Raw genomic sequence first — 57,364 nt, 5'->3', positions numbered from 1 at the left:
ACGGTCCGCCAGTTCGTCCACAACAGACGGAGGCTGGTCGACCTCCGCTGGCAGGCCACGAAGCTGCGTCAACGCGGGGTCGGCTGGACGCTGGCCCTGCTGGCGGCGGCGAACGGCCTGGTGTTCTGGATGCTGGCGACGGACGGGAGCACGCTGAGCGAGAGGGCCACCTACGCCCAAGCGGCGATCGGCACTGCGGCGCTGGCCTTCGGCGGCCTGAACTGGGCGCTGCCGCCGGCGGTCGAGGCGGTCCGGTCGGCGGCCCGGCTGGAGAAGAGGATGTCCGAGGTCGGCAACCTGCCACCCGGTTCACGCATGGCCAAGGGCACGACCATTCGGTTCAGGAATGTCCGATTCAGCTATCCCAACAGCGACGAACCCGTGCTGGACGGCCTGGATCTCACCATCCCGGCCGGCACTTCGATGGCCGTGGTCGGCCTGAACGGCGCGGGCAAGACGACCCTGGCCAAGCTGATCTGCCGCCTCTACGACCCGACCGGCGGCGCCGTCGAGGCCGACGGCGAGGACCTGAAGACCCTGAGCAACTGGCGGGAGAACGTGACGGCGGTGTTCCAGGACTTCATCCGCTACCAACTTCCCTTGAGAGACAACGTCGCCCCCACCGGATCGTCCGAAGAGGACATACGAGCCGCGCTGAAGGCCACCGGCGCGGACTTCGCCGACCTGGACACGGTGCTGTCCAAGGGATACGACGGCGGCACGGACCTCTCCGGCGGCCAGTGGCAGCGGATCGCCCTGGCCCGGGCGCTGACGGCGGTGAAGCAGGGCGCCGGCATCGTCGTGCTGGACGAGCCGACGGCCCAGCTGGACGTCAAGGGGGAGGCCGAGGCCTTCACGAACTTCCTCGAACAAACCAAGGGCTGCACCACGATCCTGGTCTCGCACCGCTTCGGCACGGTCCGACAGGCCGACCGGATATGCGTGCTGGACAACGGAAAGGTGGCGGAGCTGGGCAGCCACGACGAGCTGATGGCCGCGAACGGCAAGTACCGCACGATGTTCGACCTCCAGGCGGCGAGGTTCCTTGATGACTGAGCTCCCCGGCTGGCTGCCCTCGCTGGCCCGCTCCCTCGAACTGGGCTACCGCGCCAGCCCCGCGCTGATCGCGGTCGCCTTCGTCACGACGATCGGCGCGGCGATCCCCGATGCCTTGCTGGCGCTGGCTTTCTCACAACTGGCCACGCACACCGCGACAGCCGCCGGAACGCTGGCCGTGCTGGCCATCGGCGGCTGGCTGCTCACCACGGTCAGCGACCGCGCCAACCGACGGTTCGCCGACCGCGCGGCGATCGTCGTCGAGGAACACGTGGCCCGCCTCCAGTCCTCGATCACGACCATGGAGCACCACGAGCGCCCAGAGGTCATGGACCGCATCTGGGTGCTGCGCGACCACGCCGCCGCCCTGAGCGAGATCTACCAGCAGCTGTTCGCGACCTTGGGCGCCCTCGTCCGACTCGTGATCACGGCGGCCCTGCTGATGTCCGCCAACCCCTGGTTCGGGCTGCTCGGCGTCGTCGCGGTCCCGGCGGTGCTGGTGTCGACGTGGCGGGCCGGCGCCGAGCGGAGGGCCGAAGAGGCCGGCGCGCAGCACGATCGGCTGGCCAAGCACCTGTTCGAGCTCGGCACGACGCCCGGTCCGGCCAAGGAGATCCGCGTCTTCGGCGTCCAGGACAAGATCGCCGACCTGCGCCGCGAGGCGTGGTGGAAACGGCACCGGCCAATCGCCAAGGCCCGCTGGCGTACGGCCTGGTGGCAGGCCGGCGCGCATGCCCTGTTCGGCCTGGCCTTCCTCGCGGCGATCGCCACCACCGTGCGCCAACCGGCGACGCTGCTGCTCGTCCTGGCCGCCGGCGGCCGGCTCGCCCAGTACGTCGCCAACACTGTCCAGCAGACGCACTTCTTCCGCACGATCTGGCTCGATGTCGCCCGCCGCCTGGCCTGGCTGGAGGACTACGCGACGGCCCAGGCCCAGCACGCCGACCGCCATCCGCCGGCTCGCCTGAAAACCGGCATCCACCTGGAGAACGTCACCTTCCGCTACCCCGGCATCGACCGGAACGTGCTCGACGACGTCACCGTCACCCTCAACGCCGGCACGACCGTCGCCGTCGTCGGCGAGAACGGCGCCGGCAAGTCCACGCTGGTCAAGCTGCTGTGCCGGCTCTACCAACCCACCGCCGGCCGCATCCTCGTCGACGGCGTCGATCTCGCGACGATCGACGCACAGCGATGGCGGGAAAGGACTTCCGGCGCGTTCCAGGACTTCTTCCCGTTCGAGTACACCGCCGGCGAATCGATCGGCGTCGGAGACCTGAGGCGCATCGACGATCCGGTCGCGCTGCACGAAGCCGTCGCCCGGGCCGGCGCCGGCGACGCCGTGCCGGACCTCACCGCGCAACTGGGCGTGACCTGGGAGAACGGCGTGGACCTGTCGCACGGCCAGTGGCAGAAGGTGGCGCTGGCCCGCGGCTTCATGCGACCCGCTCCCCTGTTGCTCGTGCTGGACGAGCCGACCTCGGCCCTGGACGCCGCCACGGAGGACGCCCTGTTCGACCGCTACGCCCACGCCGGCGGCCCAGGGGTGACGGTGCTCGTCTCGCACCGGTTCGCCACCGTGCGGATGGCCGACCAGATCCTGGTGCTCGACGGCAGCCGGCTGGTCGAACGGGGCTCACACGCCGAGCTGATGGCGGCCGACGGGCGATACGCGCGGCTGTACCGGATTCAGGCCCGCGCATACGGTCGAACGGGCAGTTGATCCTGGTCGCGGCCGGTAACGATTTGGTCCGTTCCGGTTAGACGACGATAACCTGACGGGCATGGACGAGTTTGTGGACACCGACCGCGCGTCGCCCGGCGTGGCCTGATGCGGCTGCGGATCTCCGCGTGCGGCGGGGTGTTCGTCATCGATGGCCAGGTCGTCTGGGACGACTACCTGGACCACCGGCAGCTCACGCTGGGCACCGACACCGACGAGGTGATGCGCTGGTTCCTGCGCTGGCGGGACCGCGACTCGGTGCCGGAGCGGCTGCGACCGGCCCGGGACGCCCTGCTCGCCAACGACGTGCTCGTGGCCGAGGGCTCGCAGCGGGACGCCCAGGAGCAGGCCGTGCTGCACGCCTGGGGCCAGTGGGGGCCGGTGGCCAGGGCGTACCACTACTCGACGCGGACCACCCGCGGCACCCGGTTCCCCGGCGCCGACCGGCCCGCTGACCGGCTCGATCCGGTCAGCACCTTCCCCGACACCGAGCGGATCCCGCTGCCGGCGGCCGAGGACGCCCAGTGGCGCAACCGGGATCTGCTGGAGGTGCTCCAGCTTCGCCGCGACCACCGGGACTTCGGCCCCGGCCCGCTGCCGCTGGCCTCGCTCGGCGCGCTGCTCCAGGTCAGCGCCGCGAACTCGACCGAACTGTACCCGGCAGTACGGGACGTGGAGGGCCTCAAGCCCGGCGTCTACCACTACGACTGCCGCAAGCACGAGCTCGCCCTGGTCGGCGATGCCGTGGCCGACGCCGATCTGGTGGCGGCCTGCGGCGATCAGCGGTGGGTCGCCGGCGCCGGCCTCGCCGTCTTCTACACGAGCATCGTCCGCAACCAGGACACGCCTCGCGCCTACCGCGTGCTCCAGCTCGACGCCGGGCACGTGAACCAGACCCTGTCACTCACCGCGACCGCCCTGGGCCTGCGGACCACGTTCACCGCCGCGATCCGGGACGAGCTGGTCGAGGAGCTCATCGGCTGCGACCCGGCCACGGAGTTCGCCATCGGCTGCGCCGTCGTCGGAACTGCCTAACCACCGGCCAGGGCCGCGAACTCCTGGATGAGCCCGCCGCGCCGACCGGCCTCCCAGGCCAGGCAGACCTGGTTCGGCGCGATGTCACGGACCGTCACGTGCACGATGTCCGGCCGCGTGTAGAACGACGCCGTGGACAGCGGCAGCACCGTGATGCCCCGCCCGGTGGCCACGTGCTCCAACTTCTCCTCGACGGCGTGGAAGCGGCCGACCGGCGTCCGGGTGCCGTCGCGCAGCTCGGTGGCGATGTCCCGCCACTCCGGCACGGCGTCGGGGTCCTGCAACAGGTGCTCGTCGGCGAGGTCGGCGATGGCGATGGTCTCCTTGCCGGCCAGCCGGTGATCCGCCGGCAGCACGGCGACGCGGGGCTCGGTCAGCAGCGGCCGCACGGTCAGCCCGGACTGGTCGACCGGCAGCCGGATGTAGGGAGACGTCGACACGGCCGTCGTGCACGACCTCGACCTGGTCGTCCCAGGAGGCCGCACGACGTTGACGACCAGCGACGGATGCCGCTCGGACAGGGCCCGCACGGCAGCGGTGACGATCAGGCCGGGCATGAAGCCGACCGTGAACGAGTTCTCCCCACGTGCCGCCCGCCCGACGCGCAGGCGCAGCGCGGTGGCGCTGGCCAGCAGGGGCCGGGCGTCGGCCAGCAGCTGCTCCCCCGCCGCCGTCAGCTCGGTGCGTCGACGGTCGCGGGCGAACAGCTGCACCTTCAGCTCGTCCTCCAGCACCCGGATCTGCCGCGACAGCACGGGTTGGGCGATGTGCAGCCGCTCCGCCGCCCGGCCGAAGTGCAGTTCCTCGGCGACGGCGACGAAGTAGCGAAGCTTGCGCAGGTCGACGTCCATCACGCTGAGTATCGCCTCAGAAGACCAGCAGAGCCACTGCACAGCCGATCGACCGGAACCGAGGATGAGCCCATGGTGTTCCCCCAGGTGCTGTTGGACGAGTTGGCGGCCAATCCGTCGGCCGTCGCGTTCGAGCACGACGACCGGCGGGTCAGCCGCCGTGAGCTGGCCGAGCTGGCCGCCCGCGTCGCCGGCGGCCTGGCCGAGACCGGCGCGAAGGCCGTCGCCATGGAGCTTTCCGTGATGCCGCAGGCCTTTGCCGCCTACCTCGCCGCGTACACGCTGGGCTGCCGGGTCGTCGGCCTCCTGCCGGGGCTGCCGGCCGCGCAGCGGGAGCACATCCTGGCCGGCGGCATCGACCTGGTCGTCACCGATGACGTGCTGGCCGGGCTGCTCGACCACGAGCCGATCGAGCTGACGCCGTCCGCCGATCCCGACGACGTCATCCGGCTCGTGTACACCAGCGGCAGCACCGGGGAGCCTAAGGGCATCGCGCACACCTACGGCGCCATCGGCTTCCGCTACCGCTGGCAGCCGACCAGCTGGACGCCGGGCCTGGCGGCGATGATCGCCGGCACCAGCCGGTTCCTGCTGCACGGACCGCTGGCCAGCGGCGTGATGCTGGACTACACCACCCGCTGCCTGCTGGCCGGCGGCACCGTGGTGATCGGCGTCGGCCTGCCCATTCCGCACGTCTTCGCCACGCACCGGATCACCGCCGCCGTGCTGACCGTGCCCCGGGCGCACGCCATGCTCGACGTGCTGGCCGCCGAGGACGTCGACGTGCGCAGCCTGCGAGCCCTGGCGATCTCCGGCTCGCCGGTGAGCGCGCAGCTGTTCGCCCGGGCCCGGGCCGCGCTCGGTCCCGTGGTGTTCAACGTCTACGGGCAGACCGAGAACGGCATGATCTCGCTGCTGTCGCCGGCCGATGCCGTGGACGAGCGGGCCATGGGCTCGGTCGGCCGGCCGCACCCCGACGTCGAGATCAGCCTCCGCGACCCGGACGGCCGTGAAGTGGCGCCGGGCGAGATCGGTGAGATGTTCGTGCGCAGCCCGTTCCTGATGGCCGGATACTGGGGTCAGCCGGAGCTGACCGCCGAGGTGCTGGCCGACGGCTGGCTGCGCACCCAGGACCTGGCCGCCCTCGACGAGCGCGGCCTGCTGCACCTGCACGGCCGGACCCCGCGACGTGATCATCGTCAACGCCACGAACGTCTACGCCAGCGCCATCGAAAACGCCCTGACCAGGGATGATGCCGTCGATCAGGCCTACGTGACCGGGTTGCCGGACCCGGCCACCGGCGAGGCGATCCACGCCTTCGTGACCGGCTCGAAGCCCGATCCGGAACGGCTGCGGAACCTGGTGCGGGAACTGTTGGGCGCCAACAGCGTGCCGGCGACGATCACCGAACTGGCCGAGGTGCCGCTGACCCCGAACGGCAAGCCGGACAAGAAAGCCCTACAGGCCAGGCTAAAGCGCTAGCTCGGCCACGGCGTCGGTGTGCCGGGGCTGCCATCCGAGCTCCCGGCGGGCCTTCGCGCCGGTCAGCTGCTGGTCGAGGGCGAACGCCTCGGCGATCGGGCCCATCCGCCGGGTCGCCTCGGCCAGATCCATCGCCCGCACCGGGACGCCGGCCGCGTGGGCCAGGGCCCGGCTGACGTCGGCGATCGTCGGGTTCTGGTCGTCGACGCCGACGAAAACGCTGCGGGGCTTGGCATTCAGGGCCCGCACGTAGAGGTCGGCCAGGTCCTCGACGTGCACCAGCGCCCAGTGGGTGCTGCCGTCGCCGATCTGCGGCAGCTCCCCGTCCCGGCGCGCCGGGTCGACGTAGAACGCCTGGATCAGGCCGCCGTTGTTGCCGTACACCAGGCCCGGCATGACGATCACCGGCCGGCCGCCGTTGGCCAGCACCTGCTTCTCGTTGTCCAGCCGCCACGACGTGAGCGCGGGCGGGGACATCGGGTGCGTCTCGTCGGCCACGCCGTCGGTGTTGCCGAACACCCAGGTCCCGCCCGTGTGCACGTAGGCGCCGCGGTCGGCCAGGCCGTCCTGCATCGCCTGGGCGGCGACGAGGTCGACCTCCGCGGTGCGCTCGTTGGCCATGCCGAGGTGGATCGCGGCGTCGGCGAGGGAAGCCTGTTCCCGCAACACATCCGTGTCCGTCAACGCGCCGCGCACCGCGACCGCGCCGGACGCCTCGACCGCGGAGACGGAGTTGTCGGTGCGGGCCAGTGCGGCGACCTGGTGGCCGTTGCGCACCAGCGCCCGGATCGTCGGGCCGCCCACATAACCGGAGCCGCCGGTGACGAAGACCTTCATGGCTGGAATCCTTTCGTTGCCTGACAAGAGCTTCGCCCCGGTCAGGCCCCGAAGTCCAAGACCCTTTGCCGCGCCTGTGATGCCCGGCGGGTATCAGGCGCCGTACTTGCTGGTGCAGATGGCCGGCCCGGTCGAGGTGAACCCGTCCCGGAAGGCCTGCACCCGCGCGAAGCCCGACGGCACCGTGGCGCCGTCCACGTCGGCGGCGATCAGACTCTCGCCCATCAGCATCTCGCCGACGGCCTCGTCCAGGTCACCGGGCGACAGTTGCAGCGCGCCCTGGTGCTGCGGCGTGATCGTGCCGGCCCACATGCCGGTCAGGCACGCCGTGAGCTGGCCGGTCGCCGGACCGTCGACGGCGTGGCCGGATGCGTGTTCGACGGCGAGCGCGAACCGCGACGCGATTTCGGCGAATGCGGCGAAGTCACCGATGCCTCCCTTGGACCCCTTCTGGGGCGGTGTGCCGATCCGGACCAGGTTGGCCAGGTCGAGTGAGATCTTGTTGGTGTCCGGACAGTACGAGGCCGGCGAGGTCGGCTTGGCGTCCGAACAGGACGGTTGGCCGGCGACCAGCTGCGGCTTGACGCCGGGGAAGGCCGCCTGGAGCGTGGTTTGCAGGTCTCCCAGGGCACTCTGGTCGCTAACCCGGAGATTTCCCTTGCCCAGGCCGCGATCCTGGTCGTTGGGGTCGAACTGCTGCTCGGTGATCCGGCCCTGCACCTCGCGCACGTCGATCTGCGCGCAGCGCTTGGCGCCGTCGGAGAAGCCGAGCTGGAACGCGGTCACACGGTCGAAGGCGTTGCCGTGCGCGCCGTCCGCCTGCGCGCTGGTGCCGGCGGTGTCACGGATGAAGAACAGCGTGGCCATGATCGAGTTCAGACCGGGACCGGTGGAGAGCTGGAAGTGCGGCGCCTTGCCTTCGGCGACGGAACGGAAGAACGTACCGGCGTAGCAGTCGGCCTGCTGCTCCTTGACGATCGTCGGCGTGGCCTGGTTGACGCTGCCCAGCCGGAACTGCACGGCGTGGCCGAGCTCGTGGGCCAGCACGGCGACCACGGACATCGGGCCGAAGGAGTCGTTGAGCTGCGGCAGCAGCTGCGCGCGGTCCCAGGACACGGTGTCGTCGTTCTGGCAGTAGAAGGCGTTGACCAGGCCGGCGGTGCTGGAGTTGCACACCTTGAGCGCCGGACCGTTCGACTCATAGGAGAGCAAACCCTTGACCGGCTTGAAGTCCTTGCCGAAGTCGGCCGGAAGTTCCTTCTCCCAGAACGACTGCACATCGGCGACGGCGTTCTCGGCCAACCGGTCGACGGCGCTGCCGTCGGTGTTGGCCACCGGCAGGCCGGCGTCGGCGACGCCCGGTCGCGGGCCGCTGTCGCCGCCGGTGACGGTGAGCCCGGCGACCTGGTCGGGGTCCGGGCGCTCGACGGCCCCGGTGCCCGCGACGACCCGGGCGCAGCCGCTGGTCAGCACCGCGACGGCGGCCAGTGCGGCAACGGCGTGACCGACCTTGGAGATCATCACTGAGGTCCTTTGTGGAGGATCGGAAATCAGCCGACGAGGACGGAGGCGGTCAGCTTGGCGCCGGCCGCCATGAGGGCGGCAGCGGACGCGACAGCAGTGCGGGTCATCGGGATTCTCCAGGCGGGGCAGGCGGTTCCGGCCGTTCCGGAACCCGTTCGCGACATACACGGACGGACCCCGGCACCGGTTCAGGCCGGACGCCAGATGGTGCCCTTTTGATCAGATGGCGTACTTCCAGCCGGTCAGCGCGTACGCCCCGATCCACCCGCTGACCAGCGCGGACGCGACGAGAACGGCCAGCACGGTGCCGTTACGGCGGCGGCTCAGTCCGATCGCCACGGGGATCAGCAGGGTGAACGCCGGCACCAGCAGCCGCATCTTGGAGTAGGTGACGCCGCTCGATCCGGCGGTCATCACCACCAGCCCGATGCCGTACGCGACGAGCGGCCACGGCAGTTTGCGCAGGACGGCGATCACACACAGGACGACGGCGCCCAGCACGGTCACCATGTTGGCCGTCTCCATGACCGAGGTGTCGCCGGTCAGGACGTAGCGGATGAACTCCCCCGTGTTGGCCCCGAAGTCGAAGGCCGTGCCCCAGCCGGCCTTCTGCACGGTGAACCAGCCGGCCAGGCTGCCGGTGCGGTCGGCGACCCAGCCCAGGAAGGCGACCAGCCCGAGTGGACAGACGATCGCCGCGATCCACGCTTTGGCCGAACGGCCGTAGATGACGACCGCCACGATCACGATGAGGATCAGCACGCCCGAGCTGGGCCGGACCAGACCCGCTGCCGCGCAACAGGAAGCGGCCAACCACCAGCGGCGTTCCATGACCCCGACCAGCGTCCACGCGGCCAGCGCGCTGAACAGCGCCTCCGAGTACACCATGGACAACGTGACGGCCATCGGCGTCGCGGCGAACAGCGCGACCGTGATCAGGCCCACTTTCCGGTCCTGCGGCAGTCGTACGACCCCGTACGAGGCAGCCAGGCCGGCGATGAGGCTCGCGGCGACTCCGACCAGAGGTAACGCTGTAGTGGTCAGGCGGCCGAGCATGCCGACGACCAGCGGATATCCGGGGAAGAAGGCCAGCGTCGTGTTCGGCGTGAAGTGGCCGGCCGCGTCGACCATGCCGAAGTTGGTGGTGGCGTAGCCGTCACGGGCGATCGTCAGGTACCAGTCGCCGTCCCACGCCTTCAGCACGTCCAACAGGTTCCGGTCGTGCACGGCAGCCAGCACACCCAGGATCGCCACGCCGACCAGGCGAACCGCCAGGTAGACGCCGGCGGGGGCCAGGAAGTGCCGGACCAGGCGGTCGACCAGCTTCTCGGCCTTCGCCGCGGGCTCGGCCGTCACCGTCACATCGGCGGCCGTGATGAGTTCTGTGCGCAATTGTCGTCCGGTGGGCAGGCGGGCGCCGCCGGTCGGCGGCCCGTTCAGGGGTAGGTATGCCTCGAACAGGTCAGCGGGTTGCACGCGGTTTTCGATGGCATACTCGGCGGCGGTGGCCAGGGACGACGACTTCAGCGAGTACTTCGCGGCGCGGGCGCATGCCCTGCGGGCGACCGCGTACCTGCTGTGCGGCGACTGGCACCGGGCCGAGGACATCACCCAGGTGGCGATGACCAAGCTGTACCTGGCCTGGCCCCGGCTGCGGCAGGTCGGGCTGGACGCCTACGCGCGCAAGGTGGTGGTGCGGACGTTCCTCGCCGAGAACCGGCGGCTGTGGCGCAAGCGCGAGCACCTCACCCACGAGCCGCCCGAGCTGCCCGCGTCGTTCGGCGGCGACGCCGAAGAACGCCTGCTCGTGCAGGCCGCGCTGTCCTCCGTGCCGCCACGGCAGCGCGCGGTGCTCGTGTTGCGCTACTGGAACGATCTGTCCGTCGAGGAGACCGCCGAGGCGCTGGGCTGCTCCACTGGCACCGTCAAGAGCCAGGCCGCCCGCGGCGTGGCCGCCCTGCGGCGGCGGCTGGGCCCCCACTTCGACGTGCTGTCACCGGACGGGAGGTGAGCCGTGAGTTCCTCGGACGACGAGAAGGTGCGCGCCCTGCTGGCCCGGGCCGGTGACCAGGCCGGGCCGCCGCTCGGCTTCACCCCGACGACCATCGCCCGCCGCGGCCGCCGCATCCGGATGCTGCGTTGGGGCGGCGGCGTCGCCGGGGTCGTGGTGGTGTTCGCCGGCGTGACGGTGTCGCTGCTGCTGGTGTCGGGGGGCCGCCCCGTCGAGCCCGCCTCGCCGCCGCCTCCAGCCACCACCATCGTGACCACCACCGTCGACGACACCACGCCGACCGTCACGACCACGGACCACGGCCCCACGACCACCGAATCCAGCACGACCACCGGCACGGGCACGACCACCGGCACCGGCGCGACGACCACGGGCGACGGCGTGCCCACCCAGCACTGAGCTCAGGGCGGCGGGATCTGGGCGCTGACCACCTTCGCGCCGCTGTCGTCCACCAGCGAGACCGAGGCCAGGTCGGCCGGGTCCAGGATCACCGCGCCGTAGATCGGGAAGTCCGGGTGCTCGCTCTGCACCCAGCCGCCGGCCTCGTACCCCTTGCCGGCGTGGTCGTAGGCGAACAGCCGGCAGCGCGTGCCGACCGGCACCGTCGCGGCCTCCACCTCGATGCCCAGCCAGCCGTTGGCCGGCGACACCGCGACGTGCAGGGTCGCGTCACCGCTGGTCCCCGTCGCGTCCCGGGTGCCCGGCGCCGGCGGCCCGTCGTCGGTGTCGTTGTCGGCGTGGAGCAGCGTCAACGGGGCCGCCGTGGGTGGCTCCGCGCTCGTGGCCCGGCCGATCACCACGCCCGCGGCCACCAGGGCAGCGATCACCGTCGCCACGACAACGGTCCGCACCCACATGAGCGGCCACCCTAGTCTTGGCCCCATGTTCGCGAAACTGGCCGAGGACCTCGCCGAGCTGCCCGACCTGCTGGAAGCGACCCGAACATACGCCGGGCGCATCCTCGCCGGCCTGGACTCCCGGCCGGTCGCGGCCATGGCGTCCGATGCCGGCTCGGCCCCGCTGCCCGAGTCCGGGGAGGGCCTGCGGGCGGCGATGGCGGCCTTCGCGGAGCGGTGGGAGCCGGGGTTCGCGGCCAGCGCGGGGCCCCGCTACCTGGGCTTCGTCACCGGCGGCTCGACCCCGGCGGCGCTGGCCGGCGACTGGCTGACCTCGACCCTCGACCAGAACGCGCACGGCTCCGTCGGCTCCTCGGCCGTCGCCCTGGAACGCGAGGCGGTGGCGTGGCTCGGGTCGCTGTTCGGGCTGGACATGCCCGGGGCCTTCGTCACCGGTGCGACGATGTCCAACCTGGTGGGGCTGGCCATCGGCCGCGAATGGCTGGGCACCCAGCTGGGCGTCTCCGTGACCGACGAGGGGCTGACCGAGCCGGTCCGGGTGCTGTCGGGCACGCCGCACTCCAGCATCGGCAAGTCGTTGTCGGTGTTGGGAATCGGCCGCAAGCACCTGATCTCCGTGCCCACGCTGCCCGACCGCGAGGCCGCCGACGTGGCCGCGCTGGAACGCGAACTGGCCGCCGGGCCGGCCATCGTGGTGGCCAACGCCGGCACCGTGAACACGGTCGACTTCGACGACATCCGGGCCATCGCCGACCTGAAGGCCCGGTACCCGTTCTGGCTGCACGTCGACGCCGCCTTCGGGGGCTTCGCCGCCGTGTCGCCGGCGTACGCGGAGCTGGTGGACGGCTGGTCGGAGGCCGATTCCGTGTGCATCGACCTGCACAAGTGGCTCAACGTGCCCTACGACTCCGCCGTGCAGTTCACCCGCCGCCAGGACCTTCAGGTCCGCGTGTTCGAGAACCAGTCCCCCTACCTCGGCGCTCCCGGCGCGGTCCCCGACCCGATGCACCTCACCCCGGAGACCTCCCGCCGGCTCCGCGCCCTGCCCGCGTGGTTCGCCCTTTCCGCCTACGGCCGCGAGGGCTACCGCGAGATCGTCGAACGCAACATCGCCTGCGCCCAGGCACTGGGCTCCCGCCTCGCCGCCAGCCCTTCGTGGCGGCTGCTGGCCCCCGTGCGCTTGAACGTCGTCTGCTTCACGCCGGTTGACCGTCAGGTCCCCGAGGTGTTGGACGCGTTGTCCCGCAGCGGGGAGGCCTTCCTCACGCCCACGGTCTACCAGGGCGTCCCGGCCATCCGCGCCGCCTTCAGCAACTGGCGCACCACCATGGCGGACGTGGATCGGGTGTGCCGGGCCCTCGGCGTCTGATGATGCAGGGAAGGACGCCTTACCCGCGTTGAACGAGGGTAAGGCGTTCTTCCCTGCATAAGGGGGTCCCTGGGCGGAAAGGCGGCTGGGATCAGGCTGGGCTGGTCGGCCGGGTGGCCGTCAACCCGATCTGCTTCTTCAGCATGCGCCCGCCGTCGGCCGTGAGCCGCAGGTAGTAGTCCGAGGAGCACCAGGTGCCGTCCTCGTCGAGGGCCCAGAGTCCCGAACCGGCGGGCACCCATGAGGCGTCGGGGGCGGTCTTGGCGATCTGGTTGCCCTCGCCGTACTCGTCGAACATGGAGATGTAGATGCCTTGCGCCCCAACACGAACCATGTTGTAGAACTGCCGCCACATGAAGTCACCGTGGGCGCGCTGGCGCTCGGAGACGTCGCCGGGCAGGACGCAGGGCTGGTAGTCGATGCCGTGGCTGTTGCAGTCGGCCTGATCACCGACGTTGACGGTGTTGTAGATGTTGTCGGACTCGCCGGCGTTCTTGATGGCGCCGACCATCCACGGCGAGATCATGTCGAAGGCGTGGTAGGTGTCGAGGAAGCCGGCCCGGCTGCCGGCGCCGCCGACCCGCCATTCCCTTGGCACGCCGCCGATCACGTAGCAGCCCTGGCCCTTGAACCAGTTGATCACGTCGAGGCAGGTGCCGGCGTCCCACGGGTGATTGCCATCGGTGAAGCCGAAACCCCAGATGCAGACGACCGGTTTGCCGTTCTGCCGGGCGTAGGCCGACGACGCCGTGTGGGCGCGCATCTTGTTGGTCCAGTCGGCCTTGATCTCCGACTGCATGGCCGACCAGCCGGTGACGTCGTACATGATGTAGAACTTCACGCCATGGCTCTCAGCGGCCGACCGAACCTTGCCGGCCATGGCGTCCCGGGTCGGCCCCTCGGGGCTGTTGGGGTTGAACCGCTGCAGGGCGGCGGTGTCGCAGCCGTACTGGTGCATCCACGCGAAGTGAGCGTCGACGGTCTGCTGGTCGTAGGAAGAGAACAACGTGGCGGCGTTGCCGTTGTTCAGGTTGCTGTAGGAGGTCTGGTAGCCGCGGCTGAACTCCCGCATGTCCGGCCAGGCCTTGATGTTGTTGTTGGACGGTGACGGCGCCTGGCCGGCGTTCTGGCTCCAGTGCCACCAGGAGTTGATCGGGGCGCCGTCGCCGATGCAGGCGAACCAGCCCTGGTAGCCGACCGTCATCTTGCCCACGACGTCGCCGACCGGACTGGCCAGCGGACTCGCGGACGCGGTGGGTAAGTATCCCGTGCTCGCCGCGGCGACCGCCGAGGCGAGAAACGCACGTCGAGACAGTCCCATGTCGAATACTCCTTGTCATCGTCGACAAGAAGACCCTTGTGGCGGCAAGGACCTCGCCAGTGCGGCGAAGACTAGGCCTGATTCGACTGCGGCGCAACGGTTCCCCAAAGGATTCAGCACCGTGGACGGTTGAGCACCAGGTCACGGGCATGCGCGTACCGCTCACGCACCGAGGGCACCGGATTGGCCTCGTAGCAGCGAGAAGTGAGCGCGCTCCACTGTGGAGGGTCGATCTCACCACCCAACGCCCATGCTGCCTGCCTGGCGGCTCCGTCGGCGACGAATTCGCTCGGTTCGGGAACCACGACGGGGCAACCGAAGACCGCGGGCGCGATCCGACGGACCGCCTCGGATCTGGCCCCGCCGCCGACGATCACCACCCGTGTCGCCGGAATTCCCAGCTCCACCAAGGCGTCCACGGCGTCGGCGAGGCTGCACAGCAGGCCCTCGACGGCCGCGCGGGCCAGGTGCGCCGCGGTGGCCGTGTCCAGCCGGAGGCCGTGCAGCGTGCCGGAGGCATCGGGCCGGTTGGGGGTGCGCTCGCCCTCGAAGTACGGCACCAGCACGAGTCCGTCGGCGCCGGCGGGCGCGGACAGGGCCAGCTCTGACAGCTCGTCGACGCCGACCCGCAGCATCCGGGCCGTGGCGTCGAGCACCCGAGCGGCATTCAAGGTGCACACCAGCGGCAGGAATCGGCCTTGTGCGTCGGCGAATCCGTTCACGACCAGGCTGCCGGCCGGCTTCACGCTGGACGCGAAGGCGGTGCCGGAGGTGCCGATCGACACCACGACATCGCCCGGTTCCGCTTGCACGCCAAGGGCTGCCGCCGCGTTGTCGCCGGCACCGGCGGCGACCAGCGCGCCGGACGGCGTGTGACCGGCGGCCCCCGCAGGCTCAAGCACGCGCGGCAGCGTGAGCGTGCGGCCGAAGGCGCGAGTCAGCAGATCCTCGCGGTACGAACCGGAAGCCGGCGACCAGTAGCCGGTTCCGCTGGCGTCGCTGCGATCAGTGTGGAGATCGCCGCCGGTCAGCCGCTGCGTCAACCAGTCGTGCGGCAGGCAGACCGCGGCCGTGCGGGCGGCGTTGGCCGGCTCGTGCTCGGCCAGCCAGCGCAGCTTGGTGATCGTGAACGAGGCGACCGGCACGCTGCCGACCGCGTCCACCCACGGCTCGGGGCCGCCGAGTTCCGACACCAGATCGGCCGCGGCGGCTGCCGACCTGGTGTCGTTCCACAGCAGTGCCGGCCGGACGACGTCACCGGACTCGTCCAGGCACACCATGCCGTGCTGTTGGGCGCCGACGGACAGGGCCGCGACGTCGGCGAGACCGCCGGCGTCGGCGGTCGCCTCGTCCAGCGCCTGCTGCCACGCCGCCGGATCGACCTCAGTGCCGACCGGATGCACGGCGCGGCCCTCGCGGACCAGCGCCCCGGTGTCGGCGTCCCGCACAACCACCTTGCAGGACTGGGTGGACGAGTCGATGCCGGCGACGAGCGTCATGTCAGCGAGCTCCCATCGCGTGCTCGACGGCCAGCTGCTCCAGCTCCACGAAGCCGTAGCCGCGGGCGCCGACGGCGTCCGGGTCGAAGTCCGCGTCGGCGGCCCGAAGGTCGGCCACCGACTCGCCGTCGGCCAGCGTCGGCTCGGCCAGCTCGGCGACCTTGGCCTTGGCCAACGCCTCCTGCACGTCCGGGTCGGCCCGGAATGCGGCGGCACGTTCCTTCAGGAGCAGGTAAGTGCGCATGTTGGCGGCGGCGCTGGCCCACACGCCGTCGATGTCCTCGGTGCGCAGCGGCTTGTAGTCGAAGTGCCGCGGGCCTTCGTAGCCGCCGTTCTCCAGCAGGTCCACGAGGAAGAATGCGGACAGCAGGTCGCCGTGGCCGAAGATCAGGTCCTGGTCGAACCGCGGGCCCTTCTGGCCGTTGAGGTCGATGTGGAACAGCTTGTTCTGCCACAGGGCCTGCGAGATGCCGTGCACGAAGTTGAGGTTGGCCATCTGCTCGTGCCCGACCTCCGGGTTGAGGCCGACGAGCTCCTCGTGCTCCAGCGTGGAGATGAAGCCCAGGGCGTGGCCGATGGTCGGCAGCAGAATGTCCCCGCGCGGCTCGTTCGGCTTGGGCTCCAACGCGAACTTGATGTTGTAGCCCTGGTCGATCACGTACTGCGTGAGCACGTTCATGGCCTCGCGGTAGCGGTCCAGCGCCGCCCGCACGTCCTTGGCCGCGTCGGTCTCGGAGCCCTCTCGCCCGCCCCACAGCACGTACGTCGAAGCGCCGAGCTCGGCCGCGAGATCGACGTTGCGCAACACCTTGCGGAGCGCGAAGCGACGCACCGAGCGGTCGTTGCTCGTGAAACCGCCGTCCTTGAACACCGGGTGGGTGAACAGGTTCGTGGTGGCCATCGGCACCACGATTCCCGTCTCGTCCAAGGCTTTGCGGAAGCGGGCGATGCGGTCCTCGCGGGCGGCGTCGTCCGACCCGAAGGGGATCAGGTCGTCGTCGTGGAAGGAGACGCCCCATGCACCGAGCTCGGCCAGCCGGTGCACCGACTCCACCGGGTCGAGCGCCGGCCGCGTCGGCTCGCCGAACGGGTCGTTCGCGCGCCAACCGACGGTCCAGAGACCGAAGCTGAACCTGTCTTCCCGCGTGGGTGGCACGGCGCCTCCTTAGTTAGTTCAGTGCCCATACTAAATGCCGGCGCTCCGCTGTCAACCGCCGCGTGTCGCCGGCGCGCGTCGCCGGGTAACGTGAGGCCATGCGGGTCACGATCGCCGAGGTCGCCCGGCGGGCACGGGTGAGCAAGACGACCGTGTCGCGGGTGCTGAACAACAAGTCCGACGTGGACGCCGCGACCGCGATCCGGGTCCGCGAGGTGATCGCCGCCACCGGCTACATCCCCAGTGCGGGCGCGGTCGGACTGGCCAAGGGCCGCACCAACACCGTCGGCATGCTGGTGCCCGGCCTGACCTGGCCGTGGATGGGCGACGTGCTGCAGGGCGTGGCCGACGTGCTGGAGGCCAAGGGTTACGGCCTGCTGCTGAACACCGTCAACCGCGGCGCCGACTCCATGACCCAGTTCGCCCGGCACGTGTCGGCCAAGGCCTTCGACGGGCTGCTGCTGGTCGAGCCGCCCGACACCCTCAGCTACATCGAGACCCTGCACGAGTCCGGCCTGCCGGTCGTGATGATCGACGACCGTGGGCACCACCGCGGTTTTCCCTCCGTCGCCACCAGCAACCGCGCCGGCGCCGCCTCAGCCGCGCAGCACCTCGCCTCCATCGGCCGGCGGCGCGTCGTCATGATCACCGGCCCGGCCACCTTCGGCTGCACCGTCGACCGGGTGCAGGGTTTCCGCGACGTCATGGCCGAGGCCGTCCTCGTCGAGGGCGACTTCACCCCCGAGAGCGGTCTCGCCGCCATGCAGGAGGTGCTCCGCTCCGGTGTCTCGTTCGACGGCGTCTTCGCCCAGAACGACATGATGGCCGTCGGCGCCCTCGACAGCCTCCGCGAGGCCGGTCGTTCGGTCCCGTCCGACGTCGCCGTCATCGGCTTCGACGACATCGCCCTGGCCACCCACTCCGTGCCCGCCCTCACCACCGTGCGCCAGCCCTCCCGCGAGATGGGCGAGGCCGCCGCCACCATGCTCCTGGACCACTTGCTGGACGGCACCCCCCTCCCCGAGGAGCCCCACGTCGTGCCGACCTCCTTGGTGATCAGGGATTCCGCCTGACCCCCGCGAGTCCCGCTCAGCGTCACACCGAAATGCCGAATCCGTTTCAGCATTTCGGTGTGACTGACAGTGTCTGACTTCTGGGGGAACTCGCGGGGGTGTGGGCGGGGCTCGACGGCAGGGGGTGTGTCGAGCCCCGCCCCGGGGTCAGCTGCCGGTGGTGACAGCGATGGTTCCGGTCAACGGCAGGTTCCGTGACGAGTCACCGACGAACACCCCGTAGGAGCCGGTGTTGGTCGTCCAGGCCGAGCCGTTCCAGTGGGCAAGGTCCCGCGGCGTCACCGTGAACGTGACGACCTGGCTCTGCCCGGGCGTGAGGGTGATCTTCTGGTATCCCTTCAGCTGGCGGGGAGGCTCGCCGTTGGCGACGGGCTGTCCGATGTAGAGCTGGGGCACCTCGGCCCCGGCCTTGGCGCCGGTGTTGGTCACGGTGGCCCGCACGGTGGCGGAACCGTTGGCCTGGGCGGAGACCGTCAGGCCCGAGAAGCCGAACGTGGTGTACGACAGGCCGAAGCCGAAGGGGAACAGGGGCGTGATGTTGCGGGCGTCGTACCAGCGGTAGCCCACGTTCATGCCCTCGGAGTACTCGATCCGGTCGTTGGCCCCGGGGAACTGCTGCGCGCTGGCGGTGGGCATGTCGGCCATGCTGCGCGGGAAGGTGACGGGCAGCTTGCCGGAGGGGTTGACGTCGCCGAACAGCAGGCTGGCGATGGCGTCGCCGTTCTCCTGCCCGGGATACCAGCCCTCGATCACGCCGGCGACGTTGGTGAGCCACGGCATGGTCACGGCGGATCCGGTGTTGAGCACGACGATCGTCCGCGGGTTGGCCGCGGCGACGGCGCTGATCAGGTCGTTCTGCGAGAACTGGAGATCAATCGACGACAGGTCGTCGGTCTCGCTCTCCCCGTACGAGGCGAAGACGACGGCCACGTCGGACTTCTGGGCCAGGGCCACGGCGGCGGGGATGTCGGGCGTCTGCACGTGTTCGCCGGCCCCGGCGACCCACTGCACGCTCACGCCACTGCCGGCCCGCTTGGTGATGCCGTTGATCGGATTGACGGCGGCCGGCGAGGGATTGACCTTGGCGCTGCCGCCGCCGATGTTCTGCGGGTCGATGGCGTCGCCGCCGAGCAGGGCGATCGACTTCAGCGAGGAGGCCGACAGGGGCAGCACGCCGTTGTTCTTCAACAGCACGGAACCCTGCGCGGCGACGTCCTGCGCGACCTGGGTGTGAGCGGCGCTGGTGACCACGGCCCCGGTGTTGCCGGTCGCCCCGTGGTCGAACAGACCGAACTTGAACATCTGGGTCAGCACGCGCCGGGTCATGTCGTCCAAAGTGGACTGGCTGACCTTGCCCTGGTTCACGGCGTCGATCAGCGCCTGCCCGAAGAAGGCGCCGCCGGGCATCTCCATGTCCAGCCCGCCGTTGGCCAGCTGCGGGGCGCCGCCGGTGGCCGAACCCCAGTCGGAGCCGATGAAACCGTCCCAGCCGGTGGCCTGCTTGAGCGCGGTGTTCATGACGGCCGAGTCCTGGCAGGCCGGGGTGCCGTTGATCTGGTTGTAGGCGCACATCACCGACGCGGCCTGCCCCTGCGTCAACACGGTCTGGAACGCCGGCAGGTAGATCTCGTGCAGCGTCCGGTCGTCGATGATCACGTTGTCGGACGGCGTTCCCCGCGACGCCCCGCCCTCGACGTTGTAGGCGGCGGCGTGCTTGACCTGCGCCATCACGCCCTGCCCCTGGATGCCCTGCACGGCGCCGACGGCGGTCTGCCCGGCGTGGTACGGGTCCTCGCTGTAGGTCTCGAAGTCCCGGCCCCAGCGCGGATCGCGGACGATGTTGATCGTCGGCCCGAGCACGACGTTCGCGCCCTTGCCGGCGAACTCCTGCCCCATCACGGTCCCGTACTGCTTGGCCGCGTTGACGTCCCAGGTCGCGGCGAGCGCCGTCGGATCGGGCAGCTCGGTCACGCCGTCGAGGCTGTCGCCGACGCCGGCCGGCCCGTCCTGCAGCCCCATCGCCGGCACGCACAGCGCCGGGATCGGGTCGGTGTTGCCGATGTACGGCCCGGTGGCGCCGTTTCCGTGCAGCACGACGACCTTCTGCGCGTTGGTCATCGCGGCCATGAGCTGGTCGACCCGCTGGGCGACCGGCGCGGTCGACTTCACCCACGGGCAGTCGCCCTGGGGCGGCTGCGTCGTCGTGGTGGTGGTCGGCGGGGCGCCGACGGTGTGGATGATGAACTCCCACAACGAATAGCCCCACTGCGTGGCCCGCTGGGCGCCGTTCATCCGCACGTAACGGCCGGAGCCGTTGACGGTCAGTGTCTGGTTGCCGGCGAGGCCGGCCATCGGCTGGGTCAGGTTGCTCCAGCTGTTGCCGTCGGTGGAGACCTGGATCTGGAACGACGACGCGAAGGCCGCCTCCCAGTCCAGCTCGACGCCGCAGACCTGGCGCACGCTGCCCAGGTCGACCCGGATCCACTGCGGATCCGCGGCGACGCTCGACCACCGGGTGCCGGGATTCCCGTCCACGGCCGAGGAAGCCGGGAACGCGCCGGCGTCCTGTGTGGACGAAGCCAGCACCGGCTGGTTGAGGGCCGAGTTCACGCCCGCGTTGCAGGCGGCGGCGGTGTCATCGCCGTAGACCTGGAACTCCCACAGCGAGTACCCCCACTGGGTGGCCCGCTGGGTGCCGTACATGCGGACGTAGCGGCCGGTCCCGGACACCGACAGCGTCTGGACGCCGACGTTGCCGGCGGTGACCGGGGTCAGGTTGGTCCAGTTGACGTTGTCCGTGGAGACCTGGATCTGGAACGCCTTGGCGTAGGCGGCTTCCCAGTTCAGCACGACCTGGGACAGCGAGTGCGCGCCGCCGAGGTCGACGGCCAGCCACTGGGGGTCGGCGGCCTGGCTCGACCATCTTGTGCCGCTGTCGCCGTCGACGGCCGATGAGGCCGGAAAGGTGGCGTTCTCCGAGGACGAGGAGGAGGCGGAGTGCCCCTGGGAGAGCAGGGCGGGCGCGGCGTGTCCGACGCCGGGCACGGTCAGCAGGGCGGTCACGACGACGGCCGCGAGCGCGGCGAACAGCCACGCGGGCCAACGGGCGAGTGTCATGAGACGGCGAACCCTTCGCGCGGTGGGCAGGGACCGGCGGCTCGCGGTGACACGGTCGGGAGGTGGGCCCGGGCCGTGGGAACGCTCTCACTTCACGGTACGAAGGCTGTCAACGCCCTCGGCACTTGACGCGGACGTGACGGCGTTGTTAACTGCACCACACACCTTCGGAACCGGTTCCGAAGCCCTGCCGAACCCGTCCTCCCCGCTCCGGCTCGCGGGGGTCGACGGCGCATCACCCCTGGTCGCGGGCAGTGGGGCCCGCACAGGGACACCCCTGATCGGCCGGGTCGTCGTGGCGGCGACGACCCGGCTTCCTTTCCGGCGTCAGCAGGCGCCGCGCACCATGTCCGCCAGCAGCAGTGGATCGGCCGGCGGCTGGTGCCCGCGCCAGGCGACATGGTCGTCCGGACGGACCAGCACGTACGGGTAGCGGTACAGCTCGGCGATCTCCGGATCCGCGCACTTGAGGATCTGCAACGGCACGCCGCGCTGCTCGAACGCACGCACCACCTCGCCCAGCCGCTGGTGCGGCGCGAAGCACACCAGCACGAAACCGTCCCCGAAGATGTCCAAAGTGGACACACCGGGCCGCAGCCAGGCATGGGCGGCCCGGAAGCCCGGATCGCTGCTCGGCCGCCACGGCGCGGTCATCTTCACCTCGTCGCCGACCACCAGCGACGACCGGTACCCGTGTCCGAAGTGGACCTCCGGGGCGTCGACGTCCCAGTGCGCGACGCTCTCGGCCAGCTGCAACCCGAGCTCGGTCCGGGCCAGCACGCCCTCGGAAGTGTCGTCCCGCAGCCGGCCGGACAGGTCGTCGGATCCCCTGGAGCGCAAGGCGATCCCCGCCGCCTCCAGGCCCTCCAGCGCGACCGGCCGGCGCTCGGCGTCGTAGCTGTCGAGCAGCCCGGCGCCGGCCCAGCCCGCGTGCTCGGCGGCCAGCTTCCACCCCAGGTCGGCCGCGTCGGCGATGGCGATGTTGCGACCGAAACCCCCGGGCGGCGACAGCGTGTGCGCCGCGGCGCCCATCAGGAAAACCCGCCCGGCGCGATAGCGTTCGGCGACCATGAGTGGCACATTGGTCAGCTCGTCCGACAGCACTTCGGTCGGCGTGTCGAAGGCGATCGCGTCGCGCACCAGGGAAAGGGCGTCGATCGCGCCTTCGTCGCTGCCGGCGATGAGCTTGAATGTGCCGTTGTTGTCCATGGCCTGCAACGGAAAGCGCGCTCCGCAGGACTGGAGCAGGAAATACGTCAGCGCCGGACGGTACCCGCGGGCGGCCAGGCCCTCGGCCAGCCGGGGGGCGCGGAACACGATGCCGCGCAACACCTGCGGCTCGAACCGCGGCGTGGACTGGATCCCGCAGGCGCTGCGGACCAGTGAGCACGGGCCGTCGGTGCTGACCAGGTAGGAGGCGCGGATCGTGGTCGTGTCGCCTTCGGCCAGCCGCGAGACGCGCGCGGTGACGCCGTCGGCGTCCTGAGTGAAGCCGTCGAGCCGGTGCCGGAACAGGATCGAGCCGCCCGGGTGCGTGCCGACGGCGGTCAGCAGCACCGGCAGCAGCCAGTCGGCCGGGCAGATCTGCTCGGGTTCGGGCGTGTGGGTGTCGTGCGTGAACCGCTCGAAGCGGTGGATCTCGTGCCCGCCGACCTGCGTGACCCACGCGATGTCCGGCGGCCGCGCGCCCGGGAACTCCGCGCAGCGGATCTTCTCGGCCACCCCCCAGCGCCGGAACAGCTCCATCGAAACGCGGGCCGATCGGACTGACCGCGGGCGTGTCCACCTGGCCGTCGCCCGGCTCCAACACCAGGCAGCGCACCCCACGCCGCTCCAGGTCGAGCGCGAGCGCGAGGCCGGCCAGGCCGGCCCCGACGATCAGCACGTCGGTCTCGTCCACAACGTCGCACCGCTTCCGCGTCCCGGGCACCTCGTTCACACCGCCGCCACGCGTGAACCGCCGACACGGAACGGCGGATCGAATTCCCTCACTGCCAACCCCCCATCGCGACGCGTGCCGCATTCACGCCAATTCTGTGCACGGCCCCGTCGAACAGGTCAAGTCCGCGTGCCCGATCGGCCTTGCGTTCGATGCCCGAATTGATGCGAGGCGAAAGCGGTCAGCGGACCGGAATTGTATACATGCGCCCGTCATGTATTAATGTAACGCGCTCGCAGTCGGAAAACCCTTGCCCGACAAGCCTCTCACCAGCGCATTTACCCGAGATTCGCACAGGCGTGCGGTTCGTCATGCCGTCATACATTCCTCACGTGAACCCAATAGCCGATCATCCGCCGGGTCGGCCGGCCGTATCGTTCGGCCACATACGCGCCGCGGTTCGACCACACGGGAACCCGGACGGTTCCCGGGTCGTTGGGCCGGCATGGGTCTGCTGTGGGCGATGTCACTGCCTGGGCTGGTGGTGCTGCTGGTGGTGCTCGCCGCGCTGGAGCGGATGGGACTGTGGGCCAGCCGCGTCAGCTGGCTGCCCTGGCGGCGCAAGCGCACCGGTCCCCCGATCAGCGCGACCGGCTTCGACGAGATCGGCGCGGCCTTCTACGGCAGCAAGCGCATGGAGATCGAGCACCGGCAGTCGCAGTCGATGATGCGCGACGATGAGGCGGACGGCGCCCCGCCCAACCGCATCGACCTGGACAGCGGAACCGTGCGGCTCTAGGCCTCGGCTGCGTCCCTGAGCAGCCGGGTGGTCATCGAGATGTGCTCGCCGAGCAGGCGGACGGCCAGGTCGGCCTCGCGGGTGATCACGGCGGCGAGGATGGCGCGGTGTTCGGCGCCGACGTCGCGGCCCTTGGCCTGGGCCGGCGTGATGGACCACTGACGGTAGAGCTCGGCCTCGTCGCGAAGCCCGTTGGCGACCTCGCGCAGACGGCGGTTGCCGCAGCCGGCGAGCAGCGCCTCATGGAACGCGGTGTGCGCGGCGGCCCATTCGCCGGTTGATCTGGCCGGGTTGTCGGGATCGAGGTAAGGCGCGCGCTCCAGCAGGTGATGCGCGGCGATGGCATCGGCCTCCCAGCGCACGTCGCCCTCGGATATGGCCATGCGCAGCACGAGGCATTCGATCTCCACGCGGGCCACGGTCAGCTCGGCCAGATCCTCGACCGACAGCGGCGTCACCACATAGCCCTGGTGGGCCTGGCTGCGCACCAGCCCGGCGGAGGCCAGCCTGGTCAGCGCCTCGCGCGCGGCGCCGACGGAGGTGTCGTAGCGCCGGCACAGCTCGGGGAACTTCAGCCGCTGCCCGGGCGGCAGCACGCCGCTGAGGATGTCCTCACGCAGCCGTGCGTGCACCCCGTCGGTGCGGGTCACCCCGGTGCCGGTGGTCGCCATGCACAAACCCTAGCTCAGTACGAACGTTGGCTCAACTTTCGAAAGTTGGTTCACTGGTGAGGTGCCCGACCGGGGCGCCACCAAGGGAGGCACCACCATGAGGCTGGCCGACATCAAGGGCCGCGCGGCCGTCCTGACCGCGCCCGACCGCGCCGTGGACCTGGCCGAGGCCAGCAACGGCCGGTTCTCACCGGACATCCAGCTCGCGTACGAGCAGTGGGACGACGCGAAGGCGTTCGCGGCGACGCTGGACGACAGCGCGTCGACCCCGGTCGCGGCCGAGGACTACGGCAACCCGATCCCCCGGCCCCGCCAGATCTACGCGATAGGCCTGAACTACACCGCGCATGCCAAGGAGTCGGGCTTCGCCGTCCCCGACCAGCCGACGGTGTTCACCAAGTTCGTCACCTGCCTGACCGGCCCCACCGGCGAGGTCGCGCTGCCCCCGGGCGACGTGGACTGGGAGGTCGAGCTGGTCGCCGTCATCGGCAAGGCCGCCGACCACGTGACCGTCGCGGACGCCTGGGACCACGTCGCCGGCCTGACCGTCGGCCAGGACCTGTCCGAGCGCGTGCTGCAGCGGTCCGGCCCGGCGCCGCAGTTCAGCATGGCCAAGTCGTACCCGGGTTTCGGCCCGATGGGCCCGGTCGTGGTCACGCCGGACGAGGTGCCCGACCGGGACGACCTGGAGCTGGGCTGCCTCATCGACGGCGAGCACGTGCAGCGCAGCCGCACCAGCGACCTCGTGTTCTCGGTGGCCGAGCTGGTGGCCTGGCTGTCGGCGATCACGCCGCTGCTGCCCGGCGACATCATCTTCACCGGCACCCCGTCCGGCGTCGGCATGGGCCGCAAGCCGCAGCGCTTCCTCAAGGCGGGCGAGGAACTCGTCACCTACATCGAGGGCATCGGCACCATGCGGCACACCTTCAGCGGCGGTGCGTGATGGCGCTGCACGGACTGGCCGCCATCACCATCGGCGTGCCCGATGTCGAGGAGACCATCTCCTACTACACGGAGTTCGGCCTCACCCCTTCCTCGGACGGCTGGCTGTCCACCGTGGACGGCGGCCGTCAGCTGCGGGTGCTCCAGGCGCCGACCCGCCGTCTGCTCGAAGTGGCCGTGCGGGCCGACGACGCCGACGACCTCGGCGCCGTGGCCTCACGACTGTCCGGTTTGGACATCGACACGGAGAAGACGGCCGAGAGCGTGACCGCCATCGAGCGGGCGACCGGCGTGCGCGCCGTGGTCCGCATCGCGCCACGCATCTCGCAGGAGCCGACCATTCCGCCGCCGCCCAACGCGCCCGGCCACATCGTGCGCACCAACCGGCGGACGCCAGGTGTGTTGCGCACCAACAAGGTCATGCCACGCAAGCTTGGGCACGTGGTGATCGGCTCCACCGACTACGGCGCCACCCGGCGGTTCTTCACCGACGGCCTCGGCTTCAAGCTCAGCGACGAGATGAAGAACGAAGGCGCGTTCCTGCGCTGCTCCACCGACCACCACAACGTGCTGGTGCTCCAAGCGCCCGTCACGTACATGCACCACAGCTCATGGCAGGTGGACGACATCGACGAGGTCGGCCGCGGCGCCTCGGCCATGCTGGAGGACCATCCCGAGCGGCACGTCTGGGGCCTCGGCCGGCACCACGCCGGCTCCAACTTCTTCTGGTACCTCAAGGATCCCGCCGGCAACTTCTCCGAGTACTACTCCGACATGGACTGCATCGTGGAGGACGCGGTGTGGAAGCCGGAGGTGCTGGAGGGGGCCAAGGGCCTGTTCAACTGGGGACCGAAGCCGCCGCCGTCGTTCATCAGGCCGGAGGACCTGGCCGAGCTGATGACCGGCTCCCACCAGCCGGGCTGACCCCTTCGCTCGCTTCCCTCAGGCCGGGGTGATGCGGGGGTTGCGGATGTGCTCGTACACGACGCTGGTCCGCACGTCGGCGACCTCGGGGCGTTCGGTGAGGCGGTCGATGACGAAGCTGTACAGGCTGTTGTTGTCGGGCACGGCGACGTGGATCAGGAAGTCCTCGCTGCCGGACACCACGAAGACGCCGATGGTCTCGGGCCGGCCGGCGACCCACTGCCGGAAGGCCTCGATGTGGCGGCGGGACGGGGGCCGGATGCGCACGGCGATGAGGGCCTGCACTCCGCGGCCGATGGCCGGCAGGTCGACGTCCACCAGGTAGCCCTTGATGACGCCGCGCTCGCGCAGACCCCGCACCCGTTCCAGCGAGGTGGACGGGGAGACCCCGGTCGCGGCCGCCAGGTCGCGGTTGGTCTGCCGTGCATCGTGTTGCAGGGCCAGCAGGAGCGCCTGATCAAGTTCGTCCAACATCCCGAAATCAACCCCTTTGCCGAACGAAATTCGGCACCCATGGTAAGCGCCGGTGACTCCGCATAGCATCTCGGCCATCCACCGCACACCATGAGGAGCTTGGCCCATGTTGCCCGCCTTCGCCCCCGACGAGATCCGCATCGACCGGCCCACCCGCGAGGCCAGGCTGAAGTGGGTGATGGTCGTGGACCGCGACCTCAACCCCGGCCTGATCGCCAACGCCGTCGGCTGCCTGGCCGCCTCGGTCGGCAACGCCGTCCCCACCCTGCTCGGCCCGGGCGGCGCGGACGCCGTCGGCGACCACCACCCGGGCCTGCCCTGGACCGGCTGCGCGATCCTCGCCGCCGACCGCGAGAAGATCGCGGCGGTGCGGGCCAAGGCGATCGGCAAGGTCGGCGTGCACCTCGTCGACATGCCCGAGCCGGCCCAGACCAGCCGGGTGTACCAGGAGTACCTGAACACCCTGGCCCGGTCCGACGAGCTCGACTACTACGCGATCAGCCTGGTCGGACCGCGCAACCTGGTCGACAAGCTGGTCGGCGGACTGCGGCTGCTGGGCTGATCGTCAGCGCGGCTGAACGTCAGCGACGCTGGCCTGCCACCGGCGGCGCATCAGGAAGATGACCCCGAAGCCGACGGCGATGATGCTCAGCCCGATCGGGTTGGACACGGCCAGGAACACCGGCGTCGGCAGGGTCAGCGCGAGGGTAACGGCGACCACCGCGTGCAGGACGAACATGCCGCCGATGACCAGGGTGAGCGCCGTGGACCGGCTCTTCGTGGGCACCCGCATGGCGGGGTTGCGGCGGGCCAGGAACTGGAAGATCACCCCGACCAGCGGGCGGCCGATCAGCGCGGACAGCAGGAACAGCACGCCGACCGGGCCGGTGACGACCACGCCCTGAACCTTCACGATCAGGCCGTCGCCGCCGGTGAGCAGCTGCGCGGCGACGGCGACCACGAAGCCCACCACCGAGATCGCCCCGATGACATCCAGCTTGCGGCGCACCACGAAGCCGACCAGGGTCGCCGCCAGCGGGATCGCACCGGCGATGATCAGCGCGGTCACGTCGTTGGCGAAATACGGCCGCACCAGCGTGTAGATCACCAACGGCACCACGGCGTTGAGCACGATGCTCGGCAGGAACCTGCGGAGCTGGATGGACTGCGGCGTGGACATTCGCTTCCTCCCCAATCGGTTTCGACGTCGTCCAGCGTCGCCCCGGCGGGGGTGGGAGTGCGTCGGCTCCAGGTTGGAAACCGGGTGGAGGTCCGTCTCAACCCTGGGGTCGAGTCTCACCTCCGGGCACGGCGGCCAGCCCGGGTCGCCGCACAAGGCCTGAGCAACGAGGAGATCGGCGAGCGCCCGCCCCTTGCTTCAACGCACCGGCTTCAACGCACGGATCCCGTTTCCCACGCCCAGATCGCCACCTCGGTGCGGTTGCGAGCGGCCAACTTCCGTTGCACAGCGCCCAGATGCGTCTTCACCGTGGACAGCGAGATCACCAGCTCGGCCGCGATCTCGGCGTTGGTGCGGCCGCGGGCGACCAGCCGGATCACGTCGAATTCCCGCTCCGTCAACGGTTCCAGCGGCTTGCGCTCGATGCGTGGCTGAGCGAAGTGGGCAAGCAGCCGGGTGGTGATGGACGGCGACACCAGCGCCTCACCGTTGGCCGCCGCGTGCACGGCCTCGATCAGCAGGCCCGGCCCGGCGTCCTTGAGCAGGAAACCGCAGGCCCCGGCCCGCAGCGCGGCATGCACGTTCTCGTCCAGATCGAACGTCGTGACCACGACGACCCGCAGCGGATCCGACACTTCCGGGCCGGCCAGCAGGCGGGTGGCCTGAATGCCGTCCACCATGGGCATCTTGATGTCCATGAGCGTCACGTCCGGGCGCAGCTGGCGGGCCAGCGACACGGCTTCCCGGCCGTCCGCCGCCTCGCCGACGACCTCGATGTCCGGCTCCCCGTTCAGGATCAGCCGGAACCCGGTCCGCACCATGGCCTGGTCGTCGGCGACCAGGACCCGCAGGCTCACACGGTCCTCCCCAGTGGCAGTCGCGCGGACACCCGCCAGCGCTGTCCCGGCGCCGCGCCGGCCAGCAGACTACCGCCCAGCGCGTCGACCCGCTCCGTCATGCCGACCAGGCCGTAGCCTCGATCGCAGGACGGCCCGGACCGCACGCCGTCGTTGACCACCTCGACCACCAGCCAGTCGCCGTCCACGTGCACGTCAACATCGATCTCCCGGGCCTGCGGGGCGTGCCGGTGGGCGTTGGTCACCGACTCCATGATCACCCGGTGCACCGTCGTCGCCGCCTCGGGCGTCACGGCCAGCACGTCCAGTCCATCTTGGACGGTCAGCGTCGCCTCCGGGGGCACTGCCTGCTGCACGGCATCGAGCAGACCGCTGGGCGAGGCCCCAAGATCGCCGTCGGTACGGAGCATGCCGACCAGCCGGCGCATCGCGGCCAGCGCCTCCGCGCCCGCCTGCTCGATCTCGCCGAACACCTCGTCCCGCTCGGGCGCGACCCGCCTTCCGGCCTGCGCCAGCACCACCACGCCGGTGACGTGGTGCGCCACCAGATCGTGCAGCTCTCGGGCCAGGATCAGCCGTTCGCCGGTGCGCACCTCGGTCAAAGCGCTGCGGCGCCGGGAATCCGCGTCCCGCAGCACCAGACCGACGGCCACCGCCCCACCCCACAGCACAGCCGCCGGCACGGCCGGAAGACCGCCGAGTCCGTAGCGGAGCAGCGCCTGGGCGATCATCGCCACCGCGCCGGCGCCGACGACGATGCCCGCCGGTATCGGGGCCAGCCGCCGGCTGGCCGAGCCGATGAGCAGCGCCAACGCCATCAGCTCGGTGAGGTCGAGCTCCACCGGCACCGGCTGGCCCAGCGATGCAGTGATCAGCAGCGCCGCCGTGCCGATCAGGGACAGCGCCGCCACCACGCAGCCCAGCAGCAGCACCCGGTTGGGAAACCGCCTGCGCAGCAACGCCAACACCGCCACCGCCGTGGACTGACCCGGCGCCAGGTTGAAGGCCAGCGTGCTCGGCAACCCTGTCGGCACACCCGCGCGCACCGCCCAGCCGAGATCCACGGCCAGCAGCAGGCCGAGCACCACGCACTCGGCCACCAGCGGGCCCCGTCGGCCCGTCCAGCCGTGACTCATGGTGACAATCCTGCCCGTGGTCGCCGCGGCCCGCCTCAACCGAAAGTCTGATTCACCACGGTTCCGCAGGTCGGGGCCCCGGTCGAGGTGACCCATCGGGGTCCTCGACGGCCGGCGGTCAGCGGCTGTTCTCGTACACCCGCATGCTGATCGTGGCGAGTTCCAGCAGCGGGGTCGGCACGTCGAGCTGGCGGGCCCGCTGGAGGAAGTCGCCGAGCAGGTGGTCGGATTCGGTGGGATAACCGTGGCTCAGGTCGCGGTACATCGACGTGGCGGCGGGCGAGCCGGGAGCCGTCGCGCTCGCGCGCAGGCCGTTGTGGATCTGCTCCGGCACCGGATAACCGGCCGCCGCCGCGACCGCCGCGCACTCGTCGACCAGGGCGGCAGCGAACTGCGCGCCGCCGGCCGCCACGATCTCGCCGATGGTGCCGCGCATCATGCACGTCGCGCCGCCGAAGGAGGCGATCAGCACCCACTTCGTCCACATCTCGGCGTCGATGTGCTCGGACAGCGTCGCCGGGAAGCCCGCGCCGCTGAGCGTCTCGTGCAGCTCCGCCAGCCGCCGCGGCGCGGTGCCGACACGGGCGCCGTAGAACATCTCCTCCAGCTCGCCCACCCGGAAGATGTCGCCTTCGGTGTCCACAGTGGTCTGGACGCGGACCACGCCGCCGAGCACACGGTCCGCGTCGAACCGCTTCTCCAGGACCTCCAGGTGCCGCCTTCCGTTGAGGAACGGCATGACCAGCGTGTCCGGGCCGACCGCGGGCGCGAAGTCCTCGATCGCCGACTCCAGGCTCACCGCCTTCACCGACACCAGGATCACGTCGTACGTCTCGGTGATCTCCCCGGTGACCAGCACCTTTGGTTGGATCGCGAAGTCCTGCCCCGCGCCGTGCACCCGCAGGCCCCGTTCGCGCAGCAGCTCCGCCCTTCGCGGCCGCACCAGGAACGTCACATCCCGGCCCGCCGTGGCCAGCCGCGCCCCGAACAGCCCGCCGGTCGCCCCCGCGCCGATGACCAGGATCCGCACGCCGCGCCCCTCTCGTAAGATGTGTTCGCCGTTCACATCTTACTCGTCGCTGACCAGCAGATACCTCTCGTCGGCAATCGGTCCGCCCCACAGCGCCCAATCGTCCAGTGTGCACAGTTCCGCGTGCTTTCGGTGCCGCAGCACCAGCTCCCGGCACTCCTGCGCCGTGATGCCCGCCCCCGTCGACCATCGGCCCTCCACCAGCAGCAGCCGCCCTCCGGGCTTCAGCAGCCCCACCCACCGCTCCAGGGCCTCCGCCGGCAGCGTCCACAGCACGTGCCGGGCGAACACCACGTCGTACACGCCCGGACCGAGCGGCGGATCCGCCGCGTCGCCCAGCCGGAAGTCCGCGTCACACTTCGTACGTGCGATCTCCAGCATCCGGCTCGACTGGTCCACCCCGTGCACCTCGTGGCCCGCCTGCGCGAACAGCGCCGACACACTGCCCGTCCCACAGCCCAGATCCGCGATCCTCCCCCGCCCCTCAGGCAGCCTCGGCAGCAACAGCGCGGCCCAGGCCGCCTTCACCGCAGGGTCGCGCAGCCCGTGATCCGGCTCCTCGTCGAAACTCTCCGCCGCCTCATCCCATGACATAGGCCCATCCTGCCGCTTGAATAACCCCATGATCGTGCGAACCGCCCAACCCGCCGAACTCGCCGCCGTCGGCGAGCTCCGGGTGGCCGCCTACAACTCCGACCACTTCCTCGACCCCTTCCCCGCCTACGCCGACACCCTGCGCGCATTGGGCTCGCACGGCGTCGTGCTGGTCGCCGTCGAGGGTACGCAGCTCCTCGGCACGATCACGTTGGAGCGTTGGCACTCCGGCAGCGACCTGGCGGTCGGGCCGGAGGAGGCCGAGATCCGAGCGCTGGCCGTTTCCCCTTCGGCACAGGGGCGAGGGGTTGGTCGGGCGTTGGTGCGGGCGGTGGTTGAGCTTGGCGTGGAGTGGGGTGTTCGGCGGGGTGTTCGGCGGCTGGTGCTGCATTCGCAGCCGACAATGGTTACCGCCCATCGGTTGTATGAGGAGGTTGGGTTCGTGAGGGTGCCGAAGCGGGACTATCGGAGTGAGACGTTTGAGTTGTTGGCGTATGCACTGGAGCTTTAGGTGGGTGGTTGGGCGGTTGAGCGGTGGTGGTGCGTGGGGTGTCCGCAGCGGGCGGTTGCGCTGTTGCAACTGCTGGCATGCCGGCTGGCGCTGGCTTCTGAGTCGCGGTGGTGCGGTGGGTGTCCGCACCGCGCAGTCGCCGGTTGGCTGGTTGCCAGGTCTCACAGCGGGGTTGCTGTCGTGATCGGCAGCCGTGCACTGCCTCGGCTGCCACATCCCGCACCGCCACTAACTCCTGCGCGTGCGGTGGGGCGTCGGGTGTCCGCACCGCGCAGTTGCCGGCCTCTGCCTATACAACAATCGTTCTCTCTTCGGCATGCGGTGCTGGAGTGAGGGGGCGCGAGGCGGGTGGGGCGGGCGGGGGTTCGTTGCGCGGCAATGGTTGGGTGGGTGCGCGCGTCTAAAGAAGGCTTGGGACGGGTCGGAGAGTGGGGGATTGATTCCCGTGAAGGAAGCGTTGCACGGGAGGCTGGAAAGCGCTTTCCGACCAGGGCGATTTGAGCCGCCACGATCGTGTACAGGTTGGTGTGTAACGGAAGTCGATCACATAACGGGAGTAAGATGTTGGTATGTCAGCGAATCCTGAATTCCCTGCCGACACCGAAGGGTGGCAGCACGGCGAACTGGAGCTGTGGCAAGCAGGCGAAGAAGCCGAAACCCTGTACCGGGCGACCTACATCCAGCAGCTGGAGCGGGTGTGGGAAGTCTGGGACCGGTCGTGCCGGTCGAAGGAGGACCGGACCTCGATCGTGTCGACAATGGTGATCCGCTGGCGGCTCACGGTCAGGGAAGCGCGTGAGCGGCTTCGGTACGCGGAACTGTTCCACAGCGAGGCGATCCGCGAAGCAGGCCGCGCTGGAGAGTTGGACCGGCAGCATCTGAAGATCATCCACGAGACGTTGCGGATAGCGCCGGCGGTCGAGCGGGACCGGGTTGAAGCATCACTGTTGGAGAACGTCCAGTTCGACGAGGGCGAGTTCAAGAACATCGCGCAACGGATCCTGTTCCACCTCAACCAGGACGGCAAAGCGCCCGACGACCGGGAGTTGCGGGAGCCGAAGCGGGAGTTCCGCTTCGAGCGCAAGCTGGACGGCAGCATGGTGTTCTGGGGCAGGCTCGACCAGGAGTACGGGGCGAAGATCGCGGCGATGCTCAGTGCGCTGGCCAAGCCCACCTCGGGCACAGACCCCCGCACCACCGCCGAACGGCAGGGCGATGCGTTCGCGGAGATCATCGAACTGGCCTCCCGTAGCGAAGGTCTGCCCGAGCAGGGCGGGGAACGGCCGCACCTGACGTTGTCGATGTCGTTCCAGGATTTCATGGACAACACGGGTGTGGCGAAGGTCGAAGGCGGCGGCGTGATGAGCGCGGCCGAGGCCCGCCGGATCGCCTGTGACAGCACGGTGATGCGGCTGGTGCTCGGGGCTGGCAAAGAGATCCTGAATGTGGGCCGCCAGCAGCGGACGGCCCCGAAGGGGATCCGCAAGGCTCTGATCGAGCGGGACGGCAGCTGTGCGTTCCCCGGTTGCGCGACGGAACCGGCGCGGTGTCACGCCCATCACGTGGTCGAGTGGGCGAACGGAGGACCCACCAGCCTGGACAACATGGTGCTGCTGTGCGGATCCCACCACCGATTGATCCACCACAGCCGCTGGACGGTGCGGATGGTGGATGGGCGACCGGTGTTCTCCGACGGCCTGGAGGACGCGGGGTAGAGGAGGCACCGCCGTGAGCCGGCGGTGGTTACGACCGCGCCCGGGAACGGCTAGCAGCAAAGGGATCCGCGCGTGCCACCCCGGCCGCGAGGCCTGCGCGGCGAGCCTGGCATGGGGATGCGACGAGGCTAGTCCCGTCTTCCGCACATGGACACAGGTGAGTTGATCACGCGGGCCGGTGTCCGCTCGGTCAAGGGCTCTGCCAGGGTGTTCAGTCGTGGATCAACGTGCACGACGACGGGCTCGCTATGTCGCGGCGAGTGTGGAGAAAACACTGGGCGCGCTGCCGGTGATCGCCGATTACTGTCGCCGTCTGGACCTGGCCGGGATCATCGACCGCGCCTGCCCGGTGCGTGATCTCGCACTCCTGACCCACGGACAGGTGATCGAAGCGCTGGTCGCGAACCGACTGACCTCACCAGCACCACTGGTCCGGGTGACCGACTGGGCCCGCGAGCACGCGGTCGAGGAGGTCTTCGGCATCGAGCCCACGCTGCTCAACGACGACCGGATCGGCCGGGCGTTGGACGCGATCGCCCCCGAACTCGATCACATCGTCGGGTCCGTTGGCGCACAAGCGATCTCGATGTTCGGGCTGGACACATCCCGGCTTCATTGGGACATGACCTCGATCTCGCTGTACGGCGCCTACGACCAGGCCGACACCGACCACCCGGCGCCGAAGTTCGGGCACCCCAAAGACCGCCGCCCCGACCTGAAGCAGATCCAGGCCGGGCTGGCGGTCACCGGCGATGGTGGTGTGCCGGTGTTCCACCGGGCCTACGACGGTGGCGCGGGCGAAGTCGCCCAGGTGGTGGGCGCGATGAGCGCGCTGCAGACTATGGCCAGACCCCGAGAGTTCCTGCTGGTCGGGGACTCCAAGCTGGTGTCCTACGCCAATGTCTCGGCGATGATCGCCTCCGGTGTCGGGTTCGTCGCGCCCGCGTCGAAGGCCTACACGCCGGCCGCGACGCTGGCCGCGCTGGACCTCGACTCGGCCGCCGAGGTGGACTACGTCGCCGAACGGGACGCGGGCAAACCAGCCGCCGACCGTGGCCGCTGGCGAGTCACCGAGGACACGATGACGCTGGCGGGCAAACGCAAGCGTGACCCGGTGCTCACGCTGCGGCGGGTGTTCGTGCACTCCACCGCCCGAGCCCGCGCCGCGGCCACCGCGCGGGCCCGCAAACTCGACCGTGCTCGCGACGATCTGGACCGGCTGGTCCGGGGCCTGGGCTCCCGGCATTACCCCGACGAGAAGGCGGTGACCGCCCGGATCGCCGCGATCGCGGCCGCCCGCCGGGTCACTGCCTACCTGCGCACCGAGACCGGCACCGATCCTGCCACCGGCAAACCCATCCTGCGCTGGTGGTTCGACCACGCGGCGCTGGATGCCGAGACCGCCACCGACGGCTGGTACGCGCTGCTGACCAACCTGCCCGCCGACGTCGACCCGGCCGAGATCCTGATCCGCTACAAAGGCCAGGAGGTTGTGGAACGCCGCTACGGCGCCGTCAAAGGCCCCCTGGCAGTGGCACCGCTGTTCGTGAAGAACAACCGGCGCATCGCTGCCCTGATCACCGTGATCTGCCTGGCACTGCTGATCTTCTGTCTGATCGAACGTCAAGTCCGGCAGGCGATCGCCCCGCACATCACGCTCGACGGCCTCTACGCGGGCAGACCCGCCAAGCCCACCGGGCGGCTGATTTTCGAAGCGCTCGCCCGGCTTCGCCTGATTCCCGCTGTCAACGGGCAACCACCAGGGATTCCGCAACCACCCCCGCTACAAGCCAGGCTCCTGGACCTACTCGGTGTCGACCCCACCCAGCCGAGATGATCAAATAACATCCCACTCGACGATCATCCCGAGTTGATCAATCCTCACGTGCGGAATACCCGGCTAGTGGGGCAGGGTGCGGCGAGGGCGGCGGGGGACGGTGTCGCGGTAGTCCTCGATGGCGTAGGCGATCTCGGTGATGGTGCGGGTGTTCTCCAGCGAGGGGAGGTACTTCACGTGGCGGGCCAAGGTGAGGAGGTCGACGGTGAAGTAGACGGCCATCAGGGGGTTGACGAAGAGCTCGCTGCCGGAGGTGCGGGAAGTGACGTGAACGTTGCCGAACTGGCCACGGACGGCGGCGGCGATCTGGCCGTTGACGATGCTGGGACGCAGAGGGGTGGAGGACTGGGCATGGGAGACGGCGTCGAGGTAGGCGGCGGCCTCGGGAGAGTCGGGAGGGATGGAGAGGGCGCCGAGGTAGCCGCCAACACGTTGCAGCATAGCGAGATTCTCCAAGACGTCGGCGTGACTGACGCCATGGAAGGAATCGATGCCGAAGCCGAGGCTGACGACGAGGCGGTCGATGCCGTCCAGGCCGGCGACGGCGGCGAGGCTGGCCATGTCCTCCTCAGGAGTGCCGATGCCGGACTCGTCGCCCTGCATGAGGATGTCGGTGCCGCCGTCGACCAAGACGATGGCGTCAAGGTCGAGGCGCCTCACGAGGGTGGCGTAGGCGGAGCGGAGGGGCTGGACGCCGGTGCGAGGGAAAGCGTACACAGTGGACGGAAGAGAACGGGCCGAGAGCCAACGGGACAAGGTGCGCTCGGGAAAGTAGCCCGCGCCGCCGAGACTGTCGGGGGTGACGGCGGCGAGGCCGGGCTCGACCCAGGAGTCGATGTCCAAGCCGTCCAGGTCGCTGAACGACAGGTTGGCCAAGTGCACCTGCTTTCCCGAGGCGCGCAGAGCAGTCGCCAAAGGGAGGCCGGCGTAGACGTCGAAACCGCCGCCGGCGCCGGCAATGAGGATCCGCTGTGCGTCAGAGAGACGAGCGAACAGGGGTGGCACCGTCAGGGAGCTCACGACCAGCACCTCTCCAAGTGGTCCAAGGCATCGGTGGAGGTAGTGAAGGTGTCCTCGACCACGCGCCAACGCGGCTGGTCGACGTCCGGGCAGAAACGCAGATGGAGCAAGGCCTCATCGGGGCGCGAAGAGGACTGGGCCAAACGCTGCCGCAACGACGGGGTGATCGGCACGTGGAGGTCGTACAAATAGCCGACGGCGGTGTCGAAGGCCAGCGCGGACTCGCCGTGATCGAGCAGGTGACGGGCGTCGGCGGCCTGCTCGGCGGGCAGCAACAGCCAGACCTCGTCGAACAGGCGCTGGTCCCAGGACCACATCAGATCGTCCGAAAGTCTGAGACGGAACCACTCGCCGGATCGAGGCGGCGACCACGGGCGAAGGCGAAGATCGATGTCATGACCAAAGAGCTTCGCACCTCATGGCTGCGCATCACGGCCGGATCGGTGATCGCCGTGCTGACGATCATCGGATACACGCAGGGCTGGTACGGCGCCGGCACGGAACAACTGGTGCTGCAAGGCGTCGTGGCGCTGTGCGGGGTCGCGATGGTCGTGCAAGGCGTCACCGGACTGTTCACGGAGCGTCGGCGGTGACACGGACCACCAAGGTGCGCGCCACCAGGTCGCCGACGCGCTGGTGCCGAGGGCTGAACAGCATGACGAGCAGCCCGGCGAGGCCGAACGCGAAGCCGTCGACGACCTGGAGCAGCCAACGGATCGCATACGTGCCGAGCGTCGGGGCCCCGCCCCACTCGGTGATGATCCGCAGGCCCAACAGCCTCATCGCCGGCGTGCGGCCGCCGGTGTGGTTCGGCACCCACACATCGACCACCAGGTTGCCCACCAACAGGGCGACAAGGAAGACGGTCGCGGGCACGAACACCAACGACCGGTTGCCGGAGATCGCGATCACCGAGCCGATCAGCAAAGCCAACGCGGGCACGGCGACGAGCAGGCGGTCGAGCAGCCACTGGACGCAGCGCCGCCCCACCACGCGCGTCCGGTCGTAGGTCTCAACAGACGGCATAGCAGGCCCCAAATCCCTCGGCACGCCGCACGATCCGCCCGTCACGGACACGAATCGCCACCTCGGTTCCATCCATGGTGGACGCGACGCCGGCCGCGGCGGCGAGGGAGCCGGAGTCCGAGACGATCTGCACGCGAGGCCACGCCGTGCGCGGGAACGCGTGGTGCAGGTGCCAGCGGAAATCGGCGATCACCAAGCGCCCCAACGCGGACAGCTCGGCCGGCTCGGCCGTGACCAGGGCGATCGTCACCTCGTCGGACGGCGTGGCCGAGCGGATCATCTCCTCGGCGGCGGACAGGCGGTGCAGGCCGAGGATGGCCACCACGCCCTTGCCGGCGCGGATCGACTCGCCGGTCAACAGGTCGACTGCCGCCGGCGGGCTCCACGGCTCGTCGACGGCCCGGACCGGCGGCACGATCGGCGGCCGCTCCGGCCAGACGTCCCTCAGCCCCAGGTCCGGCATGGCCGCGCAAGCCGTGATCACGTTGAATGGCTCGACAAAGCCCGGCGCGGCCACCGCCAGCAGACTCGCCCCGTGCAGCATGGTCAGCGCCGACTCGGCCACCCGAACCAGGCGGCCCGCCGCCGGATCCAGTCGTTCCAGGGCCAGGCCCAGCAGGCTCGCGGTGAAGCGGCTCAGCTGAGCGAACGGCCGGCTGGTCTGCTCCGACGCCAACACCTCCGGCATCAGGTCCAAGCCCAGGCGCGCGGACTCCCGGTCGTTCACCAGCGGCAGCCGGGTCACCCAAGCGCGGGCGAACGCCGCCAGCGCCTCCCGGGGCGTCAGGCCGATCTCCGGATCGCTCGGCAGAAGAGCCCGCTCGGCGTCTTCGGCCAGCACGGCGAAGTACAGCGCCCGCTTGCCCGGGAAGTTCGAGTACACCGCCCCACGCGTGAGCTCGGCCCGCTCGGCGATGACGTCGACCTTGGCCTCGCGAAACCCGCGCTCGGCGAACTCCGCCCTCGCCGCCGCCAGCACCCGGCTCCGGTTGAGCTCCTGCGCCTCCGCCCTGGTCAGCCGCGCCATGCCGCTCCTCGCCCGCCGTACTCCGCCGCCATGACCGGCGAACTCTTGCGCCGGCACCCGCCGCGAAGATACCGTCACCACTCAGATGGCAGAAACATATGATCTCATCATCTGAATGGAGTGATCATGCAGCTCGACCCCGCCGACCCCGCGGTGATGCTCGATCCGGTGGCCACCTACGCGGCGGCCCGCGCGGACTCGCCGGTGGCGACGATGGAGGTGCCGGGGCTCGGCACGTTATGGATCGTCACCCGGCACGAGCACGCCAGAATGGTGCTGACCGACCCCCGGTTCCGGCTGAGCCGGGCCAGCTACGCGATGCGGCCGCAAGGCCTGCCGGACACGCCGAACCTGGGCGAGATCGACGGCCCGGACCACACCCGGCTGCGCAAGTTCGCGGCGCCGGCCTTCACGGCCCGACGGGCCGCCGAGTTCCGGCCCAGGATCGAGCGGACGGTGCACGAGCTGCTCGACGGCCTGAAGCCGCCGGCCGACCTGCTGCGCGACTTCGCCCATCCGATGCCGATCGAGGTGATCTGCGACGTCGTCGGCATCGCCGAGGCGGAAAGGCCGATGTGGCGCCGGGTCGGCGTCGCCGTGGTGAGCGGCCAGGGCCAGGCGTTCCAGGAGGCGATCCCCGAGGTCATCGCCGGGGCCAAGGCGGCGGTGGCCCGGCGGCGCGCGGAGCCGGGCGACGACCTGCTCACCGACCTGACGCGGTCGGAGGCCTCGGACGACGAGCTGGTGGTGCTGGTGTGGCATCTCGTGCTGGCGGGCCAGGTTCCGGGCAACCTGATCGCCAACGCGGTGGAGGCGCTGCTGCGGCATCCCGGGCAAATGGCCCTGCTGAAGGAAAATCCGGAGCTGATGCCGAGGGCGGTGGAGGAGCTGCTGCGCTGGTGCACGCCCCAGCTGCTGACGGTCCCCCGCTTCACCACCGAGGACGTGGAGATCGGCGGCGTGCCGATCCCGAAGGGGGAACAGGTGACCGTGTCGATGCTGTCGGTCAACCGGGATCCGGCGGTCTTCCCCGACCCCGATCGCCTCGACGTCACGCGCACGCCCGGCTCCTTCGGCCACCTGGCCTTTGCCCACGGCGCGCACTTCTGCCTCGGTGCGGCGCTGGCCCGCATCGAGACCGAAGTCGCGCTGACGGCCCTGATCAACCGCTTCCCCGGCCTCCGCCTCGACGGCGATCCCGTGCGCACGCCCGATCCCGGCAACTGGCGGCTGGCCGACCTCGGCGTAACTTGGTGATCATGTTGCCACCGCGGGCCCAGGACCTCGTCGACCGCTACACGGACCGCATGGACCGCGAGAGTCCAGGCCTGTTGCAGGGCCTGTACCTGGTCGGATCCGTTGCCCTGGACGACTTCCACGACGAGGTCTCGGACGTCGACTTCGTGGCGGTCGCCGAGAACCCGGATCCCGAGTCGCTGCGGAAGGTCCATGAGGGGCTGGAGAAGTTCGACGGCCTGTACGTGACCTTCGAGGATCTCCGCACCAGCCCGTCGAAAGTGCCGCCCGGCCACTTCCAGCTGGAAGGCGAGCTGAAGACGGGCGACGAGGGCCGGTCGCCGGTGGAGTGGATCACGCTGGCCAACTACGGCGTGACGATCCGGGGCCCGCGCCCGGCCGAGCTCGACGTGCACGCCGATCCCGAAGAGCTGCGGGAATGGGTGCGCGGCAACGCGAACAGCTACTGGCGGCAGTGGCTCGACGACCCGTCCGACCTGATCTACGACGCCGCGATCGCCTGGACGGTGCTGGGCATCAGCCGACTGCACTACTCGCTGGTCACGGGCGACATCACCTCCAAGTCCGGCGCCGGGCACCATGCCATCAAGGCCTTCCCCGAGCACCGGGCGGTCATCGAGGAAGCCTTGCGGCACCGGACTTCCCCGATCGCCAGGCCTGAACATCCCGACCTCGACCGCCAGGCGGCGGCGGTCGCCTACCTGGAAGAGGCAATCGCCAGTTTCGGTTGACCGCAACCGTCCCGGGGTCTTGACTCCGGGCATGGTCGGACAAATCGTGCTCGTTCTCGCGACCGTGGCGACCGGCCTGGGCGCGGGCCTGTTCTACACCTTCAGCTGCGCGGTCATGCCCGGGCTGCGACTGGCCGACGACGCGGTCCGCGTGCAGACCATGCAGCGCATCAACGCCGCGATCCAGAACGGCTGGTTCTTCCTCGGCTTCAGCGGCGCGCCGTTGCTCATGGCCGTGTCGATCCTGCTCGACGCCCTCGCCGGCAACTGGTCCCGAGTGGCCGGCGAGGCCGGCGGCCTGATCCTGTTCGGCGCGGCCCTGGTGATCACGTTCGGCGTCAACATCCCGCTCAACCTCGCGCTGGACAAGGCCGATCCGGCCGCCCCGGCCACCGCCTGGCGGGCGTTCGAGACGCGCTGGGTGCGCTGGAACACCGCGCGGACGCTGACCAGCGCCGGCGGCCTGGCGGCGCTGGTGATCACGCTCGCGGCGACCTGAGCCCGACGGATCGGGCAGAGTCGTCGGACCGGCGGACACAGTGCCTTGGGGCCCTCGCACAACGGGCCGATAATTACTTTCGTAAAGTTTGTGCATTCGCCCGGCTGGGTGCCGCGAATGTACTCAGACGGTCGACAACACTGTTTCTGAAACAATGTCGGGACCGAAAGGCGCAATGGTCGCAGCCGTTGCGCCGAACGGCCGTGCTCCCCTAATTAGAGTCTTGAACTAAGTGGTGGATTTATGCTTCCTTGACTGCACGTCGCCCGCAGACCGCCAGCTCGGACGGCCCCTACCCGTCGCCCTGAACGGAAAGGGTCCAGTCAAGGTGAAATCGAGACTCGCGCGCGCGGTCGTGGCCGCGCTGTCCACGGTGTTGCTGTTGTCCACGGCAGCCAACGCCCCCGCCGCGCCCCAGGCGCCGCAGTTCAAGGTCATCGCCTTCTACAGCGGCACCTACGACGACGCGCACATCGCATTCGAAAAGGAGGCGGCGGTCTGGTTCCCCCAGGTCGCGGCGCAGTACAACTTCTCGTACCAGCAGACCAACAACTGGTCGATGCTCACCAGCCTGACCACGGCACAGGCCAATGTAGTCATGTTCCTCGACGACGTGCCGACGGATTCCGGCCAGCGAGCCGGATTCCAGCACTACATGCAGAACGGTGGCGCGTATTTCGGCTGGCACGTGTCGGCCTACAACGACTCCGGCACCGGCTGGCCATGGTTCAACAACACGCTGATGGGGACCGGCACCTTCAACAACAACACCTGGTTCCCGACGACGGCCATTCTGCACACCGATTCGTCGCACGCGGCCACCCGTCGCCTGCCGACGACGTGGATGGCCGGCGTTAGCGAATGGTACAGCTGGCAGAACGACCTGCGGCAGAACCCGAACATCCAGGTCCTGGCCTCGGTCGACGCGTCGAGCTTCCCGGTCGGCACCGACCCGGCCCAGTCGTGGTACAGCGGTTACTACCCCATTCTGTGGACGAACAAGCAGTACAAGATGCTGTACGCCAATTTCGGCCACGACGCGATGAACTACACGACGAAGACGCCGCTGTCGTCCACTTTCGCGGACCCGGTCCAGGACAAGTTCATCATCGACGGCCTGCTCTGGCTCGGCGGCGGCACACCCACGGACGCCCCCACTGACCAGATCAATCCGGGCGGCTTCTTCACCGTGATCAACAAGGGCAACAACAAGTGCGTCGACGCCCGCAGCGCCGGCACCACGAACGGCACGGTGATCCAGCAGTACGCCTGCAACAACAGCACCGCGCAGCAGTTCCAGTTCCAGGGCACGAACGGCCCGTGGCTGCGGGTCAACAACCGCGCGAACACGGCGGAGTCCCTGGACGTGTCGGGTCGCTCCACCTCCGACGGCGCCGGCATCCAGCTGTGGGCCTTCGGCGGCGGCACGAACCAGCAGTGGCAGGCGGTGCAGGAGCCCGGCGGCTACTGGCACTTCACCAGCATGGCCACCCAGAAGTGCCTGACGGCGTCCGGTTCGGGCGACGGCACGCAGCTGACGCAGGCCACCTGCACCGGCATCGCGTCGCAGTCCTTCAAGTTGCAGCAGCAGCCCTAACCCCCATGCAGGGAAGGACGCCTTACCCGCGTTGAACGAGGGTAATCTATGTGAAGGTCGATAGTGCCCTTGGCGTTCAGGCCGCGCTGGCGGCCGTGGCGAGCAGGCGGGGGGCGTTGGACAGCACGATGCCGGCCGCGCCCCGCACCTCGGCCCGATCCCCCAGCTCACCGGCCACCACGTCCACCTGCCGGGTGCCGAGCGACAGCGCGTGCTTGCGGATGTTCCACCGGACGGGGGCCAGGATCAGCTCGCCGGCCGAGGCCAGATCTCCGCCCACCACAACGAGTTCCGGGTCCACCAGCGTCACCACCGACGCCAGCACCCGGCCGACGGCCTCGCCCGCGTCCTCGATGGCCCGGCACGCCCCCGGATTGCCCTCGGCCACCAGCCGCGGCAGGTCCAGCGGCGTCACCGGCTCGCCCCAGCTGCGGGCCAACAGCTCGGCCACCGCGACCGGGCTCGCCACCGTCTCCAAGCAGCCCCGATTGCCGCAGCGGCAGATCCGCCCACCCGGCTCGGCCAGCAAGTGCCCGACCTCGCCGGCCAGTCCCCGTGCGCCGAGCATCAGTTGTCCGTCAACGACAATGCCCGCCCCGATGCCGGCGGACAGCCGGACGTACACCATGTCCCCGGTGTCGCGGGCGACGCCGTAGAGCCGCTCGGCCAGCGCGCCGGCGTTGGCGTCGTTGGTGACCAGGCCGGCCAGCCCGGTGCGCCGCTCCAGCTCCCACGCCGGCCGCAGCCCGGCCCACGCGGACATGATCATCGACCGGCCCAGCTCGCCGCTGCGCTCGACCGGCGAGGCGATGCCGGCGCCGATGCCCAGCACCCGCTCGACCGGGATGTCGTTGTCCAGCAACGCCTGCGAGACCAGGTCGGCCACGAGGTCCAGGGTCTGCGACGGCTCCCGGTCGACCTCCTTGACCACGAACCGGTCCCACAGCGGCGTGCCGAGCAGGTCGCACAGCACCACCCGGACGTGCTGGTGCCCGATGTCCGCGCCCAGCGCGTACGCCGCGGTCGGCACCAGCGACAGGCCCTGGGCCGGTCGGCCGGTGCGGCTGGCCGAGGCCGGCGGCTCGTCGTCCTCCCGCACCAGGCCGACCGCCATCAGGTCCGCGACCAGCGTGGACACGGTCGCTTTGGACAGTCCGGTCTGCCGGACCAGCTCCACCCGGCTGCTGTGTCCGGTGCGGTGCAGGGCCTGCAGCACCCGCAACCGGCCCTCTTCCCTCAGGTTGAGCGGAGCCTGCGCCATGCCGTCACCGTAACACCTTGACTTAGGGGCACTACCGGACAATCCTGGGCATCGTAGTCCAGCCGGGGCGCCATTTTTGGGCTAAAGACAGCCATAATGGCCTCGCCGCCAGCCCCGCACCGAAGCTTCTCCAACGACGGAGGCGCCAAGTCATGCGGATAACGGCGACAGTGGCCTCGGCGTGCGCGGTGGTCTGCGCACTCGCCCTGACCGGCGGCAGCTCGGCTGCCACCGATCCCGTTCCCCTCTACAAGGACACGCACTACACCTTCGCCGAGCGCGCGGCCGACCTCGTGTCGCGGATGACGCTGGAGGAGAAGGTCCGCCAGCTCTCCACCAACAGCGGGCCGGCGATCCCCAGACTCGGCGTGCAGCAGTACACCTACTGGAGCGAGGGCCAGCACGGCATCAACCGGCTCGGCGCCGCCACCAACCCCAACACCCCGCCGGACCAGGTGCACGCCACCAGCTTCCCGACCAACTTCGCGTCCAGCATGGCCTGGGACCCGGACCTGGTGTACCAGGAGACCACCGCGGTGTCGGACGAGGTGCGCGGCTTCCTGGACAAGTCGTTATGGGGCGTGAGCCCCAACAACATCGGCCCTGACGTCAACAACTACGGCTCCCTGACCTACTGGGCCCCGACCGTCAACATGGACCGCGACCCGCGGTGGGGCCGCACCGACGAGGCATTCGGCGAGGACCCCTATCTGGTCGGGCAGATCGCCGGGGCGTTCATCGACGGCTACCAGGGCAACCAGGCCGACGGAACGCCCGGCAAGTACCTGAAGGTCGCCTCGACGGCCAAGCACTACGCCCTCAACGACGTCGAGCTCAACCGCACCGGCATCAGCTCCGACGCCAGTGACGCCGACATCCGTGACTACTACACGGCGCAGTTCCGGGACTTGATCGAGAACGCGCACGTGTCCGGGCTCATGACCTCGTACAACGCGATCAACAACACTCCGTCGGTCGCCGACACCTACACGACGAACGCATTGGCGCAGCGGACATACGGCTTCGGCGGCTACATCACCTCCGACTGCGGCGCGGTGGGCACCACCTACCGGCAGCCCACCGGCGGCCACAACTGGGCGCCGCCCGGCTGGACCACCGACGGCAAGGACTCCGGCTCCACCTGGACCAACACCGCAAGCGGGACCAAGGTTTCCGGCCCGGCCGGCGGCCAGGCGTGGGCGCTGCGGGCCGGCACCGCGCTGAACTGCCCAGGCGAGGAGAACACCCTGCCCAACATCCAGGAGGCGATCAACGCCGGCGTGCTGAGCGAGGGCGTCATCGACGCCGCGCTGGTGCCGGTGTTCACCATCCGGATGCAGACCGGCGAGTTCGACCCGGCCGGCTCGGTGCCGTACACGAAGATCACCAAGGACACCATCCAGAGCCCGGCCCACCAGGCGCTGGCCCAGAAGGTGGCCGACAACTCCTTGGTGCTGCTGAAGAACGACAACAACGTGCTGCCGGTGACGCCGTCCAAGGTGCACAAGGTCGTCATCCTCGGCGACATGGCCAACAAGGTCACCCTCGGCGACTACTCGGGCCAGCCGAACGTGCAGGTCGGGGCGGTCGGGGGCATCAAGGCCGCGCTGCCCGGCGCGCAGGTGATCTTCGACGCCGCGGGCACGTCCACCGGGTCCACCGGCGCGGCGGTGCTGTCCGCACAGACCCAGGCCGACATCAAGAGCGCCGACCTGGTGGTGGAATTCGTCGGCACGGACGGAAGTGTGGCCAACGAGGGGCATGACCGCAGCACGCTGGCCATCCCGGGCAACTACCACTCGCTGATCACGCAGGTCGCCGCGCTGGGCAACCCGAACACCGCGCTGGTCGTGCAGTCCGACGGCCCAGTCGTGCTCGATGACGTGCAGGCCTCCGTGCCGGCGATCCTGTTCTCCGGCTACAACGGGCAGGCCCAGGGCGCGGCCCTGGCGGATGTGGTGACGGGCAAGCAGAATCCGAGTGGCCACCTCAACTTCACGTGGTACAAGGACGATTCGCAGCTGCCACCGATGAACGACTACGGCCTGGCCCCGGCGGCGACCGGCGGACTGGGGCGGACCTACCAGTACTTCACCGGCACGCCGACGTATCCGTTCGGCTACGGCCTGAGCTACTCGTCGTTCGGCTACTCCGGCGCGTCCATCGACCGGTCGACGGTCAACGCCGACGGCACCGTGAAGGTGTCGTTCACCGTGACCAACGCCGGCAAGACCGCCGGGGCCACGGTCGCGCAGCTCTACGCGGCGCAGAAGTTCACCGTGCCGAACGTTGAGCTGCCGGTGAAGCGGTTGGCGGGCTTCAAGAAGACGGATGTGCTGAAGCCCGGCCAGTCGCAGAAGATCACCATTCCGGTGAAGATGGCCGATCTGTCCCAATGGGACGGTGCCAAGCAGACCGTGTACGACGGCGTCTACCAGTTCCAGGTCGCCTCCAACTCCCGTGACGTGGCCGGCAGCGTGCAGACCACGGTCACCGGAGCGATCACGCCCAAGATCTCCTACGTCACCGTGCAGCCCGGCCAGGTGGTGTACCGGGCCGGCGACACGATCGACCTGACCGGCAAGAACAAGTGGATCGCCGACGACACCGGCCAGCAGCACGCATCGGCCGACAACATCGTGGTGGCTGCGAACAACGACCAGTCCTTTGTGGACCTGTCCAAGGCCAAGGTCACCTACGCCAGCAGCAACACGGCGGTGGCGACGGTCGACTCGAAGGGCCTGGTCCGGGCGGCCGGCGACGGCGTGGCCACGATCAAGGTCACGGTCAACGGCGTCACCGGCACCGCGGTGATTGTCGTCGGGCACTCGCTGTCGCTTGCGATCCCGCCGATCGTCAAGGCGGGCAACAGCATCACCGCGACCACCACGTTCGCCAACGGCGGCAGCTCGGCCATCACCAACGTGACGATGTCGATCACCGCGCCGGCCGGTTGGACGGCGACGGCGACCACCCCGGCCACGTTCCCCTCGGTCGCCGGCGGCCAGACCGTGAAGACGACGTGGCAGATCACCGCGCCGGCCAACGCCGCGGCCGGGTCGTACCCGTTCAGCGCCACGGCGACCACAAGTGCCGGCACCAGAACGGATGTCGGCCAGACGGCCGTGCCGTACCCATCGTTCACCGCGGCATACAACAACGTCGGCATCAGCGACGACCACAACACCGGCGCGGCCAACCTGGACGGCGGCGGCCTGAGCTACTCGGCCCAGGCGCTGGCAGCGGCCGGGGTCGCCTCGGGCGGCGCCGTGCAGCACGACGGTCTGACCTTCACCTGGCCGACTTCCGGCGCCGGGCAGGCGGACAACGTGCTCACCGGCGGGCAATCGGTGCTGCTGACCGGTTCCGGCAGCAAGCTGGGCTTCATCGGCACCGGTGACTCCGGCACACCGTCGGGCGGCGGCACCATCGTCTACACCGACGGCACCACGCAGCAGTTCGCGCTGGGCTTCGACGACTGGTGGTCCTCGCCGTCGATCCCGGGCGAGGACGTGCTGGCCGCCTTGCCGTACCTCAACAACAGCGGCGGGCAGCAGACGCAGAAGGTCAACATGTACTACTCGTCGGTGCCGCTGCAGGCCGGCAAGACCATCTCCGTGGTGACCCTGCCCAACGTCACCTCGGTGGCCACCCAGGGCCAGCCCAAGCTCCACGTGTTCGCCATCGCCGTCGGCTGACGGCCATCCGGACCGCCCCGCCCGGTCAACGACGACCGGGCGGGGCACCTTTTCCTACGGAGGCAGCCAAGTCATGCGATTATCGGCGACTGTGGCCTCGGCGTGCGCGGTTGCATGCGCGCTGGGCCTGACCACCGGCAGCGCGGCTGCCACCGATCCCGGGCCGGCCTACCGGGACACGCACCACTCCTTCGCCGAACGCGCCGCGGACCTGGTGTCCCGCATGACGTTGGCCGAGAAGGTCGACCAGCTCTCGACGATTCCGGCGCCGGCCATCCCGCGCCTCGGCGTCCAGCAGTACATCTACTCCAACGAGGGGCAGCACGGCATCAACCGGCTGGGCTCCTCCACCAACCCGCCGGCGGGCCAGGTCAACGCCACCAGCTTCCCGACCAACTTCGCCTCCAGCATGGCCTGGGACCCCGATCTGACGTACCAGGAGACGACAGCGGTCTCCGACGAGATCCGCGGCTTCCTGGACAAATCCCTGTGGGGCGTCAGTCCCAACAACATCGGCCCCGACGTGAACGGCTACGGCTCCCTGACCTACTGGGCCCCGACCGTGAACATGGACCGCGATCCGCGCTGGGGCCGGACCGATGAGGGCTTCGGCGAGGACCCGTACCTCGTCGGACAGATCGGCGACGCGTTCATCGACGGCTACCAGGGCAACCAGACGGACGGCACGCCGAGCAAGTACCTCAAGGTGGCGGCGACCGCGAAACACTTCGCACTCAACGATGTCGAGCTCAACCGCATGGGCATCACGTCCGACGCCAGCGACGCCGACATCCGGGACTACTACACCGCGCAGTTCCAGGAACTGATCCAGAACGCCCATGTGTCCGGGCTCATGACCTCGTACAACGCGATCAACAACACGCCTGCCGTGGCCGACACCTACACAGCGAATGCCTTGGCGCAGCGGACATACGGCTTCGGCGGCTACATCACCTCCGACTGTGGGGCCGTGTCCACCACATACCGCACGTCGCCCAACGGCCACAACTGGGCGCCGCCCGGGTTCACCACCGACGGCAAGGACGTCCAGTCCACCTGGACCAACACCGCAACCGGCGCAACGCTTTCCGGCGCGGCCGGCGGCCAGGCGTACGCGCTGCGCGCCGGCACCACCGTGAACTGTCCCGGGGACGAGAAGGACAACACGCTCCCGAACATCCAGGAAGCGATCAACGCCGGCGTGCTCAGCGAGGGTGTGCTGGACGCCGACCTGGTGCGGCTGTTCACGGTTCGCATGCAGACCGGGGAGTTCGACCCGGTCGGCAGCGTGCCGTACACGAAGATCACCAAGGACACCATCCAGAGCCCGGCCCACCAGGCCCTGGCCCAGAAGGTCGCCGACAACTCGTTGGTGCTGCTGAAGAACGACAACAACGTGCTGCCGGTGACGCCGTCCAAGGTGCACAAGGTCGTGGTGCTCGGCGACCTGGGCAACAAGGTGACGCTCGGCGACTATTCGGGTCAGCCGAATGTGCAGGTCGGGGCGGTGGGCGGGATCAAGACAGCGATGCCCGACGCGCAGGTGATCTTCGATTCCGCCGGCACCTCCACCACTGCGACCGTACCGGCCACGCTGTCGGCGCAGACCCAGGCCGACATCAAGAGCGCCGACCTGGTGGTCGTCTTCGTCGGCACCGACAGCGCCGTGAACGACGAGAGCCATGACCGGAACACGTTGGCAATGCCCGGAAACTACCGCTCGCTGATCACGCAGGTGTCCGCGCTGGGCAACCCAAAGACGGCATTGGTGGTGCAGTCCGGCGGGCCGGTCGTGCTCGACGACGTGCAGGGCAGCGTGCCGGCGATCCTGTTCTCCGGTCCTAACGGGCAGGCCCAGGGGGCCGCGCTGGCCGACGTGTTGACCGGCAGGCAGAATCCGAGCGGCCACCTCAACTTCACCTGGTACAAGGATGATTCGCAGCTGCCGGACATGGGCAACTACGGGCTGACCCCGGCGGCGACCGGCGGCCTCGGGCGGACCTACCAGTACTTCACCGGCACGCCAACGTATCCGTTCGGCTACGGCCTGAGCTACTCGACCTTCGCCTACTCCCAGCCTCACATCGACCGCTCCACGGTCAACGCCGACGGCACCGTGAACATCTCGTTCGCCGTCACCAACACCGGCCGCACGACCGGCGCCACCGTGGCGCAACTCTATGCGGCGCAGCAGTTCACCGTGCCGGACGTGCAGCTGCCGATCAAGCGGCTGGTCGGCTTCAAGAAGACCGACCAGCTCAAGCCGGGCGCGTCGCAGCGGATCACGCTGCCGGTGAAGATCTCCGATCTGTCCCAGTGGGACGACGCCAAGCAGACCGTGTACGACGGCACCTACCAGTTCCAGGTCGCCTCCAACTCGCGCGATATGGCCGGCGCCGTGCAGACCAAGGTGACCGGGGCGATCACGCCCAAGGTCACCTACGTCACCGTGCAGCCCGGCCAGGTGGAGTTCCGCGCCGGCGACACGATCGACCTGACCGGCAAGAACCAGTGGATCGCCGACGACACCGGCCAGCAGCATGCAGCCGCCGACCACATCGTCGAGGCCGTCAACAACGATCAGTCCTTTGTGGATCTGACCAGGACCAAGGTGAGTTACGCGTCCAGCAACACCGCGGTCGCCACGGTCGACAACAAGGGCCTGCTTCGGGCCGTGGGCGACGGCGTCGCCACGATCAAGGCCACCGTCAACGGCGTCACCGGCACCGCGGTGATCGTCGTCGGACATTCCCTGGCGTTGACCGTGCCGCCGGTCGTGACCGCGGGCGGCAGCGGGACGGCGACGACGACGTTCACCAACGGTGGCACGGCGGCGATCCGCACCGTGACGATGTCGATCGCCGCACCGCCCGGTTGGACGGCGACCGCGACCACGCCATCGACGTTCGCCTCGGTCGCCGGCGGTCAGACGGTGAAGACCACCTGGCAGATCACCGCGCCGGCCACGGCGACGCCGGGCACCTATCCGCTCAGCGCCACGGTGTCCAGCAGCGCCGGCACCAGGACCGACTCCGGCCAGACCTCGGTGCCGTACGCGTCGCTTTCCGCCGCGTACAACAACACCGGAGTCAGCGATGACCACAACACCAGCGCGGGCAACCTCGACGGCGGCGGCTTCAGCTACTCCGCGCAGACCTTCGCCTTCGCCGGCCTCACCCCCGGCGCGGCCGTCCAGCACGACGGCCTGACCTTCACCTGGCCCGCCGTCGGCGCGCCCGACAACGTGCTCACCGGCGGGCAGTCGGTGCAGCTGACCGGATCCGGCGGCAAGCTCGGCTTCATCGGCACCGCCGACTCCGGCGCGGTGTCGGGCACCGGCACCATCGTCTTCGCCGACGGCACCAGCCAGCAGTACACGCTCGGCTTCGACGACTGGTGGTCGGGCTCGACGTCGATTCCCGGTGAGGACGTGGTCGCCACGTTGCCGTACTTGAACAACAGCGGCGGCCAGCAGGGGCCCAACGTGCACCTGTACTACTCGTCGGTCCCGCTGCCGGCCGGTAAGACGATCTCCGTGGTGACCCTGCCCAACGTCACCTCGGTCGCCACCCAGGGGCAGCCCAAGCTGCACGTTTTCGCGGTCGCCGTCGGCTGACGGCGGGCAGGACGCCCCGCCCGGACACTGTCGACCGGGCGGGGCTTCCGCATGCCCGTTGTCGGTAGTGTCAGCTTCTTGCGCCAAATAGTCATGGTATTGCAGCTTGCTGTTCAGAAGCCTATGGTCGATTCACATCCGTACTACCCCGGCTTCCGAATGGACCCTGCCATGCGAAGCTTGCGAAGCCTGATCGCCGTCGTGGCCCTTCTGCTCGGCGCCCTGGTCGCCGTGCAGGCCCCGGCCGCGCTCGCCCGCAACACGGCCGGACTGTCCGACAAGGTCCAGCTGTTCTACTACCCCTGGTACGGCAGCCCGACCGTGAACGGCAGCTACCGGCACTGGGACCAGGGCGGGCACACCCCGCCCGACGACATCGGCGCCAACTACTATCCCTCGCTCGGCGCCTACGATTCCGGCGACTTCGCCGGGGCCGTGGACCAGCAGATGACGTGGATCGCCCGCTCCGGGGCCGGCGTGATCATCTACAGCTGGTGGGGCCAGGGGTCCTATGAGGACGGTCTGGCCTCGGGTGTGCTGGCCGCCGCCGCGCGGCACGGCATCCGGGTGGCCTGGCACATCGAGCCGTACGGCAACCGGACCGCCGCCTCGGTGGCCTCCGACGTCAACTACATCGACTCCCGCTACGGATCGAGTCCCGCGTTCTACCGGGATCCCCTGCACAGCAACAAACCCGCGTTCTACGTCTTCGACAGTCTGAACATCACCGACTGGTCCGCCCTGGACTCGGTGACCGGGGCCAACATCGTGCTCGCGCAGACCACCGACACCACCAAGGTCGCGCATTTCAACGGCATGTACACCTACGACGGCATCGCCGCCGCGACCGCGCCGGGTTGGGCCGATGCCGGCGCGTACTGCCATCAGCACGGCATGGTGTGGGCTCCCTCCGTCGCACCCGGCTACCTCGACGACCGCGCGGTGCCCGGCAACAGCACGCCGACCGTCAACCGGGACAACGGGGCCGAGTACGACAAGACGTGGAACAACGCGCTGAGCCCGAGCATCGGCGGCAGTCCGGACTGGGTGTCGGTGACCTCGTTCAACGAGTGGCACGAGGGCTCCCAGATCGAGCCGGCCAGCTCGAATCCCCCGGCCGGGCGGGGATACCTGACCTACGACGGCGCCTACAGCCAGACCGGGACCGCCTCGTCGACGGCGTACCTGGACCGGACCAAGTACTGGGTCGACAGGTTCGATCCGGGCGTGACGGCCCCGTCCGACGTGAACCTGGCTCTGGGCAAGGCGATGACCGCCAGCGGCTCGCAGGGCGGCTTCGCGCCGGGCAACGCCAACGACAACAACGCCAACAGCTACTGGGAAAGCATCAACAACGCGTTCCCGCAATGGCTCCAGGTCGATCTCGGCGCTTCGAGCCCACTCAACTCGATCACCCTGACGCTGCCGCCTTCCACCGCCTGGGGCGCGCGGACGCAGACCCTGACTGTCAGCGGCAGCAGTGACGGCACCAACTTCTCGACCTTGGTGGCCAGCAAGGGTTACACCTTCGATCCGGCCAGCGGAAACAAGGTCACCATCTCGCTGCCCGGGAGTTCGCAGCGGTACGTGCGGCTGACGATCACCGGCAACACCGGCTGGCCGGCCGGGCAGGTGTCGGAGTTCCAGGTCTACGGCACGCCGTCCGCGCCGCCGCCTCCTGGATCGCCGGAACAGCGCGCGGACGCGTTGCTGGCCCAGATGACCACCGACGAGAAGCTGACCATGATGCATGGCGGGGCGTCGTGCGGCTATGGCGCCTGCGTGGATCCCATTGCTCGCCTGGGAATTCCCGGCCTGCGCCTCCAGGACGGCCCGGCCGGTGTTGCCGACGGTGCGGTCGGCGTGACCCAGCTGCCCGCGCCCGTGGCCGGCGCCGCGACGTGGGACAGCGCGCTGATGAAGCAGTACGGCGGCGTGATCGGGGCCGAGGAGTGGGGCAAGGGCGCGAACCTCGTCCTTGGTCCAACGATCAACATCGTGCGGGATCCCCGCTGGGGCCGGGCCTTCGAGTCGCTGGGCGAGGACCCGTACCTGGCCGGCCAGCTCGGTGCGGCCGACCTGCAAGGAATCCGCGCGCAGGGGCCGATGACCCAGGTCAAGCACTACGCCGTCTACAACCAGGAGACGTACCGGAACACCCCGCAGGACAACGCGATCGTCTCCGACCGGGCCCAGCAGGAGATCTACCTGCCCGCGTTCCAGGCCGCCGTGCAGCAGGGGCAGACCGACTCGGTGATGTGCTCGTACTCGCAGATCAACGGCACCTTCGCCTGCGAGAACGGGCAGCTGCTGAACACGATCCTGCGACAGCAGATGGGGTTCGCCGGCTTCGTCGCCTCGGACTGGGGCGGCACCCACTCCACGGTTCCGTCGGTCACCAACGGCATGGACATGGAGATGGACAGCAGCCAGTACTACGGCGTGGCGCTGACCCAGGCCGTGGCCAGCGGCCAGGTTTCCGTTGCCACCATTGACAGTCACGTGCGGGCCATTCTCGTCGCCATGTTCCGGGCCGGGCTGTTCGACCACTCCCCCACCGGCACGATCAACTCCGTGGTGACCTCCGACGCCCACACCGCCGTCGCCCGGCAGGTGGCGCAGGAGGGTTCCGTGCTGTTGAAGAACGACAACTCCGCGCTGCCGTTGGGTTCCGGCTCCATCGCCGTCGTCGGCGACGACGCCGGTCAGAACGCCCTGACCGCCGGCGGCGGTTCCGCCCACGTCAACGCCCCGCACGTCGTCACGCCGTACCAGGGCATCAAGTCCCGGGCCGGCAACGCTTCCGTCACCTACTCGCAGGGCGTCGCCGCACCCAACGGGGAGATCGTCGACCCGTCGTTCTTCGGCAACGGCCTGACTGCCACCTTCTACAACGGCACCAGCCTGTCCGGGCCGCCGATCCTGACCCGGACCGATCCCGACGTCGACTTCATCTGGGGCACCCAGTCGCCCACAGCCGGGGTGCCGGCGACGAACTGGTCCGCCAAGTGGACCGGCACCCTCACCCCGCCCACCACCGGCAGCTACACCTTCTCGCTGACCAGCGACGACGGCAGCCGGCTGTTCGTCAACGGGCAGCAGGTGATCAGCAACTGGGCCGACCAGCCGCCGACCACCAGGACCGGCACCATCTCGCTGACCGCCGGCCAGCCCGTCAGCGTCGAGGTGGACTACTTCCAGGACGGCGGCGGCAGCCAGGTCAACCTCGGGTGGCAGATCCCCAACCAGGACCTGTTGGGCCAGGCCGTTTTAACAGCGGAAATGCATTTGCCGCGCCGCCTCCACCGCCGTCGTGTTCGTCAGCAACGCCGGCTCCGAGGGCGGCGACCTGCCGAACATCGACCTCTCCGCAGACCAGAACACCCTGGTCAGCCAGGTCGCCGCCGCCAACCCCAACACCATCGTCGTCGTCAACTCCGGCTCCGCCGTCACCATGCCGTGGGCCAACTCCGTGCGGGGCATCGTCGAGAACTGGTTCCCCGGTCAGGAAGACGGCGCCGCCATCGCCTCACTTCTCTACGGTGACACCAACTTCTCCGGCAAGCTTCCCGTCACCTTCCCCGCCTCGTTGGCCGACGTCCCCGCCCACACCGGCCCCCAGTGGCCCGGCCAGAACGGCGCCGTCCAGTACTCCGAGGGCATCGACGTCGGCTACCGCTACTACGACAGCCAGCACGTCACCCCCATGTTCCCCTTCGGCTTCGGCCTTTCCTACACCAGCTACTCCTACGCCGACCTCACTGTGTCCACTCCGGACTCCTCCGGCGCCGTCCAGGTCGGCTTCGACGTCACCAACACCGGCTCACGGGCCGGCACCGAGGTTGCCCAGGTCTACGTCGGCCAGCCCTCCTCCACCGGCGAGCCCCCGAACAGCCTGCGCGGTTTCACCCGCGTCACCCTCTCCCCCGGTCAGTCCCAGCACGTGACCGTCACCCTGGACGCCCGCAGCTTCCAGTACTGGACCACCACCTGGACCAAGGCCGCAGGCCCCACCACCATCCGCGTAGGCGGCTCCTCCCGTTCCCTCCCTCTCTCCGCCACCATCACCATGTGAAACCGCGAGTCCCGCTCTCGGGCAGGCATGAACTCAACACATGCTTGCCCGAGAGCGGGACTCGCGGTGGTCTGCCGGAAACTGTGTTTCGGTGTGCCGGAGAGCGTGACTCGCGGGGGTTATCGGCGGGTGGGTAGGGGGATGGTGGCCAGGTCGACGGCCAGGTGGATCTCGCCCTTGAACTCCAAGGCCGCCTCGTCGCGGAAACGCTCGGCCTCGTCGTAGGGGTAGCGCTGGGAGAAGTGGGTGAGGACCAGCTCGCGGGCGCCGGATTCGGCGGCGAGGCGGCCGGCGTCGCGGGAGGTGAGGTGGTAGTAGGAGTGGGCCAAGGCCTGGTCGGCGTCCAGGAAGGTGGACTCGGCGACGAGGAGGTCGGCGTCCTGGGCGAGGGTTAGGGCGCCGGGGCAGAGGCAAATATCCATGACAAAGGAAATTTCCTGGCAAAAGCGGGGGACGCTGACCTCGTCGAGGGTGACAGAGCGACCCTCCACCGACACGACACCGGCCCGCTGGAGCTCGCTGATCAGGGGGCCGCGAACGCCCGCGGCGGCGAGGCGGTCGGGGAGCATGCGGCGGCCGTCGGGCTCGGCGAAGCGGTAGCCGTAGCAGTCGATCCGGTGTTCCAGGGCGGCGACTGACAACGAGGCGTCGACGGGACCGTCCGCATGCAACGGAACGGGGACGAGGGTTGCCCGCTCGTGGAAGGAGGTCGCGTGGCGGAGGCGGTCGAAGTACACCTGCCCGGACGCCGGGTAGTAGCAGTGCACGGGGTGGAGCACGTTGTCGAGGGACAGCCGCTGGATGGTGCCGGCGAGGCCGAGGCTGTGGTCGCCGTGGAAGTGGGTGACGCAGATGCGGGTGATCTCGGTGGCGGACCGCCCGGCCAGGATCATCTGCCGCTGGGTGCCCTCGCCGGGGTCGAACAAGATGCCCTCGCGGTCGAAGCGCAGCAGGTAGCCGTTGTGGTTGCGGTGCCGGGTCGGCGTCTGGCTGGCCGAGCCGAGGACCACGAGTTCACGCTGGGACACCGCATCATCCTGACCAATCAGCGGCGGTCGTCGCCACGCCAAATCCGATGCCTTCACGAACGGCCCGGCCGGCGACCACCAACGCCGGCCACCATTAGCCGAACAGGGCGTTGCCGAGCAGGCAGGAACATGCAGCCCGAACGGGGGTAGACCTCCAGCGGACTTGAGGTTCTACCGTGGATTCATGGCCGTCGAACTGAACCACACCATCGTTCCCGCCTCCGATCCCCACAAGTCCGCGACGTTCCTGGCCGAGGTGCTGGGGGTGGCGGCGCCGATCACGTTCGGGCCGTTCCAGGTGGTCTCGCTGGACAACGGCGTGAGCCTCGACTTCATGCGCGTCGACGGTGAGATCGGGTCGCTGCACTACGCGTTCAAGGTGGCCGACGAGCAGTTCCAACCGATCTTCGAGCGGATCCGGGCGGCGGGCCTGCCGTACTGGGCGGATCCGCACCGGCAGCGGCCGGGGGAGATCAACACCAACGACGGGGGCCGGGGCGTCTACTTCCCGGACCCGGACGGGCACAACCTGGAGATCCTGACCCGCGACTACGGCAGCGGCACGTGAGGTACGGCTCGCCGGAACCGGGTCTGGGGGTCCAGGTCCGGCGAGCCGATGAGCCACGGGGCCGCGTCCCCTCCCCCCAAGAACGCGACGTCCGAGGCCAACGCCCTAGATCCTGCCGGGCCGCATCGGCCCGGGCCAGGTCACGGACCGGTCATATTTGACCGGTCCGTGAGCCGGGCAAACGGCCCCTACGCCGGCTCGCCGATGCGGGTCCGGAGCTGGCGGGTGTCGCGCGGCAGGTTCCAGCCGACGACGCCGGCGACCCGGCCGTCGGCCACGTACAGGGCGGCGAAACGGCCGGCGCCGACGTCGCCGGCGGCGACCGACGGCACGGCGTCCTCGGGGAAGGCTCCGTAGGCCTGGATCTTGACGTCGTACTGGTCGGTCCAGAAGTACGGGATCGGCGAATACGGCTCGCCCTTGCCGAGCAGGGTGCGGGCGGCGGCCATGACTACTGCTCGGTGGCGTTCATGCGGTGCTCGACCCGGATCCGCCGGCCA

At 69.7% G+C, this 57,364-nt stretch carries 49 protein-coding genes and 2 pseudogenes (1 of these 51 cut by a window edge); 26 read left to right on the top strand and 25 right to left on the bottom strand.

Features of this window, described 5'->3' with window-relative positions:
• The 3 genes from KUTG_RS39490 to KUTG_RS39480 all read left to right on the top strand — a co-directional run.
• Positions 1-1,056: the 3' portion of an ABC transporter ATP-binding protein gene (locus tag KUTG_RS39490; protein WP_198047460.1), read on the top strand. Its footprint begins 636 nt before the window's first position; the window shows 1,056 of its 1,692 coding nt (coding positions 637-1,692); the start codon falls outside the window, past its left edge; it ends in the stop codon at positions 1,054-1,056.
• Complete coding sequence (locus tag KUTG_RS39485) at positions 1,049-2,779, top strand: ABC transporter ATP-binding protein (protein ID WP_043724265.1); 1,731 nt, start codon at positions 1,049-1,051, stop codon at positions 2,777-2,779. The genes KUTG_RS39490 and KUTG_RS39485 overlap by 8 nt, the downstream gene beginning before the upstream one ends.
• 108 nt (positions 2,780-2,887) lie before the next feature.
• Entirely contained in the window at positions 2,888-3,814 is a 927-nt protein-coding gene (locus tag KUTG_RS39480) for a SagB/ThcOx family dehydrogenase (RefSeq protein ID WP_043724263.1), read from the top strand.
• On the opposite strand, the gene KUTG_RS39475 is transcribed toward KUTG_RS39480, so the two are convergent.
• On the bottom strand, positions 3,811-4,665 hold the full coding sequence (locus KUTG_RS39475; protein ID WP_232241204.1) for a LysR family transcriptional regulator: 855 nt from the start codon (positions 4,663-4,665) through the stop codon (positions 3,811-3,813). The two genes, KUTG_RS39480 and KUTG_RS39475, sit on opposite strands and share 4 nt — an antisense overlap.
• Positions 4,666-4,737: 72 nt before the next feature.
• On the opposite strand from KUTG_RS39475, the gene KUTG_RS39470 reads away from it, so the two are divergent.
• Positions 4,738-5,919: a class I adenylate-forming enzyme family protein gene (locus KUTG_RS39470; RefSeq protein ID WP_052395925.1), complete on the top strand. Its 1,182-nt coding sequence runs from the start codon at positions 4,738-4,740 to the stop codon at positions 5,917-5,919.
• Complete coding sequence (locus KUTG_RS57100; RefSeq protein ID WP_084580316.1) at positions 5,855-6,148, top strand: AMP-binding enzyme; 294 nt, start codon at positions 5,855-5,857, stop codon at positions 6,146-6,148. The genes KUTG_RS39470 and KUTG_RS57100 overlap by 65 nt, the downstream gene beginning before the upstream one ends.
• On the opposite strand, the gene KUTG_RS39465 is transcribed toward KUTG_RS57100, so the two are convergent.
• The 3 genes from KUTG_RS39465 to KUTG_RS39455 form a co-directional block, all read right to left on the bottom strand.
• Positions 6,137-6,985, bottom strand: a complete 849-nt coding sequence (locus tag KUTG_RS39465) for an NAD-dependent epimerase/dehydratase family protein (protein WP_043724260.1) — start codon at positions 6,983-6,985, stop codon at positions 6,137-6,139. The genes KUTG_RS57100 and KUTG_RS39465 overlap by 12 nt on opposite strands.
• Positions 6,986-7,078: 93 nt before the next feature.
• Entirely contained in the window at positions 7,079-8,506 is a 1,428-nt protein-coding gene (locus KUTG_RS39460; protein WP_043724259.1) for a neutral zinc metallopeptidase, read from the bottom strand.
• A gap of 222 nt (positions 8,507-8,728) precedes the next feature.
• Complete coding sequence (locus KUTG_RS39455; protein WP_052395923.1) at positions 8,729-9,985, bottom strand: glycosyltransferase family protein; 1,257 nt, start codon at positions 9,983-9,985, stop codon at positions 8,729-8,731.
• 10 nt (positions 9,986-9,995) lie between these two features.
• On the opposite strand from KUTG_RS39455, the gene KUTG_RS39450 reads away from it, so the two are divergent.
• Together KUTG_RS39450 and KUTG_RS39445 are read left to right on the top strand one after the other, a co-directional pair.
• On the top strand, positions 9,996-10,520 hold the full coding sequence (locus KUTG_RS39450; RefSeq protein ID WP_043724256.1) for a SigE family RNA polymerase sigma factor: 525 nt from the start codon (positions 9,996-9,998) through the stop codon (positions 10,518-10,520).
• Positions 10,521-10,523: 3 nt separating this feature from the next.
• Complete coding sequence (locus KUTG_RS39445) at positions 10,524-10,919, top strand: hypothetical protein (RefSeq protein WP_043724253.1); 396 nt, start codon at positions 10,524-10,526, stop codon at positions 10,917-10,919.
• A gap of 2 nt (positions 10,920-10,921) precedes the next feature.
• Here the strand turns inward: KUTG_RS39445 and KUTG_RS54440 are convergent, their stop codons facing one another.
• Positions 10,922-11,377: a hypothetical protein gene (locus KUTG_RS54440; protein WP_052395922.1), complete on the bottom strand. Its 456-nt coding sequence runs from the start codon at positions 11,375-11,377 to the stop codon at positions 10,922-10,924.
• A gap of 25 nt (positions 11,378-11,402) precedes the next feature.
• Here KUTG_RS54440 and KUTG_RS39435 point away from each other — a divergent pair, with 25 nt between their 5' ends.
• Positions 11,403-12,746: a pyridoxal phosphate-dependent decarboxylase family protein gene (locus tag KUTG_RS39435; RefSeq protein WP_043724249.1), complete on the top strand. Its 1,344-nt coding sequence runs from the start codon at positions 11,403-11,405 to the stop codon at positions 12,744-12,746.
• Positions 12,747-12,837: 91 nt separating this feature from the next.
• On the opposite strand, the gene KUTG_RS39430 is transcribed toward KUTG_RS39435, so the two are convergent.
• From KUTG_RS39430 to xylA, 3 genes are all read right to left on the bottom strand, one after another.
• Complete coding sequence (locus KUTG_RS39430) at positions 12,838-14,067, bottom strand: glycoside hydrolase family 99 protein (RefSeq protein WP_043724247.1); 1,230 nt, start codon at positions 14,065-14,067, stop codon at positions 12,838-12,840.
• A gap of 113 nt (positions 14,068-14,180) precedes the next feature.
• Positions 14,181-15,566 carry a xylulokinase gene (gene xylB / locus KUTG_RS39425; protein ID WP_043724245.1) on the bottom strand — a complete coding sequence of 462 codons (1,386 nt, stop codon included), beginning with the start codon at positions 15,564-15,566 and terminating at the stop codon, positions 14,181-14,183.
• 1 nt (position 15,567) lies between these two features.
• Positions 15,568-16,722, bottom strand: coding sequence for a xylose isomerase (xylA, locus tag KUTG_RS39420; protein ID WP_043724242.1), 1,155 nt, complete (start codon positions 16,720-16,722; stop codon positions 15,568-15,570).
• A 98-nt stretch (positions 16,723-16,820) separates the two neighbouring features.
• On the opposite strand from xylA, the gene KUTG_RS39415 reads away from it, so the two are divergent.
• Entirely contained in the window at positions 16,821-17,795 is a 975-nt protein-coding gene (locus KUTG_RS39415; protein WP_043724241.1) for a LacI family DNA-binding transcriptional regulator, read from the top strand.
• Positions 17,796-17,942: 147 nt separating this feature from the next.
• Here the strand turns inward: KUTG_RS39415 and KUTG_RS39410 are convergent, their stop codons facing one another.
• The 3 genes and pseudogenes from KUTG_RS39410 to KUTG_RS65445 all read right to left on the bottom strand — a co-directional run.
• Complete coding sequence (locus KUTG_RS39410) at positions 17,943-20,912, bottom strand: glycoside hydrolase family 3 C-terminal domain-containing protein (protein ID WP_084580314.1); 2,970 nt, start codon at positions 20,910-20,912, stop codon at positions 17,943-17,945.
• Between the two features lie 327 nt (positions 20,913-21,239).
• Positions 21,240-22,739 carry an FAD-dependent monooxygenase gene (locus KUTG_RS39405; protein WP_369794566.1) on the bottom strand — a complete coding sequence of 500 codons (1,500 nt, stop codon included), beginning with the start codon at positions 22,737-22,739 and terminating at the stop codon, positions 21,240-21,242.
• Positions 22,717-22,935 (bottom strand): annotated as a pseudogene (locus tag KUTG_RS65445) (FAD-dependent monooxygenase); the annotation flags it as partial. The gene KUTG_RS39405 and the pseudogene KUTG_RS65445, both read right to left, overlap by 23 nt.
• 379 nt (positions 22,936-23,314) lie before the next feature.
• Here KUTG_RS65445 and KUTG_RS39400 point away from each other — a divergent pair.
• Entirely contained in the window at positions 23,315-23,590 is a 276-nt protein-coding gene (locus tag KUTG_RS39400; protein WP_232241203.1) for a DUF6191 domain-containing protein, read from the top strand.
• Here the strand turns inward: KUTG_RS39400 and KUTG_RS39395 are convergent.
• Positions 23,587-24,261, bottom strand: a complete 675-nt coding sequence (locus tag KUTG_RS39395; RefSeq protein ID WP_043724237.1) for a GntR family transcriptional regulator — start codon at positions 24,259-24,261, stop codon at positions 23,587-23,589. The two genes, KUTG_RS39400 and KUTG_RS39395, sit on opposite strands and share 4 nt — an antisense overlap.
• Before the next feature lie 97 nt (positions 24,262-24,358).
• On the opposite strand from KUTG_RS39395, the gene KUTG_RS39390 reads away from it, so the two are divergent.
• Together KUTG_RS39390 and KUTG_RS39385 are read left to right on the top strand one after the other, a co-directional pair.
• The gene (locus KUTG_RS39390; RefSeq protein ID WP_043732197.1) at positions 24,359-25,204 is read left to right on the top strand and encodes a fumarylacetoacetate hydrolase family protein; all 846 of its coding nucleotides are present in this window, start codon (positions 24,359-24,361) and stop codon (positions 25,202-25,204) included.
• Positions 25,204-26,127 carry a VOC family protein gene (locus KUTG_RS39385; RefSeq protein WP_043732194.1) on the top strand — a complete coding sequence of 308 codons (924 nt, stop codon included), beginning with the start codon at positions 25,204-25,206 and terminating at the stop codon, positions 26,125-26,127. Before KUTG_RS39390 ends, KUTG_RS39385 begins: the two co-directional genes overlap by 1 nt.
• Positions 26,128-26,145: 18 nt before the next feature.
• On the opposite strand, the gene KUTG_RS39380 is transcribed toward KUTG_RS39385, so the two are convergent.
• Positions 26,146-26,601: an Lrp/AsnC family transcriptional regulator gene (locus tag KUTG_RS39380; RefSeq protein ID WP_198047459.1), complete on the bottom strand. Its 456-nt coding sequence runs from the start codon at positions 26,599-26,601 to the stop codon at positions 26,146-26,148.
• Between the two features lie 106 nt (positions 26,602-26,707).
• On the opposite strand from KUTG_RS39380, the gene KUTG_RS39375 reads away from it, so the two are divergent.
• Entirely contained in the window at positions 26,708-27,163 is a 456-nt protein-coding gene (locus KUTG_RS39375) for a DUF2000 domain-containing protein (RefSeq protein ID WP_043724235.1), read from the top strand.
• A 3-nt stretch (positions 27,164-27,166) separates the two neighbouring features.
• Here KUTG_RS39375 and KUTG_RS39370 read toward each other — a convergent pair whose 3' ends face one another.
• The 5 genes from KUTG_RS39370 to KUTG_RS39350 all read right to left on the bottom strand — a co-directional run bounded on the left by KUTG_RS39370 (position 27,167) and on the right by KUTG_RS39350 (position 31,398).
• Positions 27,167-27,781 carry a VC0807 family protein gene (locus KUTG_RS39370; RefSeq protein WP_043724233.1) on the bottom strand — a complete coding sequence of 205 codons (615 nt, stop codon included), beginning with the start codon at positions 27,779-27,781 and terminating at the stop codon, positions 27,167-27,169.
• A gap of 212 nt (positions 27,782-27,993) precedes the next feature.
• Positions 27,994-28,638 carry a response regulator gene (locus tag KUTG_RS39365; protein ID WP_043724231.1) on the bottom strand — a complete coding sequence of 215 codons (645 nt, stop codon included), beginning with the start codon at positions 28,636-28,638 and terminating at the stop codon, positions 27,994-27,996.
• Complete coding sequence (locus KUTG_RS39360) at positions 28,635-29,774, bottom strand: sensor histidine kinase (RefSeq protein ID WP_043724228.1); 1,140 nt, start codon at positions 29,772-29,774, stop codon at positions 28,635-28,637. Before KUTG_RS39360 ends, KUTG_RS39365 begins: the two co-directional genes overlap by 4 nt.
• Positions 29,775-29,892: 118 nt before the next feature.
• Complete coding sequence (locus KUTG_RS39355) at positions 29,893-30,804, bottom strand: ketopantoate reductase family protein (RefSeq protein WP_043724227.1); 912 nt, start codon at positions 30,802-30,804, stop codon at positions 29,893-29,895.
• A 39-nt stretch (positions 30,805-30,843) separates the two neighbouring features.
• Entirely contained in the window at positions 30,844-31,398 is a 555-nt protein-coding gene (locus tag KUTG_RS39350; protein ID WP_043724224.1) for a class I SAM-dependent methyltransferase, read from the bottom strand.
• A gap of 28 nt (positions 31,399-31,426) precedes the next feature.
• Between KUTG_RS39350 and KUTG_RS39345 the strand changes: the two genes are divergently transcribed.
• The 3 genes from KUTG_RS39345 to KUTG_RS39335 all read left to right on the top strand — a co-directional run bounded on the left by KUTG_RS39345 (position 31,427) and on the right by KUTG_RS39335 (position 35,461).
• Positions 31,427-31,909, top strand: a complete 483-nt coding sequence (locus KUTG_RS39345) for a GNAT family N-acetyltransferase (RefSeq protein ID WP_043724219.1) — start codon at positions 31,427-31,429, stop codon at positions 31,907-31,909.
• Positions 31,910-32,478: 569 nt separating this feature from the next.
• On the top strand, positions 32,479-33,624 hold the full coding sequence (locus KUTG_RS39340) for an HNH endonuclease signature motif containing protein (protein ID WP_052395920.1): 1,146 nt from the start codon (positions 32,479-32,481) through the stop codon (positions 33,622-33,624).
• A gap of 217 nt (positions 33,625-33,841) precedes the next feature.
• Entirely contained in the window at positions 33,842-35,461 is a 1,620-nt protein-coding gene (locus KUTG_RS39335) for an IS1634 family transposase (protein ID WP_232240927.1), read from the top strand.
• Positions 35,462-35,524: 63 nt separating this feature from the next.
• Here the strand turns inward: KUTG_RS39335 and KUTG_RS39330 are convergent, their stop codons facing one another.
• Together KUTG_RS39330 and KUTG_RS39325 are read right to left on the bottom strand one after the other, a co-directional pair.
• The gene (locus KUTG_RS39330; protein ID WP_043732187.1) at positions 35,525-36,481 is read right to left on the bottom strand and encodes a DUF1152 domain-containing protein; all 957 of its coding nucleotides are present in this window, start codon (positions 36,479-36,481) and stop codon (positions 35,525-35,527) included.
• Positions 36,478-36,798 (bottom strand): MafI family immunity protein, encoded by a 321-nt coding sequence (locus tag KUTG_RS39325; protein ID WP_043724217.1) that lies wholly within the window; start codon positions 36,796-36,798, stop codon positions 36,478-36,480. The genes KUTG_RS39330 and KUTG_RS39325 overlap by 4 nt, the downstream gene beginning before the upstream one ends.
• 78 nt (positions 36,799-36,876) lie before the next feature.
• Between KUTG_RS39325 and KUTG_RS39320 the strand changes: the two genes are divergently transcribed.
• The gene (locus KUTG_RS39320) at positions 36,877-37,074 is read left to right on the top strand and encodes a hypothetical protein (protein ID WP_043724214.1); all 198 of its coding nucleotides are present in this window, start codon (positions 36,877-36,879) and stop codon (positions 37,072-37,074) included.
• On the opposite strand, the gene KUTG_RS39315 is transcribed toward KUTG_RS39320, so the two are convergent.
• Together KUTG_RS39315 and KUTG_RS39310 are read right to left on the bottom strand one after the other, a co-directional pair.
• The gene (locus KUTG_RS39315) at positions 37,055-37,507 is read right to left on the bottom strand and encodes an RDD family protein (protein WP_043724213.1); all 453 of its coding nucleotides are present in this window, start codon (positions 37,505-37,507) and stop codon (positions 37,055-37,057) included. The genes KUTG_RS39320 and KUTG_RS39315 overlap by 20 nt on opposite strands.
• The gene (locus tag KUTG_RS39310; RefSeq protein ID WP_043724210.1) at positions 37,494-38,534 is read right to left on the bottom strand and encodes a TetR/AcrR family transcriptional regulator; all 1,041 of its coding nucleotides are present in this window, start codon (positions 38,532-38,534) and stop codon (positions 37,494-37,496) included. Before KUTG_RS39310 ends, KUTG_RS39315 begins: the two co-directional genes overlap by 14 nt.
• 126 nt (positions 38,535-38,660) lie before the next feature.
• On the opposite strand from KUTG_RS39310, the gene KUTG_RS39305 reads away from it, so the two are divergent.
• The 4 genes from KUTG_RS39305 to KUTG_RS39290 all read left to right on the top strand — a co-directional run bounded on the left by KUTG_RS39305 (position 38,661) and on the right by KUTG_RS39290 (position 42,618).
• The gene (locus tag KUTG_RS39305; protein WP_043732184.1) at positions 38,661-39,791 is read left to right on the top strand and encodes a cytochrome P450; all 1,131 of its coding nucleotides are present in this window, start codon (positions 38,661-38,663) and stop codon (positions 39,789-39,791) included.
• Between the two features lie 2 nt (positions 39,792-39,793).
• Positions 39,794-40,522 (top strand): aminoglycoside adenylyltransferase domain-containing protein, encoded by a 729-nt coding sequence (locus KUTG_RS39300; RefSeq protein ID WP_043732182.1) that lies wholly within the window; start codon positions 39,794-39,796, stop codon positions 40,520-40,522.
• Positions 40,523-40,553: 31 nt separating this feature from the next.
• The gene (locus KUTG_RS39295) at positions 40,554-41,021 is read left to right on the top strand and encodes an anthrone oxygenase family protein (RefSeq protein WP_043724208.1); all 468 of its coding nucleotides are present in this window, start codon (positions 40,554-40,556) and stop codon (positions 41,019-41,021) included.
• Positions 41,022-41,349: 328 nt separating this feature from the next.
• On the top strand, positions 41,350-42,618 hold the full coding sequence (locus tag KUTG_RS39290) for a ThuA domain-containing protein (RefSeq protein ID WP_084580312.1): 1,269 nt from the start codon (positions 41,350-41,352) through the stop codon (positions 42,616-42,618).
• A gap of 76 nt (positions 42,619-42,694) precedes the next feature.
• Here KUTG_RS39290 and KUTG_RS39285 read toward each other — a convergent pair whose 3' ends face one another.
• Positions 42,695-43,879, bottom strand: a complete 1,185-nt coding sequence (locus KUTG_RS39285; protein ID WP_052395918.1) for an ROK family transcriptional regulator — start codon at positions 43,877-43,879, stop codon at positions 42,695-42,697.
• Positions 43,880-44,031: 152 nt separating this feature from the next.
• Between KUTG_RS39285 and KUTG_RS39280 the strand changes: the two genes are divergently transcribed.
• From KUTG_RS39280 to KUTG_RS39260, 4 genes and pseudogenes are all read left to right on the top strand, one after another.
• A complete protein-coding gene (locus tag KUTG_RS39280; RefSeq protein WP_043724206.1) occupies positions 44,032-47,577 on the top strand; it encodes a glycoside hydrolase family 3 C-terminal domain-containing protein in 3,546 nt (1,181 codons plus the stop codon).
• 73 nt (positions 47,578-47,650) lie between these two features.
• Positions 47,651-51,193, top strand: coding sequence for a glycoside hydrolase family 3 C-terminal domain-containing protein (locus tag KUTG_RS39275; RefSeq protein ID WP_043724204.1), 3,543 nt, complete (start codon positions 47,651-47,653; stop codon positions 51,191-51,193).
• Positions 51,194-51,244: 51 nt separating this feature from the next.
• Positions 51,245-54,433 (top strand): annotated as a pseudogene (locus KUTG_RS64400) (glycoside hydrolase family 3 N-terminal domain-containing protein); the annotation flags it as partial.
• A 73-nt stretch (positions 54,434-54,506) separates the two neighbouring features.
• Positions 54,507-55,268, top strand: coding sequence for a glycoside hydrolase family 3 C-terminal domain-containing protein (locus tag KUTG_RS39260; RefSeq protein WP_084580308.1), 762 nt, complete (start codon positions 54,507-54,509; stop codon positions 55,266-55,268).
• A gap of 119 nt (positions 55,269-55,387) precedes the next feature.
• On the opposite strand, the gene KUTG_RS39255 is transcribed toward KUTG_RS39260, so the two are convergent.
• Positions 55,388-56,296, bottom strand: a complete 909-nt coding sequence (locus KUTG_RS39255) for a ribonuclease Z (protein WP_043724199.1) — start codon at positions 56,294-56,296, stop codon at positions 55,388-55,390.
• A 184-nt stretch (positions 56,297-56,480) separates the two neighbouring features.
• Between KUTG_RS39255 and KUTG_RS39250 the strand changes: the two genes are divergently transcribed.
• Positions 56,481-56,864: a VOC family protein gene (locus KUTG_RS39250; RefSeq protein ID WP_043724198.1), complete on the top strand. Its 384-nt coding sequence runs from the start codon at positions 56,481-56,483 to the stop codon at positions 56,862-56,864.
• A gap of 188 nt (positions 56,865-57,052) precedes the next feature.
• Here KUTG_RS39250 and KUTG_RS39245 read toward each other — a convergent pair whose 3' ends face one another.
• Complete coding sequence (locus tag KUTG_RS39245; RefSeq protein ID WP_043724196.1) at positions 57,053-57,313, bottom strand: oxidoreductase C-terminal domain-containing protein; 261 nt, start codon at positions 57,311-57,313, stop codon at positions 57,053-57,055.
• Between the last annotated feature and the right edge of the window lie 51 nt (positions 57,314-57,364).

Source organism: Kutzneria sp. 744 (assembly GCF_000568255.1).
Lineage (GTDB): Bacteria > Actinomycetota > Actinomycetes > Mycobacteriales > Pseudonocardiaceae > Kutzneria.
This window is presented reverse-complemented; position numbering and strand designations above follow the sequence as displayed.

Coding starts and splice junctions, on each gene's coding strand:
- KUTG_RS39485 (WP_043724265.1), top strand. CDS start 1,049: ATGACTGAGCTCCCCGGCTGGCTGCCCTCGCTGGCCCGCTCCCTCGAA.
- KUTG_RS39480 (WP_043724263.1), top strand. CDS start 2,888: ATGCGGCTGCGGATCTCCGCGTGCGGCGGGGTGTTCGTCATCGATGGC.
- KUTG_RS39475 (WP_232241204.1), bottom strand. CDS start 4,665: ATGGACGTCGACCTGCGCAAGCTTCGCTACTTCGTCGCCGTCGCCGAG.
- KUTG_RS39470 (WP_052395925.1), top strand. CDS start 4,738: ATGGTGTTCCCCCAGGTGCTGTTGGACGAGTTGGCGGCCAATCCGTCG.
- KUTG_RS39465 (WP_043724260.1), bottom strand. CDS start 6,985: ATGAAGGTCTTCGTCACCGGCGGCTCCGGTTATGTGGGCGGCCCGACG.
- KUTG_RS39460 (WP_043724259.1), bottom strand. CDS start 8,506: ATGATCTCCAAGGTCGGTCACGCCGTTGCCGCACTGGCCGCCGTCGCG.
- KUTG_RS39450 (WP_043724256.1), top strand. CDS start 9,996: ATGGCATACTCGGCGGCGGTGGCCAGGGACGACGACTTCAGCGAGTAC.
- KUTG_RS54440 (WP_052395922.1), bottom strand. CDS start 11,377: ATGTGGGTGCGGACCGTTGTCGTGGCGACGGTGATCGCTGCCCTGGTG.
- KUTG_RS39435 (WP_043724249.1), top strand. CDS start 11,403: ATGTTCGCGAAACTGGCCGAGGACCTCGCCGAGCTGCCCGACCTGCTG.
- KUTG_RS39430 (WP_043724247.1), bottom strand. CDS start 14,067: ATGGGACTGTCTCGACGTGCGTTTCTCGCCTCGGCGGTCGCCGCGGCG.
- xylB (WP_043724245.1), bottom strand. CDS start 15,566: ATGACGCTCGTCGCCGGCATCGACTCGTCCACCCAGTCCTGCAAGGTG.
- KUTG_RS39415 (WP_043724241.1), top strand. CDS start 16,821: ATGCGGGTCACGATCGCCGAGGTCGCCCGGCGGGCACGGGTGAGCAAG.
- KUTG_RS39410 (WP_084580314.1), bottom strand. CDS start 20,912: ATGACACTCGCCCGTTGGCCCGCGTGGCTGTTCGCCGCGCTCGCGGCC.
- KUTG_RS39400 (WP_232241203.1), top strand. CDS start 23,315: ATGTCACTGCCTGGGCTGGTGGTGCTGCTGGTGGTGCTCGCCGCGCTG.
- KUTG_RS39395 (WP_043724237.1), bottom strand. CDS start 24,261: ATGGCGACCACCGGCACCGGGGTGACCCGCACCGACGGGGTGCACGCA.
- KUTG_RS39390 (WP_043732197.1), top strand. CDS start 24,359: ATGAGGCTGGCCGACATCAAGGGCCGCGCGGCCGTCCTGACCGCGCCC.
- KUTG_RS39385 (WP_043732194.1), top strand. CDS start 25,204: ATGGCGCTGCACGGACTGGCCGCCATCACCATCGGCGTGCCCGATGTC.
- KUTG_RS39380 (WP_198047459.1), bottom strand. CDS start 26,601: ATGTTGGACGAACTTGATCAGGCGCTCCTGCTGGCCCTGCAACACGAT.
- KUTG_RS39375 (WP_043724235.1), top strand. CDS start 26,708: ATGTTGCCCGCCTTCGCCCCCGACGAGATCCGCATCGACCGGCCCACC.
- KUTG_RS39370 (WP_043724233.1), bottom strand. CDS start 27,781: ATGTCCACGCCGCAGTCCATCCAGCTCCGCAGGTTCCTGCCGAGCATC.
- KUTG_RS39360 (WP_043724228.1), bottom strand. CDS start 29,774: ATGAGTCACGGCTGGACGGGCCGACGGGGCCCGCTGGTGGCCGAGTGC.
- KUTG_RS39350 (WP_043724224.1), bottom strand. CDS start 31,398: ATGTCATGGGATGAGGCGGCGGAGAGTTTCGACGAGGAGCCGGATCAC.
- KUTG_RS39345 (WP_043724219.1), top strand. CDS start 31,427: ATGATCGTGCGAACCGCCCAACCCGCCGAACTCGCCGCCGTCGGCGAG.
- KUTG_RS39340 (WP_052395920.1), top strand. CDS start 32,479: ATGTCAGCGAATCCTGAATTCCCTGCCGACACCGAAGGGTGGCAGCAC.
- KUTG_RS39325 (WP_043724217.1), bottom strand. CDS start 36,798: ATGTGGTCCTGGGACCAGCGCCTGTTCGACGAGGTCTGGCTGTTGCTG.
- KUTG_RS39320 (WP_043724214.1), top strand. CDS start 36,877: ATGACCAAAGAGCTTCGCACCTCATGGCTGCGCATCACGGCCGGATCG.
- KUTG_RS39315 (WP_043724213.1), bottom strand. CDS start 37,507: ATGCCGTCTGTTGAGACCTACGACCGGACGCGCGTGGTGGGGCGGCGC.
- KUTG_RS39310 (WP_043724210.1), bottom strand. CDS start 38,534: ATGGCGCGGCTGACCAGGGCGGAGGCGCAGGAGCTCAACCGGAGCCGG.
- KUTG_RS39305 (WP_043732184.1), top strand. CDS start 38,661: ATGCAGCTCGACCCCGCCGACCCCGCGGTGATGCTCGATCCGGTGGCC.
- KUTG_RS39300 (WP_043732182.1), top strand. CDS start 39,794: ATGTTGCCACCGCGGGCCCAGGACCTCGTCGACCGCTACACGGACCGC.
- KUTG_RS39295 (WP_043724208.1), top strand. CDS start 40,554: ATGGTCGGACAAATCGTGCTCGTTCTCGCGACCGTGGCGACCGGCCTG.
- KUTG_RS39285 (WP_052395918.1), bottom strand. CDS start 43,879: ATGGCGCAGGCTCCGCTCAACCTGAGGGAAGAGGGCCGGTTGCGGGTG.
- KUTG_RS39280 (WP_043724206.1), top strand. CDS start 44,032: ATGCGGATAACGGCGACAGTGGCCTCGGCGTGCGCGGTGGTCTGCGCA.
- KUTG_RS39275 (WP_043724204.1), top strand. CDS start 47,651: ATGCGATTATCGGCGACTGTGGCCTCGGCGTGCGCGGTTGCATGCGCG.
- KUTG_RS39250 (WP_043724198.1), top strand. CDS start 56,481: ATGGCCGTCGAACTGAACCACACCATCGTTCCCGCCTCCGATCCCCAC.
- KUTG_RS39245 (WP_043724196.1), bottom strand. CDS start 57,313: ATGGCCGCCGCCCGCACCCTGCTCGGCAAGGGCGAGCCGTATTCGCCG.